The organism is Halopseudomonas xiamenensis (assembly GCF_014219065.1).
Classification (GTDB): domain Bacteria; phylum Pseudomonadota; class Gammaproteobacteria; order Pseudomonadales; family Pseudomonadaceae; genus Halopseudomonas; species Halopseudomonas xiamenensis.
Genome location: NZ_JACLGO010000031.1, coordinates 1 through 53,083 on the forward strand (window position 1 = coordinate 1; position 53,083 = coordinate 53,083).

At 62.4% G+C, this 53,083-nt stretch carries 49 protein-coding genes and 2 pseudogenes; 20 read left to right on the top strand and 31 right to left on the bottom strand.

Annotation, left to right across the window (positions count from 1 at the left end; genetic code table 11):
* Positions 1 to 107: pseudogene (locus H6X51_RS16880) on the bottom strand (electron transfer flavoprotein subunit beta/FixA family protein); the annotation flags it as partial.
* 305 nt (positions 108 to 412) lie between these two features.
* Here H6X51_RS16880 and H6X51_RS16885 point away from each other — a divergent pair.
* Positions 413 to 2,077, top strand: a complete 1,665-nt coding sequence (locus tag H6X51_RS16885) for an electron transfer flavoprotein-ubiquinone oxidoreductase (protein WP_185268641.1) — start codon at positions 413 to 415, stop codon at positions 2,075 to 2,077.
* A gap of 261 nt (positions 2,078 to 2,338) precedes the next feature.
* On the opposite strand, the gene H6X51_RS16890 is transcribed toward H6X51_RS16885, so the two are convergent.
* Entirely contained in the window at positions 2,339 to 2,716 is a 378-nt protein-coding gene (locus H6X51_RS16890) for a YkgJ family cysteine cluster protein (protein ID WP_185268642.1), read from the bottom strand.
* A gap of 176 nt (positions 2,717 to 2,892) precedes the next feature.
* Between H6X51_RS16890 and H6X51_RS16895 the strand changes: the two genes are divergently transcribed.
* Both H6X51_RS16895 and H6X51_RS16900 read left to right on the top strand, forming a co-directional pair.
* Positions 2,893 to 4,110: a serine hydrolase domain-containing protein gene (locus H6X51_RS16895; RefSeq protein WP_185268643.1), complete on the top strand. Its 1,218-nt coding sequence runs from the start codon at positions 2,893 to 2,895 to the stop codon at positions 4,108 to 4,110.
* Positions 4,111 to 4,185: 75 nt separating this feature from the next.
* Positions 4,186 to 5,040 (top strand): PA4780 family RIO1-like protein kinase, encoded by an 855-nt coding sequence (locus H6X51_RS16900; RefSeq protein WP_185268644.1) that lies wholly within the window; start codon positions 4,186 to 4,188, stop codon positions 5,038 to 5,040.
* A gap of 6 nt (positions 5,041 to 5,046) precedes the next feature.
* Here the strand turns inward: H6X51_RS16900 and arfB are convergent, their stop codons facing one another.
* Positions 5,047 to 5,460 carry an alternative ribosome rescue aminoacyl-tRNA hydrolase ArfB gene (gene arfB / locus H6X51_RS16905; RefSeq protein ID WP_185268645.1) on the bottom strand — a complete coding sequence of 138 codons (414 nt, stop codon included), beginning with the start codon at positions 5,458 to 5,460 and terminating at the stop codon, positions 5,047 to 5,049.
* Between the two features lie 63 nt (positions 5,461 to 5,523).
* Here arfB and H6X51_RS16910 point away from each other — a divergent pair, with 63 nt between their 5' ends.
* A complete protein-coding gene (locus H6X51_RS16910; RefSeq protein WP_221627399.1) occupies positions 5,524 to 6,501 on the top strand; it encodes a hypothetical protein in 978 nt (325 codons plus the stop codon).
* Between the two features lie 9 nt (positions 6,502 to 6,510).
* Here the strand turns inward: H6X51_RS16910 and H6X51_RS16915 are convergent, their stop codons facing one another.
* From H6X51_RS16915 to H6X51_RS16965, 11 genes are all read right to left on the bottom strand, one after another.
* Positions 6,511 to 7,227 carry a glutamine amidotransferase-related protein gene (locus H6X51_RS16915; RefSeq protein ID WP_185268646.1) on the bottom strand — a complete coding sequence of 239 codons (717 nt, stop codon included), beginning with the start codon at positions 7,225 to 7,227 and terminating at the stop codon, positions 6,511 to 6,513.
* A gap of 88 nt (positions 7,228 to 7,315) precedes the next feature.
* On the bottom strand, positions 7,316 to 8,311 hold the full coding sequence (locus H6X51_RS16920) for an Lnb N-terminal periplasmic domain-containing protein (RefSeq protein ID WP_185268647.1): 996 nt from the start codon (positions 8,309 to 8,311) through the stop codon (positions 7,316 to 7,318).
* Between the two features lie 71 nt (positions 8,312 to 8,382).
* Complete coding sequence (locus tag H6X51_RS16925; RefSeq protein ID WP_185268648.1) at positions 8,383 to 9,924, bottom strand: phospholipase D family protein; 1,542 nt, start codon at positions 9,922 to 9,924, stop codon at positions 8,383 to 8,385.
* Positions 9,925 to 9,983: 59 nt separating this feature from the next.
* Positions 9,984 to 12,584, bottom strand: coding sequence for an ankyrin repeat domain-containing protein (locus tag H6X51_RS16930; protein WP_185268649.1), 2,601 nt, complete (start codon positions 12,582 to 12,584; stop codon positions 9,984 to 9,986).
* 27 nt (positions 12,585 to 12,611) lie between these two features.
* A complete protein-coding gene (locus H6X51_RS16935; protein WP_185268650.1) occupies positions 12,612 to 13,340 on the bottom strand; it encodes an energy transducer TonB in 729 nt (242 codons plus the stop codon).
* Positions 13,340 to 13,774 (bottom strand): biopolymer transporter ExbD, encoded by a 435-nt coding sequence (locus tag H6X51_RS16940; protein WP_185268651.1) that lies wholly within the window; start codon positions 13,772 to 13,774, stop codon positions 13,340 to 13,342. Before H6X51_RS16940 ends, H6X51_RS16935 begins: the two co-directional genes overlap by 1 nt.
* A 1-nt stretch (position 13,775) precedes the next feature.
* Positions 13,776 to 14,642: a MotA/TolQ/ExbB proton channel family protein gene (locus tag H6X51_RS16945; protein ID WP_185268652.1), complete on the bottom strand. Its 867-nt coding sequence runs from the start codon at positions 14,640 to 14,642 to the stop codon at positions 13,776 to 13,778.
* Positions 14,643 to 14,686: 44 nt separating this feature from the next.
* Positions 14,687 to 15,025 (bottom strand): winged helix-turn-helix domain-containing protein, encoded by a 339-nt coding sequence (locus H6X51_RS16950; RefSeq protein WP_185268653.1) that lies wholly within the window; start codon positions 15,023 to 15,025, stop codon positions 14,687 to 14,689.
* Entirely contained in the window at positions 15,025 to 15,570 is a 546-nt protein-coding gene (locus tag H6X51_RS16955) for a hypothetical protein (protein WP_185268654.1), read from the bottom strand. Before H6X51_RS16955 ends, H6X51_RS16950 begins: the two co-directional genes overlap by 1 nt.
* Before the next feature lie 86 nt (positions 15,571 to 15,656).
* Positions 15,657 to 17,996: a methyl-accepting chemotaxis protein gene (locus H6X51_RS16960; RefSeq protein ID WP_185268655.1), complete on the bottom strand. Its 2,340-nt coding sequence runs from the start codon at positions 17,994 to 17,996 to the stop codon at positions 15,657 to 15,659.
* A 111-nt stretch (positions 17,997 to 18,107) separates the two neighbouring features.
* The gene (locus H6X51_RS16965) at positions 18,108 to 18,851 is read right to left on the bottom strand and encodes a murein L,D-transpeptidase catalytic domain family protein (RefSeq protein ID WP_185268656.1); all 744 of its coding nucleotides are present in this window, start codon (positions 18,849 to 18,851) and stop codon (positions 18,108 to 18,110) included.
* Positions 18,852 to 19,028: 177 nt separating this feature from the next.
* Here H6X51_RS16965 and H6X51_RS16970 point away from each other — a divergent pair, with 177 nt between their 5' ends.
* Positions 19,029 to 20,675, top strand: a complete 1,647-nt coding sequence (locus H6X51_RS16970) for a L,D-transpeptidase family protein (protein ID WP_185268657.1) — start codon at positions 19,029 to 19,031, stop codon at positions 20,673 to 20,675.
* Here H6X51_RS16970 and corA read toward each other — a convergent pair.
* From corA to H6X51_RS17005, 7 genes are all read right to left on the bottom strand, one after another.
* Positions 20,632 to 21,696, bottom strand: coding sequence for a magnesium/cobalt transporter CorA (gene corA, locus H6X51_RS16975; RefSeq protein WP_185268658.1), 1,065 nt, complete (start codon positions 21,694 to 21,696; stop codon positions 20,632 to 20,634). The two genes, H6X51_RS16970 and corA, sit on opposite strands and share 44 nt — an antisense overlap.
* Positions 21,697 to 21,710: 14 nt before the next feature.
* Positions 21,711 to 23,105: a siroheme synthase CysG gene (gene cysG / locus H6X51_RS16980; RefSeq protein WP_185268659.1), complete on the bottom strand. Its 1,395-nt coding sequence runs from the start codon at positions 23,103 to 23,105 to the stop codon at positions 21,711 to 21,713.
* A gap of 197 nt (positions 23,106 to 23,302) precedes the next feature.
* A complete protein-coding gene (gene serS, locus H6X51_RS16985; RefSeq protein WP_185268660.1) occupies positions 23,303 to 24,586 on the bottom strand; it encodes a serine--tRNA ligase in 1,284 nt (427 codons plus the stop codon).
* A 38-nt stretch (positions 24,587 to 24,624) separates the two neighbouring features.
* The gene (crcB, locus tag H6X51_RS16990) at positions 24,625 to 24,996 is read right to left on the bottom strand and encodes a fluoride efflux transporter CrcB (protein ID WP_185268661.1); all 372 of its coding nucleotides are present in this window, start codon (positions 24,994 to 24,996) and stop codon (positions 24,625 to 24,627) included.
* Positions 24,993 to 26,330 (bottom strand): replication-associated recombination protein A, encoded by a 1,338-nt coding sequence (locus H6X51_RS16995; RefSeq protein WP_185268683.1) that lies wholly within the window; start codon positions 26,328 to 26,330, stop codon positions 24,993 to 24,995. The genes crcB and H6X51_RS16995 overlap by 4 nt, the downstream gene beginning before the upstream one ends.
* A gap of 1 nt (position 26,331) precedes the next feature.
* Complete coding sequence (lolA, locus tag H6X51_RS17000) at positions 26,332 to 26,919, bottom strand: outer membrane lipoprotein chaperone LolA (protein ID WP_407925986.1); 588 nt, start codon at positions 26,917 to 26,919, stop codon at positions 26,332 to 26,334.
* Between the two features lie 60 nt (positions 26,920 to 26,979).
* Entirely contained in the window at positions 26,980 to 29,370 is a 2,391-nt protein-coding gene (locus H6X51_RS17005) for a DNA translocase FtsK (protein ID WP_235991385.1), read from the bottom strand.
* A 175-nt stretch (positions 29,371 to 29,545) separates the two neighbouring features.
* Here H6X51_RS17005 and aat point away from each other — a divergent pair, with 175 nt between their 5' ends.
* The 3 genes from aat (at position 29,546) to infA (ending at position 31,333) form a co-directional block, all read left to right on the top strand.
* Entirely contained in the window at positions 29,546 to 30,295 is a 750-nt protein-coding gene (gene aat, locus H6X51_RS17010) for a leucyl/phenylalanyl-tRNA--protein transferase (protein WP_185268664.1), read from the top strand.
* Positions 30,292 to 30,999 (top strand): arginyltransferase, encoded by a 708-nt coding sequence (locus H6X51_RS17015; protein WP_185268665.1) that lies wholly within the window; start codon positions 30,292 to 30,294, stop codon positions 30,997 to 30,999. Before aat ends, H6X51_RS17015 begins: the two co-directional genes overlap by 4 nt.
* 115 nt (positions 31,000 to 31,114) lie before the next feature.
* Positions 31,115 to 31,333 carry a translation initiation factor IF-1 gene (gene infA / locus H6X51_RS17020; RefSeq protein ID WP_036989719.1) on the top strand — a complete coding sequence of 73 codons (219 nt, stop codon included), beginning with the start codon at positions 31,115 to 31,117 and terminating at the stop codon, positions 31,331 to 31,333.
* A 149-nt stretch (positions 31,334 to 31,482) separates the two neighbouring features.
* Here infA and H6X51_RS17025 read toward each other — a convergent pair whose 3' ends face one another.
* Positions 31,483 to 32,691 (bottom strand): acyl-CoA dehydrogenase, encoded by a 1,209-nt coding sequence (locus tag H6X51_RS17025; protein ID WP_185268666.1) that lies wholly within the window; start codon positions 32,689 to 32,691, stop codon positions 31,483 to 31,485.
* A gap of 170 nt (positions 32,692 to 32,861) precedes the next feature.
* Here H6X51_RS17025 and H6X51_RS17030 point away from each other — a divergent pair, with 170 nt between their 5' ends.
* Positions 32,862 to 33,809 carry a LysR family transcriptional regulator gene (locus H6X51_RS17030; protein ID WP_185268667.1) on the top strand — a complete coding sequence of 316 codons (948 nt, stop codon included), beginning with the start codon at positions 32,862 to 32,864 and terminating at the stop codon, positions 33,807 to 33,809.
* 2 nt (positions 33,810 to 33,811) lie between these two features.
* Here the strand turns inward: H6X51_RS17030 and H6X51_RS17035 are convergent, their stop codons facing one another.
* Both H6X51_RS17035 and miaE read right to left on the bottom strand, forming a co-directional pair.
* A complete protein-coding gene (locus H6X51_RS17035) occupies positions 33,812 to 34,663 on the bottom strand; it encodes a substrate-binding periplasmic protein (RefSeq protein ID WP_185268668.1) in 852 nt (283 codons plus the stop codon).
* Between the two features lie 51 nt (positions 34,664 to 34,714).
* On the bottom strand, positions 34,715 to 35,326 hold the full coding sequence (gene miaE / locus H6X51_RS17040) for a tRNA-(ms[2]io[6]A)-hydroxylase (protein ID WP_185268669.1): 612 nt from the start codon (positions 35,324 to 35,326) through the stop codon (positions 34,715 to 34,717).
* Between the two features lie 139 nt (positions 35,327 to 35,465).
* On the opposite strand from miaE, the gene H6X51_RS17045 reads away from it, so the two are divergent.
* Together H6X51_RS17045 and acnB are read left to right on the top strand one after the other, a co-directional pair.
* The gene (locus H6X51_RS17045) at positions 35,466 to 36,326 is read left to right on the top strand and encodes a universal stress protein (protein ID WP_185268670.1); all 861 of its coding nucleotides are present in this window, start codon (positions 35,466 to 35,468) and stop codon (positions 36,324 to 36,326) included.
* A 296-nt stretch (positions 36,327 to 36,622) separates the two neighbouring features.
* The gene (gene acnB, locus H6X51_RS17050; RefSeq protein WP_185268684.1) at positions 36,623 to 39,217 is read left to right on the top strand and encodes a bifunctional aconitate hydratase 2/2-methylisocitrate dehydratase; all 2,595 of its coding nucleotides are present in this window, start codon (positions 36,623 to 36,625) and stop codon (positions 39,215 to 39,217) included.
* A gap of 105 nt (positions 39,218 to 39,322) precedes the next feature.
* On the opposite strand, the gene H6X51_RS17055 is transcribed toward acnB, so the two are convergent.
* Positions 39,323 to 39,763, bottom strand: a complete 441-nt coding sequence (locus tag H6X51_RS17055; RefSeq protein WP_185268671.1) for a MerR family transcriptional regulator — start codon at positions 39,761 to 39,763, stop codon at positions 39,323 to 39,325.
* An 88-nt stretch (positions 39,764 to 39,851) separates the two neighbouring features.
* Here H6X51_RS17055 and H6X51_RS17060 point away from each other — a divergent pair, with 88 nt between their 5' ends.
* Positions 39,852 to 40,790, top strand: coding sequence for an SDR family oxidoreductase (locus H6X51_RS17060; protein WP_185268672.1), 939 nt, complete (start codon positions 39,852 to 39,854; stop codon positions 40,788 to 40,790).
* 17 nt (positions 40,791 to 40,807) lie between these two features.
* On the opposite strand, the gene H6X51_RS17065 is transcribed toward H6X51_RS17060, so the two are convergent.
* The gene (locus tag H6X51_RS17065) at positions 40,808 to 41,887 is read right to left on the bottom strand and encodes a saccharopine dehydrogenase family protein (RefSeq protein WP_185268673.1); all 1,080 of its coding nucleotides are present in this window, start codon (positions 41,885 to 41,887) and stop codon (positions 40,808 to 40,810) included.
* Positions 41,888 to 41,959: 72 nt separating this feature from the next.
* Complete coding sequence (locus H6X51_RS17070; RefSeq protein WP_185268685.1) at positions 41,960 to 42,859, bottom strand: acetoacetate decarboxylase (ADC); 900 nt, start codon at positions 42,857 to 42,859, stop codon at positions 41,960 to 41,962.
* A gap of 277 nt (positions 42,860 to 43,136) precedes the next feature.
* Between H6X51_RS17070 and H6X51_RS17075 the strand changes: the two genes are divergently transcribed.
* Entirely contained in the window at positions 43,137 to 43,355 is a 219-nt protein-coding gene (locus H6X51_RS17075; RefSeq protein WP_185268674.1) for a YgdI/YgdR family lipoprotein, read from the top strand.
* Positions 43,356 to 43,414: 59 nt separating this feature from the next.
* Here the strand turns inward: H6X51_RS17075 and H6X51_RS17080 are convergent, their stop codons facing one another.
* Positions 43,415 to 44,023: a TetR/AcrR family transcriptional regulator gene (locus H6X51_RS17080; protein WP_185268675.1), complete on the bottom strand. Its 609-nt coding sequence runs from the start codon at positions 44,021 to 44,023 to the stop codon at positions 43,415 to 43,417.
* Positions 44,024 to 44,105: 82 nt separating this feature from the next.
* On the opposite strand from H6X51_RS17080, the gene H6X51_RS17085 reads away from it, so the two are divergent.
* The 5 genes from H6X51_RS17085 to rimO all read left to right on the top strand — a co-directional run bounded on the left by H6X51_RS17085 (position 44,106) and on the right by rimO (position 49,477).
* Complete coding sequence (locus H6X51_RS17085) at positions 44,106 to 45,581, top strand: flavin-containing monooxygenase (RefSeq protein ID WP_407925985.1); 1,476 nt, start codon at positions 44,106 to 44,108, stop codon at positions 45,579 to 45,581.
* A gap of 28 nt (positions 45,582 to 45,609) precedes the next feature.
* Positions 45,610 to 46,425 (top strand): SDR family NAD(P)-dependent oxidoreductase, encoded by an 816-nt coding sequence (locus tag H6X51_RS17090; protein WP_185268676.1) that lies wholly within the window; start codon positions 45,610 to 45,612, stop codon positions 46,423 to 46,425.
* Between the two features lie 28 nt (positions 46,426 to 46,453).
* Positions 46,454 to 47,407, top strand: coding sequence for an alpha/beta fold hydrolase (locus tag H6X51_RS17095; protein ID WP_185268677.1), 954 nt, complete (start codon positions 46,454 to 46,456; stop codon positions 47,405 to 47,407).
* A 264-nt stretch (positions 47,408 to 47,671) separates the two neighbouring features.
* Positions 47,672 to 48,025 carry a DUF1428 domain-containing protein gene (locus H6X51_RS17100; RefSeq protein ID WP_185268678.1) on the top strand — a complete coding sequence of 118 codons (354 nt, stop codon included), beginning with the start codon at positions 47,672 to 47,674 and terminating at the stop codon, positions 48,023 to 48,025.
* Positions 48,026 to 48,133: 108 nt separating this feature from the next.
* Positions 48,134 to 49,477, top strand: coding sequence for a 30S ribosomal protein S12 methylthiotransferase RimO (rimO, locus tag H6X51_RS17105; protein WP_185268679.1), 1,344 nt, complete (start codon positions 48,134 to 48,136; stop codon positions 49,475 to 49,477).
* Positions 49,478 to 49,544: 67 nt separating this feature from the next.
* Here rimO and H6X51_RS17110 read toward each other — a convergent pair whose 3' ends face one another.
* Positions 49,545 to 50,870 (bottom strand): ferredoxin reductase family protein, encoded by a 1,326-nt coding sequence (locus H6X51_RS17110; protein WP_185268680.1) that lies wholly within the window; start codon positions 50,868 to 50,870, stop codon positions 49,545 to 49,547.
* Positions 50,871 to 51,093: 223 nt separating this feature from the next.
* Between H6X51_RS17110 and H6X51_RS17115 the strand changes: the two are divergent.
* Positions 51,094 to 51,353 (top strand): annotated as a pseudogene (locus tag H6X51_RS17115) (type II secretion system F family protein); the annotation flags it as partial.
* A gap of 153 nt (positions 51,354 to 51,506) precedes the next feature.
* On the opposite strand, the gene H6X51_RS17120 reads toward H6X51_RS17115, so the two are convergent.
* Entirely contained in the window at positions 51,507 to 51,875 is a 369-nt protein-coding gene (locus tag H6X51_RS17120) for a nucleotidyl transferase AbiEii/AbiGii toxin family protein (protein WP_221627401.1), read from the bottom strand.
* Entirely contained in the window at positions 51,859 to 52,680 is an 822-nt protein-coding gene (locus H6X51_RS17125; protein WP_185268681.1) for a type IV toxin-antitoxin system AbiEi family antitoxin domain-containing protein, read from the bottom strand. The genes H6X51_RS17120 and H6X51_RS17125 overlap by 17 nt, the downstream gene beginning before the upstream one ends.
* A gap of 154 nt (positions 52,681 to 52,834) precedes the next feature.
* On the opposite strand from H6X51_RS17125, the gene H6X51_RS20270 reads away from it, so the two are divergent.
* On the top strand, positions 52,835 to 52,960 hold the full coding sequence (locus H6X51_RS20270; RefSeq protein ID WP_268898617.1) for a hypothetical protein: 126 nt from the start codon (positions 52,835 to 52,837) through the stop codon (positions 52,958 to 52,960).
* Positions 52,961 to 53,083: the final 123 nt, after the last annotated feature.

The following is a 53,083-nucleotide window of genomic DNA, read 5'->3' on the forward strand; positions in this document are numbered from 1 at the left end:
TTCATGGACATCTTGACGTTGGCGAGGTCGACACCGCTGTTGTCCGCCTTGACGCGAACCTTGACGTTGTAGTCAACGACTCGCTTAACCGCTACTAATACCTTCATGGTTACCTCATTCTTGTCGCGTAGTTGTCGCGTAACTGCAGGCGAAGCCTGTCTTGAAAAGTGACCGCACAATCACCTATAGTCACAAAAAGACCAAAGTGCGCTTTTCGTAAAGCCCCTTATCATGCCGAGGCTGTACTGGTGGGTCAATAGCCATGCAGCAAAAGTCGTATTGAAAAAATGGCAACTTTACATCTTTACACTGGTTTGCAGAGAAGCGATTGATATAATGCGCCGCTATGCATTCACGGAAGATCTCAAGATAAAGCGATTTTCGATACAGCCTGAGAGTGGAGATAAAAACAGTGGAACGCGAATTCATGGAGTTTGATGTCGTCATCGTGGGGGCAGGCCCAGCCGGCCTGTCCGCCGCCTGCCGCATCAAACAGCAAGCAGCCGACGCCGGTCAGGAGATCAGCGTCTGTGTCGTGGAAAAAGGCTCCGAAGTCGGTGCCCACATTCTGTCCGGTGCGGTGTTCGAGCCCCGCGCCCTGGAGGAGCTGTTTCCCGACTGGAAAGAGCTTGGCGCTCCGCTGAACACGCCGGTCAAGCGTGACGACATCTATATGCTGACCAGCGAAGAAAAATCCACCAAGCTGCCTGACATGTTCGTGCCGAAAACCATGCACAACGAAGGCAACTACATCATCTCCCTGGGCAACCTGTGCCGCTGGCTGGCCCAGCAGGCGGAGAACCTGGGCGTGGAAGTCTACCCCGGCTTCGCTGCCCAGGAAGCGCTGATCGATGAGAACGGCGTGGTCCGCGGCATCCTGACCGGCGACCTGGGTGTCGATCGTGAAGGCAACCCGAAGGAAGGCTTCTATACCCCTGGCATGGAGCTGCGCGCCAAGTACACCCTGTTCGCCGAAGGCTGCCGTGGGCACATCGGCAAGCAGCTGATCAAGCGCTATGACCTGGCCTCCGAAGCTGACGCCCAGCATTATGGTATCGGCATCAAGGAAATCTGGGATATCGATCCGGCCAAGCATGAGCAAGGCCTGGTGGTGCACACCGCCGGCTGGCCGCTGGATATCACCGGCAACCAGAATACCGGTGGTTCCTTCCTCTATCACATCGAGAACAACCAGGTGGTAGTGGGTCTGATCATCGACCTGTCCTACAGCAACCCGCATCTGTCACCGTTCGACGAATTCCAGCGCTACAAGCATCACCCGGTGATCAAGCAGTACCTGGAAGGCGGCAAGCGTGTTTCCTACGGCGCACGCGCCATCTGCAAGGGTGGCCTGAACTCGCTGCCGAAAATGGTCTTCCCCGGCGGCGCGCTGATCGGTTGCGACCTGGGTACGCTGAACTTCGCCAAGATCAAGGGCAGCCACACTGCCATGAAGTCCGGCATGCTGGCCGCCGATGCGGTCGTCGAGGCCCTGAAGGCCGGCCGTGAAGGTGGCGACGAGCTGACCGGTTATGTGGACAGCTTCAAGTCCAGCTGGCTGTATGACGAGCTGTTCCGTTCGCGTAACTTCGGCCCGGCCATCCACAAGTTCGGCGCTCTGCTCGGCGGTGCGTTCAACTATGTCGACCAGAACTGGTTTGGCGGCAAGATTCCGCTCACCCTGCACGACACCAAGCCGGATCATGCGCAGCTGAAGAAAGCTTCCGAGGCACCGAAGATCGCCTATCCGAAGCCCGATGGCGTGCTCAGCTTCGACAAGCTGTCCTCGGTATTCCTGTCCAATACCAACCATGAGGAAGACCAGCCGGTTCACCTGCAGCTGAAGGACCCGAGCATTCCGATCGAGCAGAACCTGCCGCTGTACGACGAGCCAGCCCAGCGTTACTGCCCGGCTGGTGTGTACGAGGTAGTGAGCAACGATGACGGCAGCAAGCGCTTCCAGATCAACGCGCAGAACTGCGTGCACTGCAAGACCTGCGACATCAAGGACCCTGCCCAGAACATCAACTGGGTAGCGCCGGAAGGGACTGGCGGACCGAACTATCCCAATATGTAAGTTCGGCGCGCTGCGCAACCGAAAAGCCCCGGCAGAGTGATCTGTCGGGGCTTTTTTGTGGCCTGCCGTCCCTGGCGGCCACCCTTCGGGCCGCCACTGCGTGGCGTCAAAAATGGCTCCCGGCCATTTTTGGTGTTTGTCTGTTATTCCGCTATCGCGGCGAGGCGCTGCTCCCACCAAAGACTAGCACCGCGCTGTAGGAGCGGCGCCTCGCCGCGATAGCTGGCCGCCAGGCCAGCCAGATGATATGGCACTTTCGCGTCAGGCCGCGACGGGCGGTTCCTGCCCCGGCCCTTGCGGATTCGATGGCAACGGCGGCAGGCCGTGCAAGGCCCTGGCGCGCTGGCACTCGGGGCTGGCCTGGCCGTTTTCGCCATGGTAGGGAAACTCGCGGCAGGTGCTGGAGCGTTTTTCGTAGATGCTGCAGCGCACTGCATCACCCACCTCGCCCATCAGTGCAACACAACGTGGCTGGGGCTGATTGGTGCCCTGCATGCAGCTCAGGTGTGGCGTTACCTGCTCAATCAGGCGGTCGGGCACCATTCCACCGGGCGCACTGTCACTCTCCCCCCAATAGAAGGAAACCCTGAAGGTGGAACAGCATGCACCGCAGTCCAGGCAGGGTGAAAACTCGCTCATCGCATGGCAATCCTCATTCGGTTTCTGCGGAAGATTTTTACGCCTGTTGTGGTCCCTTCCACAAGTAGGCGGATAAAAAAATCCGGAGAAATTTTTAACGGCGCGTAACGGCGGTTCTGCTGCTTTCGCGTTACTATCCGCATACCTGTTCCGCTTCATGAGCCTCGGAGACCCTGATGTCTGACTCCCCCACTATCGCCGGCATGGATCTGCAGCGCCTCAACCGCATCGCCGATCATATGGAAAGCAACTATCTCGCCCCCGGCAAGTTGCCCTGCGCCGTCACCCTGGTGGCCCGTCACGGTCAGGTGGTGTGGCAGCGGGCCCAGGGGCTGATGGATGTGGAACGTGCCCATCCCGCCGCGCTGGACACCCTGTTCCGTATCTACTCGATGACCAAGCCGGTCACCTCCATTGCCCTGATGCAACTGTATGAGCAGGGGCGTTTCCTGCTCGATGACCCGGTCCACAAGTACATCCCGTCCTGGCGCAACCTGCAGGTATACAAGTCCGGCGTCTATCCGCAGTTCGTTACCACGCCGGCGGCGCGGGCCATGACCATTCGCGACCTGCTGACCCACCAGGCTGGCCTGAGCTATGGCTTCTCCTGCAGGACCAATGTGGATGCCGCCTACCGGCAGCTCAAGCTGGACGGTCATTCGGGCCTGACGCTGGAAAGCCTGATCGACGAACTGTCCCGCCTGCCCCTGGAGTTTTCCCCCGGCAGCGCCTGGAACTACTCCCTGGCGACGGATGTGTGTGGCTATCTGGTCCAACTGCTGTCCGGCAAGCCGCTGGATGACTATTTCGCCACGCATGTGTTTCGGCCGCTGGGCATGGAGGACACCTTCTTTACCGTGCCAGCCAGCAAGCTGTCGCGCTTCGCCGCCTGCTACCAGTACCAGCCCGGCGATGCCTTCGAGCTGCAGGATGATCCACAGGCGTCGCATTTCTCCCGGCGCCATGGCTATCTGTCAGGCGGCGGCGGGCTGGTCTCGAGTATCGGTGACTACTACCGCTTCGCCCAGGCTCTGGCCAATGGTGGCGAGCTGGATGGTGCGCGCATCATCGGCCGCAAGACCCTGGAGTTCATGCGCCTCAATCATCTGCCGGGCAATACCGACCTACCCTCGGTATCCACCGGCGGCTTCAGCGAGACGCCCTACGAGGGCTCGGGTTTCGGGCTGGGTTTTGCGGTGAAGACCGACATAGCCAAGTCCCAGGCCATCGGGTCGCCGGGGGAATACGGCTGGGGCGGCATGGCGGGAACGACCTTCTTCATCGATCCGGTGGAAGACCTGATCGTGATCTTCATGACCCAGTTGATACCCTCCTCCAGTTACCCGGTCCGCCAGGAACTGCGCGCCCTGGTCAATGCAGCGCTGGTTGATTGACTGCAATGACAGGCAGCCGGTGCGAAACGACAACTCGGGGCTGATAAAAGCCGCCGATCAGGGTATAAGAGCGCTATGAAAATACCCCGACGAATACAACCCCTGGTCGATGATGGACTCGTCGATGAAGTCATCCGCCCATTGATGAGCGGCAAGGAAGCTGCCGTATACGTTGTGCGCTGTGGTGATGCGATCCGCTGCGCCAAGGTCTACAAGGAGGCAGACAAGCGCAGCTTCAAACAGGCAGCGCTTTATCAGGAAGGCCGCAAGGTACGCAACACCCGCCGGGCACGCGCCATGGCGAAGGGTTCCAGGTTCGGCCGTGAGCAGCAGGAAAGTACCTGGCAGAACGCCGAGGTGGATGCTCTCTTCCGGCTCGCTGCCGCCGGGGTCCGCGTGCCGGTGCCCTACGGTTGTTTTGATGGTGTGTTGTTGATGGAGCTGGTCACCGACGAGCAAGGTCTGGTAGCACCGCGTCTGAATGATGTCGTCATGTCCGCGGAGCGGGCCGTCGAGCATCACGCGCTGGTCATGGAGTTCGTCAAGCGCATGCTCTGCGAAGGACTCGTACACGGGGACCTGTCCGAGTTCAACGTACTGGTCGATGAGCACGGTCCGGTCATCATCGACCTGCCCCAGGCGGTGGATGCCGCTGCCAACAACAACGCCTTCTCCATGCTGCAGCGGGACGTCGCCAATATGTCGCTCTACTATGGCCAGTACGCTCCCGAGCTATTGGGCACAGGCTACGCCAAGGAGATGTGGGCACTTTATGAGGAGGGCAAGCTGACCCCGGACACCCCTCTCACGGGACAGTTCGCCGAAAGCGACGAGGCCGCAGACGTGGACTCGGTGGTGGCCGAAATCAAGGCTGCCCAGGCTGAGGAGGAAGAACGTCTGGAACGTATCAGGCAAGCCAATCAGGAATGACCTGGCTCAGTCCTCGACCCGGCCGCGCAGGGCCTTGATCTTGCCGCGCTGGGTCTTGCTGTCCATACGCCGCTTCTGCGAACTCCTGGTCGCCTTGGTCGGGCGGCGTGTTTTTTCGACCACCGTGGCCGCCTGGATCAGTTGCACCAGACGCTCGATGGCGTCTTCCCGGTTCTTTTCCTGGGTCCGATACTGCTGTGCCTTGATCACCACTATCCCTTCCTTGCTGATGCGCTGATCCTTGAACTGCAACAGCCGCTCCTTGTAGAAATCGGGAAGACTCGAAGCCCGGATATCGAAGCGCAGATGGATGGCGCTGGACACCTTGTTGACGTTCTGGCCACCGGCTCCCTGGGCGCGGATGGCCGTGAACTCCAGGTCGTTTTCATCCAGTTCGACCGCTGCTGACAATCTGATCACTCCCCCTTCTCCTCCGCTGCGCTTTGCTGGCTATACTGCGGGCAAGGGTACAGGAGAAAAACAATGATGAACAAAGGAATGGCGGTGATCCTGCTGGTGGCGGCATTCCACATCCAGGCACAGGAGGCGACGGACGACAGCGACCTGCCGCAGTGGACCATCGATCGCATCACGCCGCTGCACGATCGGGTCTCACGTTGGGTCAGCAACACCTCGCGTAATATCGATGGCTTCTTCGGTACCGATGACCACCTCAACACCAGCAACAAGTCCTATATCCGCCTCAGCCAGGAGTTCCAGTGGGAGGAAGGCGAAGGCTTCAGTGCCGATCCGGGCATCCGTTTCAAGCTGGACCTGCCGACCACCGAGGAACGGCTGCGACTGATCATCGAAAGCGACCCGGAAGAGACTCAGGGCACCCTGGCCGAGCAGGGCTCGCAACGGCTGCGCAACGATGATCGGGACCCGGGTAATACCGTCATCGGCCTGAGCCGGCTCAGCGGCAAGGACTGGGCGCGCAACTGGGATACCAAGTTCGGTGCCGGGGTCAAGTTCCGCCTGCCGCTCGACCCCTACCTGCGCTTCGACGCCGAACGTCTTTGGCAGCTCGGCGATGGCCCCTGGCAACTGGCTTCGGAGAACCGGGTGTCATGGTTCAACAGCGACGGCTACTTCGCCCGCACCCGCTGGGATTTCGGCCGGCCGCTGGACGATGTGCGCCACCTGCGTTTCGTCACCAACGTGCAGTGGCAGGAAGAGGAAGACACCCTGGAGTTTTCCGAGACCGCCGCCGTGCATCAGGTGCTCGGACGGCGCAGCGTCATCCGCTACGCCGCGGTGGTGGTGGGCAACAGCGCCTCCAACCCACGGATCAACGACTACTATCTGCAGACGTTGTATCGCCGCAACCTGCACCGCAACATCCTCTACGCCGATCTGATCCCGGAGCTGCATTTCCATCGCGACACCAACTTCGATCCGCGCTGGGGAGTTACCTTGCGCCTGGAGATGTTCTTCCAGGGCGATGTGGTCAGGCGCTGACGTCCGCCCTCACCTGCCCGGCAATGCCTGCTGCAGGAAGCTGACGATCCAGCGCATCATCAATGCACTATCCGCCTCGGCGCTGAGCGAGGCCATGCCGGCGCGCAGGCGCGCCGGTGGCAAGGTCAGCTCGCGCAGGGTCATCAGGTCCCGGCAATAGTCCTTGCAGAACTCCGGATGGCCCTGCACGCTGAGGAAGCAGTCGCCATACTGGATCAGGTAATAGGGGCAGAACTCGCTGCTGGCCAGTACCTCGGCCTGGGGCGGCAGGATCACCACCTGGTCCTGATGACTGACCAGCAGATCCAGGTGCTCCTGGAAGGGTTGCATCCAGGACTTGCGCTCGATCACCTGGTTGAACGACAAGCCCACACCCCAGCCCTTCTCCGACTGGCGCACGCTACCGCCGAGCGCGCGGGCCATCAACTGGTGCCCGAAACACACCCCGATCAGCGGGACTTTCTGCTCCCATAAGGTGCGCACGAACTCGCACAGTGCTTCAATCCAGGGCAGATCATCGTTCACGCCGAACTTGCTGCCGGTGATCAGCCAGGCATCGCAGGCGCTGGCGTCGGCGGGCAATTGCCCATCCAGCACGCGATAGACCGGTAGCTCGCAGTCCGGCAGCAGCTCGCGCAACAGCTCGGAAAACATCTGCGGATAGTTGCCATACGCGGCCTGCAAACTGCGTTTGACGTCATCACACTGCAAAATACCGATCTTCACCTTCTCACCTCACTGGTTGAATCCGCCCATTGCGGCTGGCGATATGAAGCAAAAGATATGCCGTCCCGTCTGCAGGATCAACCGGGTCTCATTCCCAGCCCGGCACACCCTGGCGAATCAGTGCCGAGAAATCCGCATCATCACCGGCATCCAGCGCGCGCTGGGTGATCCGGCCACGGCGCTGCAACTCCTCCAGCGACAGGTCCGGCTGCATGCCCCCGACCTCATGGACATAGGCCGGCAGATAGCCGGTCAGCAGCAGCCGGTAGTCCAGCGGCAGGCCGTTGACGATCTGCTTCATCATCGAGAACACGATGGTGGTGCAGTTGCCGGTGACCGTATGGTAGAAACGCGGGTGTTCGGCCAACTGGTTGGACTGCAGGACGAAGGAGCGAAACAGCTCACGGGCATCGTCGGGGCTGAGATTGATGCGGTACAGCCCCAGCTCCTCACCGCGCACGTTGCTGCGCACCCGCACTATATCGCGCTCATCGGCGGCGATGATGCTCAGCTCGAACTGCTTGAAGAAACCGCCCAGCTCGGAGAACGTCTCATGCCGTTCACGGCGGATTTCCACCGAGAACACCAGGTGCTCACCATCATCGAAGCCGAAGGACACCAGCACATGGGAAATGGGCGCCAGCCCCCAGTTGGAGGTGATCATGTCCACCGAGTTGAGGCGCGACAGGTCGTAGTCGCGGCTTTCCCAGCGGATATCGTAATCCTCCTGGCTGCGCCAGTCGAAGTTGCGCACATTGTCCAGCCTGACCTGGTCGGCATCCAGCTCACCGGTACTGATGTGTGCCAGGTCGTCAGCCCAGTCCCGATGATTGCTCGGCTCGATACTCGCCCACCACCAGCCCAGCACGGCGAACAGGGCAAGGTAGCCCAGCAGCCCATACCACCAGCTTGTGCTGGACCAGAGCCAGTACAGCAGCCCGGCCAGACACAGCAACCACAGCCCGCCGAGGCCGATCCGTCCCCATATGCCACCCGGGGCCTGGAACCACAGGGCAAACAACGCCCAGATGCTGCTGAGAATCATGATCAGACTGGCCAGGGAGAGCAGAGAGGTTCGAAGCATGCGTGACCTGTGAGAAAAGTTTCGTTCATCCTAGGGGTTGCCAGCGCTTCATCGCAACCCACAGGGTTTGGCTACAGCTGCCCTTCTATCGGCAGCCAGCCGAGAAACCACGCCGCACCACGGCGGAAGCGGCTGGCCTCGGGCTCACTGTCCCAGCTTTGCCCGTCGATCTGCCAACGCAGCTGGTCGTTGTCATCGAGCACCAGTTCGAAGGAGAAATCCTCTGAGGTCCAGTGACGGAACAGCTCGGCCACCGACTCCGCCAGGGCGGGCTGGTGCACCAGCACCCCGGCCTCGGTATTGAGCACGATCGAGCGTGGGTCCAGATTGACCGAGCCGACGAATACCTTCTCGCGATCGAAGACGAAGGCCTTGGCGTGCAGGCTGGCCTGGGATTCGCCGAGGAAGGTGCTGGTCCGCTCCTGCTGCGTGGCCTGCCTGCGCAGCTCCCAGAGTCGCACGCCACCCCTGAGCAGTGGTCTGCGGTAGCTGGCGTAGCCGCTGTGCACGGCAAGCACGTCGGTGGTGGCCAGCGAGTTGGTCAACACCCGGACATCCACCCCGTGCTCTACCAGGTCGATCAGAAACACCTCGCCGCGCGAGCCGGGAATGAAATACGCCGACATCAGCAGCAGCTCGCGTTCGCTGTCACGGGCATGGCGGACCAGCTTGCGGGCCAGGATCGGCACCTGGTTGGTCTCATGTCCCGGGTCGGCCTTGGTCGGCGGGTCGGTCAGCCACTCGGCCTCGCCCCAATGCCAGACGATGCGGTCGTCGTGCAGCGCCCGGGTAAAGGGCGAGTCGGCCACCGCCTGCAGGTAGGTGCCACCATTGTGGCGCTGCCTGAGCGCCTTCAGCTGCTTGCGCAGCTTGACCACCGCCTGCTTGCCTGGGCGGCGGAACAGGCTTTCCACCGGCACTGCCTCGTTGGCATTCCAGTAGTCGTCGAAACTGCGCATCACCTCCCGGGTGATGCGGCCCATGCCGAGAATATCGATGTCCTGGAAGTCCATGACGCTGAGGGAGAAATACTCATCGCCGATATTGCGCCCACCGGTGATGAACATCTGGCTGTCGACCGCCATCAGCTTGTTGTGCATGCGGTAGTTGATACGACCGAATTCGCCGATCTTGCTGAAATACTTGAGTACCTTGCCGCGCAGGGTAACCGGATTGAACAGCTTGACCTCGATATTGGGATGGTGATTCAGCGTGGCCACGTCGAAGTCGCGCAGGCCGCTGCCGATATCATCCAGCAGCAGGCGCACCCGCACGCCCCGGTCGGCGGCACTGAGCAGGCGCTCGGCAATCAGCCCGCCGGTCACGTCGCCACGGTAGATGTAATACTGCAGGTCCAGGCTGCGCTCGGCCCGGTCGATCATCGCCAGGCGCGCGGCCAGGGCATCGGTACCGGTCTGCACCAGGGTGAAGCCGGATAGCCCGGCGCTATCCTCCGGCTGATGGTCACGGACATAGCGGCCGATCTCGGAATCCAGATCGGGGCGCACCGCATAGCTTGGCGGCAGGTCCTGCACCGGCAACGAGCTGGCACAGCCTGCCAGGGCCACTGCCAGCCAGACCAACCATAGCGCCTTCCAGAGAGCTGTTCTCACCCTGCCCGTCATCCTCGATTGCCAACAGCGCAAGTCTAGCAGCCGGTTGGCTGCAGGGGTTAGTCAGCGCCTCCATTCGCTGCAGGATCAGTTACCACCAGTTGGTACTCGGTAGCCCGCCCGCCACGGGTATGCACGACGATGAACCCCTGGTTGGCCGGCACCAGTCCCTGCTCGCGCGCAGCGGCGGTCAAGGCCCGCCAGGTGCCGACGCTGTCGTTGCGCTCGGTGTCGAAACGTACGCTGAGTATCTGCGTGGCAGGCTGGTTGAGCACGCTGTAGCCGGCCACGTGCCCGGCTCCGCTGGAAACCGGATAGCCGAGATACAGTTGCACCTCAGTCGCCGAGTTGGCGGCCAGGTCCGGGGCGTACAGGGTCAGTGGGCCGGTCAGTTGCATATGACCACGGCGCACGGCGGCGGTCCCCACCTTCACCGCCAGGCTACGCACCTGCTGATCCAGCTTGTCCGGCGTGCTCTGCAATGTCCGCCCGAACAATGAAGAAGCAGGCCGTTGCCGCAGGCTGACGCGATACTCCACCCCGTCGAGCCGGTACGGCAGTACATCGCCGCGGCGTACATCCAGCTGCTCGCGTTCGGCCGCCGGCAATGCGGCATAGGTGCCACACAATAGCCCCTGCAAGCGCTCCCGCTCGGCGCTCGCCAGCTCCGCGTTGGCTTGCAGGGCGGTGCATACCTGGCGATCATAGCCCTCCCAGGCCTGGCGCGCGGCGCCGGCCTCCAGTAGCAGTTGCAGGGTCTCCTCCCCGGCGTGTGCAGCAGCCAGCAGCAGCGCTGTCTGTCTGCCCTGCTCCGCCTCACGGCGCTCCAGCCCGCCGATCCCCATACCCATCTGCTGCCGGGTACGCCGGTGCACATTGGCACCATGTTGCAGGAGCAAGGCCACACTCCGTGGTTGGTTGTGCTCAGCCGCGCTCATCAAGGCGGTCTTGTCCCAGCGGTTGTGCTGCTCGGGATCGATACCGGCCCCGAGCAACAATTGCAGATTATCGGGCTGCATCACCGCCGCGGCGGCGGCCGGGTCGCCATCCGGTCCACGCCCCCATTGCTCGCCACGGCTAGCGGATTCATAGGCGATGAAGTCCGCCACCACATTGGCCGGGGCGTTGTTGAGCAGCACGCTGTGCAGGGTGGCAAACTGGCGCCCACGCTCCAGGTCCCCCGGCGCCGGAGCGATGGCGTAGCGGGGTTGCCAGGCGGCTGGGGGCGGACTCGGCAGCTGCACCGGCTGGCTCGGCGCAGCCAGGCTTTCCACCGCTCGCGCCAAGGTTGCATGCAGCAACAGGTCGGCAGCGACATCAGCATCCCGGTCATCCAGCCCCTGGCCGGTGAACAGTTGCCGGAGTTCCTGTTGGGCTGGTTGCAGCATCGGCAACAGGCGGCGATAGGCCTGCTTGTTGTTCAGGTTACGTTCGGACCAGTCGAACAACCCCTCCAGTGCCCGATCATGACGCTGTCGCAATACCGCTTCGTGGCCGTGGCGGGACAGAGCATCAACGCCCAACAGCGGTAGATTGAGCAGTGTCCATTGCTGTTCCTTCCAACCCTGGAAGTCATCCCGTCGCTCATGCTGCGCCATACCGGGCAAGGGATGGCCGACGATATCCTCGAGTCCGGCCTGCAGCTGCGCATAGACGGAAAGCCCGGCCAGGGTATTGGTACGCGGTGGTGTCAGGTAGGTCTGATACAGGCACAGCGGCTGCAGGGTGGCGCCGGCCAACTGATAAAGGCCGGCATAGGCCGACTCACCCCGTGCCGCCGGTGAATGGAAGCCCCAGGTTTCGTTGACCAGTACATGAGTGCGCCCGGCACGCTGGAAAACATCGATGGAACCGTAATCGCCGGTCTGCGACGAGGCGGCATGAGCGCGTCCGCCATAGTTCGGCTGCTCGGCAATCCAGTGCGCCAGCGTGGCGTCATCCAGCAACGGCTTGCCATCGATACTCATGCCCCGGGCGCGGATCTGATAACCGGCGTACAAGCCGGCGTTGTACAGCTCGACTCTTACCTCCCGCCCGTCCACGCTGGCGTTGGCCACGTCCGCGTGGCTACCCGCCAGCAGGCCGACCCCGGACAGGCGCGCCGGCGAGGGTTCGCCGTTGCTGCGCAGGTCCCGGTTCAGCTCCTGCTCCAATGGCTCGCAGAGCCCGCTGGCGCGATTGTCCACCAGACGGTACTCGGCATAACTGGACAGCGCGTGCGCACCGGTATTGCTGACCGGCTGCGGTATCCGCCAGCCCTCCAGCTCGCGGCTGCGCTTGCGATAGAGCCCCGTCAGGCAGGCCTGGGATTGCGCATCGGGCTCAGCAGCGATGCTGCACAGCTCGCCACGACTCAACAGCCACTGCCGGTGATTGGCCGCCAGCAGCAGGCTGCCGACGGGGTCCAGTTCCTGCTGCAGGCGATGCTGATGCGCTACCAGCTCCTTGTCCAGTCGGGCCAGCGCATCATCGGCACAGATCTGCCGATGTACCGCCGGCAAGGCGCCACTGCAATCGAAACTGGCGCGTGTCTGCAAAAGCGGTTGGCGGGCCTTGGGCGTGGTGTCGATCGGTGGCTTGGGCGGCACCGGTGCTGCACAGCCGGCAAGCAGCGCAGCGCTGAGCAGCAGAACGGAAGAGCAAGGTAGTTTTACCGGCATGGTGTTCTGTCCTTTCCGGGATCGTTGTTATTTGATGAATATCGCTGTGCCGTAGATGACGTATTGTTCCGCGCCCTGGTTGGGCGGTGGAGGAAATGGCCCGGCGCTACGCACAGCCTGCTCGGCGGCCGCATCCAGCAGCTCGTCGCCGCAGCGATCGATGACATAGCTCAGCATGCGGCCAGTGGCATCCACGGTAATTTCGTAGGGAATGTAGCACTGGCGCTTGAAGTCGTTCGGATCGCCCTTGTATCCCGGTGGTGGCTTGTATACCGAACCTTCCGGCCGTTTCAGGTTGGCCGTTACCCGGCTCTTCACCGTGTCGGCATAGGCCGAGGGCACTGGCCGGCCACGCGTGGCTGCCGGGGTCGACGTCGGCGGTGCTGGCGGTGGCGCCCAGTCCTGGTTGGCACCAAAGGTATGCACTGGCGGACCCGCGGGCTGTGCTGGGGCGGCCGCGGGTGCTGTTCGTTGCACCGGCCTGGGGGGAGCCGGCTTTGGCGCAGGCTCGGGTTCCGGCTCGGTTTCTGGTTCAGGCTCCGGTTCTGGTTCCGGTTCGATTATCGGCTCAGGTTCCGGCTCCACTGGCAGCTCGACCAGTTCGACGGCAATCGGCTCGCGCAATTGCACCGGCGGATGGCTGAAACGACTGCTCATCAACCATGCCACCAGCGCCGCGTGCAATGCCAGCGACGCACCGATAACCAGCAAGCGCACCGGCCAGGTCCATGGCCGGTATTCATCGGCGGCACTCATCAGAGTTCCAGCTCTTCGCTGGCGACCAGGCTGATACGGGAGTAGCCGGCTTTCTGCAGCACATTCATCACGCGCATCAGGGCGCCATATTCCACCGCCTGGTCCCCGCGCAGGAACAGTCGGGTTTCCAGCTGACCCGCAGTCACCCCATGCGTCAGGTTGGCGAGTTGTCCCAGCGGTACGGCCTGCTCCTGCACGAAAATACCGCCGTCGGCCTGCACGCTGATATACACCGGCTCGGTCGGCGGCGCCGAGGGTGTCGAGGCATTGCTCGGCAGGTCGACCGGTACATCCACCGTTGCCAACGGGGCGGCCACCATGAAGATGATCAGCAGCACCAGTATCACGTCGACGAAGGGGGTGATATTGATCTCGGCGTTCTGCTGATAATTGTGCCGCTTGACCGTCGGCCCGGAATCCAGCTGGATGCCCATGTCAGTGCGCCTCGTCCAGTTGCCGGGAAACCGAAGCCAGCAGCTCGGCGGAGAAGTTGTCGAGAGCCCCGACGAAACCGTTGATGTCCCGCGCGAACTTGTTGAAGATCATCACCGCCGGAATCGCCGCGAACAGTCCCAGCGCCGTGGCCAGCAGGGCTTCGGCGATCCCCGGTGCGACCACCGCCAGACTGGCGCTCTTCATCGTCGCGATGCCGGCGAAACTGTTGAGAATGCCCCACACGGTGCCGAACAGGCCAATGAAAGGCGCGGTCGCCCCTATGGTCGCCAGCACCCCCATCATGCCACCCAGGCGAGCCAGATCCCGTTCCTGGACAATGCTCGCCGTCAACGCCATGCGCTGCAGCAGCCGGTTGATCTGGTCAGCGCTGGCCTGGCTGCCACGGTGCTGGCCGAAGTGGCGCAACTCGGTCTGCGCGGCCAGCCACATGCGGCCGATGGCGCTGTGGTTGGCCTGCTGCTCCAGGTGAGCGGCATCGCCGGCACGGAACAGCTCCAGGAACTGGTTGTTCCTGCGTCTGGCGGCGGCGAAGGTCAGCAGCTTCTCGAACAGGATGGCCCAGGTCAGCAGTGAACAGAACAGCAGGAATATCATCACCGACTTCACCACCAGGTCGGCCTGGACGAACATCTCGCGTACGCCGAAACGCTCTCCCACCGGTTCGCTCATGAGCGCAGGGCTGTCAATCGTGCCCGGCTGTTGCACGGTCGGCGGTGATTCGGCGTCGCTCTGGGCCAGCACCAGCCCGCCGGCCAGCACGCCGACGGCCAGGACCGCCAACAGGCTCAACAGACGCAGTGCCGCCTGACAACGGCCGAGCCAGGATGGGAGGATGTCGATTTTCATAGGGTTTCCTTCTTATTGTTGTTGTATGCGTAGGTGTCTGTCGGCTATTCGCCTCTGTCCCGTTTGCTGTCCCAGGCGTCGGCGTCAAGGTTCTGCGGCGCGAGGATCGCCTGCAGGGCAATCACATACCGATGGAAGGCTTCGCGGCCCGCCCTGCTCAGGCAGGCGCGGGTACGCGGCTTGCGGGCCGCGAAATCCTTCTTCAACAGCACGTATCCCGCGCTTTCCAGCGTGGCCAGATGAGCACCGAGATTGCCATCGGTAGCCTGAACGATGGAGCGCAGGGCAACGAATTCGAGCCACTGCCCGGCGTCGAGGGTGTTGAGTGCCGCCATGATTTTCAGCCGTACCGGCTGGTGGATGATCTCGTCGGGCGTCTGCATTATCCGCTCCTGAGCCAGAGGCCCGACAGAATCAGGGTTCCGCCACAGGCCAGCGCCATCCAGGCCCAGAACACCGGCAGCAGGAACAGGTAGCCGACCAGGCACAGCGTACCCAGCACCAGGCCGATGACGGTATAGCGCGGGCGCAGCTGAATACCGCGCAGCAGATACAGCGCCGCCAGGAACATCGGTGCCAGCATGGCGCTCTGCTCGGGAGAGAGGGGCCAGAAAACGAGATTCAGCGCCAGGCCGAACAGCAGGAAGGTGCCGATCACCCCGATATAGCGCCAGGCCACTTCGGCTCCGGCACCCGAGCGCCGGGCCAGGCGGATACCCATGGTCAGCGCAACGAGGACCACTGCAATCCATATCGGCAGGATGTAGTCGCGAAAGCAGGCGGTGAGAACGAACCCGGCGACATAGGCCAGGCCCCAGAGAATCAACTGGCCTGACTCGGCCTGGTAGTCCTGAAAGCCGGCAGCCCGGTGCTTGACCAGCGCTATGTCACGCAGGGCCTGGGCGGCCTCTTCGGCAGTGGGTAGCATGCAAGGTTTCTCTTGTTTTTAGAATACAAAGCACTCTATCCAGCAGAGAATACAAAATCAATAGTTGTCTCACCGCTTTTTTACGCTCACACCTTGAACTCCGCTGACGCCTGTTGCACCTGGATGGCCAGCTCTTCCTGGGCTCGCGCATTGGCGGTCAGTTCGGTCATGGCTTCGGCGGTGTTCTGCGCCTGCACGTGGATACCGGCGAGCTTTTCCCCCATGCGCTGGGCGCGCTGGCTTTCTTCCAGGATGGCGCTGTCGATCGCTCCGCTGGCCCGGGTGATATCCGCCACCTGGTCACGGATCGCCACCAGCAGTTGCTCGGCCTGCGCCGCTCCTTCCAGGCACTGGCTGGCGGTCTCCTGCTCCTGAGCCAGCCCCAGCGCGGCATCGCTGACGGTGCTGCGCAACCGGTCCAGCATCGCCTGGATCTGGCCGGTGGCATCCTGGGTACTGCGCGACAGGCGCCGGACCTCATCGGCAACCACAGCGAAGCCGCGCCCCTGATCCCCGGCCCGGGCCGCCTCGATCGCCGCGTTGAGGGCCAGCAGGTTGGTCTGCTCGGCAATCCCCTCGATGGTATCCAGCACCGAGACGATATCACCGGCGGCCTGCTGCAATTCCTGCATGCTGTCACAGGAACTGGTCACCTCGCCGGCCAGTTGCTGGATCATGCGGCTGACGCGCGATACCGAATCATGCCCCTGCTCCGCACTCTGGTCAGCCTGGCGCGCCTTGCCGGCGGATTCACCGACCAGCCGCGCGACCTCGCCGATGGACTCCTGCAGGGCATTGGACTCGCTATCCAGTTCGGTCAGTGCCTGGCGCTGGTGCAGGGCCACATCCCGGCAATCCTGGCTGGTGCTGACATTGCGCGTAGCGGCATCGGCGGTCTGCTCCGATGTCGAGCGCAGGCGTGCAATCAGCCCGGCGAAGGTCTCGAACAACTGGTTGAGCGCCAGGGAAATGCTGCCGATCTCGTCATTGCCACGATCCGGCATGCGGCGGGTCATGTCACGCTGGTGCACGATCTCGATGATCGAATCGGACAATCGGCCCAGCGGGTTGGCCACCATCCGCGTCAACAGCCAGGAAGCCAGCGCCGCCAACAGGCCCATGATCACCACGGCCAGTACGATGCTCAGCACGATCTCGCTGCGCATGTCGGCAACCGCACCGTAGCTCTCCTCCAGCGACTGCTCGGTGATCAGCGCAAAGGTGGCATCGCCGACCTGCAGTGGCTGCCAGCTCATCAGCACCCGTTCACCGAAGGGGTTGAGTTCCTGGCCCAGCCCCGACTCACCGGCTGCGGCACTGCGCACCACCGGACTATCGAAGATGTAACGGCCACTCAGGGCCTGATAGCGCTGAATGGCGGCCTGCACAGCGGCCTGCTGGGTGTCGAGATCGAGCTGCCGCATGGCCTGCGCGGGGTCGCTCAGCAGTGGGCGCGGCTCGGTTATCAGGCGCCCATCCGGCGCCACCAGATAGGCGTCGCCGCTGGCACCCAGGCCGATATCCCGCCAATTGCCATCGGCGTTCATCAGCGCGGTAAAGCGCTCGGCGGGCAGTTGGGCGACCAGATAACCCAGCGGCGTCTCGGGGCTGTACACCGGGTGGTACACCGGCACGCCAAAGAACACCACCTGCTCATCGAAATGCCCGGCGAACAGCGAGAAGCGCGAGACGCTGAACTGCCCTGCCCCGGGTTCAGCGGCCATCCGCCCCAGCAGCTCACCCAGCGCTGACTGGGCAAAGGGTCCGTCCTTCAGCGAGGTGGCGAACACCGGCCCCTTGTTGACGCTGTAGATCACCTCGTGGCTGGCGGCATCCACCAGCATCAGGTCATGGTAGCCGTAGCGCTGGGTCACCTCGGCGAAGCTCTCCTGATAGCGCAGGTGCTGCTGGCCGTAGATGGTCGCATCCTGAGGGTCGATCATCGCGCCCAGTTGCTCCACCGGGTTGGGATTGTTGGCCATGTAGGCCTGTTGCAGCAGCAGCCCTTCCAGGCGGATATTCGCCACCCACTCGGCCACCGGCGGCGTCTGCCCGCGCGTGCGCTGTTCATACAACGGTCGGTAGTGCTGCTCGTACCAGCCGGTCATGCTGTCGCGCAGCACATCCAGTTTCGGTGGAGTCACTTCATAGCGATAGGAAACGAAGGGACGCACGAAGCCGTAGATCGCTTCCTGGGTCATGCGGTTGTTGGCCAGTGACAGCAACAGGTCATGATGGCTCTGCAGCAAGCTGTTGACGCTACCCTGGCGCCCGGCCGCCACCGCCATGAATTGCTGCTCGACGCTGCGCCCGACAGCGTCGGTGCTGCGATCCAGGGCCAGCCAGCCGGTGATCCCGGAGGAAACGACGACAGCCAGGATCGTCAGCAGCGACGAGCCTAGCATCAAGCGGGTGGATATCTTCATCGAGGGCAACACACTGAGGACCGAAGGTGTGTTGCAGGTTATGAAAAAGGGGTTTCAATATGATGACAGCCGGCAACTGGCCATTATCCAGTTGCCGGTTCGGAGGATCGCTCAGCGGGTCGAAGCCAGCATGTTGCTGCCGTCCCCGGACGGGCAATTGATCAGGGAGGAAGTAGCCAGCCAGTGGTCGTCGGGGTACCAGGAAAACATGAACTGGCCGCCCTTGAGGCTATCGACCACCATGCTGGCGACTTCCGGGCGTACCGCCGGGCAGCCGTGGCTGCGGCCGATACGGCCATGGCGCTCGATCCAGCTGGGGTCCACGTAGTCGGCCGGATGGATGACGATCGCCCGCTGGCGCGCCAGGTCGTTGATGCCTGGTTCCAGGCCATCCATGCGCAGCGAGTAACCGTGCTTGCCCATGTAGCTTTCCTGGGTGCGGAACAGGCCGATACTGGACTGATGGCTACCCTCCACATTGGAGAACTGGCGGGCAAAATTGTCACCGGAGCCCTGGCCGTGCGCCACCAGGTCCTGCAGCACCAGGCTCTTGCTGTGCAGATCGAAGATCCACAGGCGCTGCTCGGTGGATGGCAGGGAAAAGTCGATCACCGCCAGACGGCTGGCCGGCTCGGCGCCGCTGTTGATGGCGCACTGCATCGCCGATATCGCGGTCAGCAACACTTGCGGATTCAGGTCGGGCGCCTGGCTTGCCAGGCTGCTGACCAACTGCTGTTGCGGCTGGGGTTGAGCAGACGGATGGGTGATGGCGGTTTGGATGGCGCCGGCGGAACCGGCCACAAACGCAAGACAGACGGCAGTCAATACGCCAGCACGGCGTAGACAATTCAACATCGGTTACCCCTCGGCTCAAAAGTCATGAGCCAACAAGAAAAAGGTAGAAAAACAGGTCGCTATCCGGCCCCGTTGAAAAACCACGCGCGGCTTTGCCTATACTGCGTGAAAGGCCGAATGGAACAGTGCGCCCCCAAAGTGTGGTTGGGAGATTACCTGTTGCTCAAAAAATGTACAGTGCTATTCGTCAGTTGCCTGGCCTGGGCTGTCACGCCCGCCAAGGCAGAATTCACCGTCAACGTAGCCTTGACACCGATCCAGGAGGTACTGGCCGATGATCCGGCCGCCCGCTGTCCATCACTGCCCGAGCTGCGCAGCATGCCTGTCCAGGAGGCGCTGCAGCAGTTGTACGAAGCCAACGGTTACACTCCGCTGTGGAAGGACAGCAAGCGCACCCGCGATCTGCATGAGCAGTTGCTGGATCTGGCGCATGACGGGCTAAACCCGCGGCAATATGTCGCCGAACGCGACTCTGCGGAAGATGCACTGTGCCGGGAACTGCGCCAGAGCGCGCTGTACCTGCAGGCACTGGAGCACCTGAGTCGCGGTCGGCTCGACCAGCAGCGCCATGAACCGGTGTGGACCTCCACCTCGCTGCTGCCGCCGGTGCGGGTAAGCGTGGCCGGCCTGGGAGTGATCGGCCTGCAGGACATGCAGGAGGCGTTCGACAGCGCCCGCCCGGGCCTGCCGCTGTACCGCCAGTTGCGCCAGGCCTACCAGGCGATGGACCATGACCCGCCAGCGGTGCCCGCCTTTGCCGATGGTCCGACGATCAAGCCCGGCAGCAACGACCCGCGGCTGGCGCAACTGGCCCAGCGACTGATGGTCAGTGGCTATCTCAAGCCGCTGGCCAGCGCCGGCCCGCTTACCGAGCCGCTACTGCCCTCCGCCGAACCGGTCCTGGCCCAGCCGCTGAGCTACGACCTGCCCCTGCAACAGGCGGTGCGCGCATTCCAGACCGATCATGGCCTGCAGCCCGACGGTCTTGTCGGCAGGCAAACCGTTGCCGCGCTGAACATCAGCCCGGCCGACCGGCTGCTGCAGGTCCGGATCAATCTGGAGCGCCTGCGCTGGCTGGATGCCCGGCGCCATCACCATGCCCTGCTGGTCAACTCCGCCGGCAGCAACGCGGTTCTCTATGAGGGCAACGATATCCGCTGGCAATCACGGGTCCAGTCAGGCAGCCCGAATCGGGCCACACCGCTGCTGGACTCGCGGATCAACCGGGTCACGCTCAACCCCAGCTGGACCATACCACCGACCATCATGCGCGAGGACAAGTTGCCGCAGATCCGCTCCAACCCGGCCTATTTCGCCGAGCGCGACCTGCAGGTGCTGGATCCGCAGGGCAATCGGCTGGATCCGGCGGATATCGACTGGAGCAACCCGCGTGGGGTGATGCTGCGCCAGCCGCCGGGGCCGGACAACCCCCTGGGACAGATGGTATTCCGCTTCGACAACCCCTTCTCCGTGTTCCTGCACGACACGCCCAGCCAGTCGTTGTTCGCCCGTGCGGTACGCAATGTCAGTTCGGGCTGCGTGCGGGTAGAACAGGCCACGGACCTGGCCGACCACCTGTTCCACAGTCTGGATGCACGGCAGCGCGAGCAGATCGAGCAGCAACTGGCCAGTGGCAGAACCAGGGAAGTCAGGGTGGCCAACGGACCGCAGGTGCTGTTGACCTACTGGACGGCCCAGGCAGACACGGACGGACAACTGTACTTCACCCCGGACCCCTATGGCCTGGACCGCAAGCTGGCCGAGGCCCTGGACGGGGTGCTCAGATCCAGCGACGCCGGCGGAAGAAGAGCAGCAGACCGATGACGATCAACAGCATCACCGCCATCACCGCGGGGTAACCCCAGCGCCAGTGCAATTCGGGCATGACATCGAAGTTCATGCCGTACACGCCGACGATGAAGGTCAGCGGCATGAACAGCGTGGCGAAGATGGTCAGCACCTTCATGATCTCGTTCATGCGCTTACTGACGCTCGACAGATACAGGTCGAGCATGCTGACCAGCAGCTCGCGGATGGTATCGATACTGTCCATGACATGGATGGCGTGGTCATGCACATCGCGCAGGTACAGCCGGGTCTCGTTGGAGATCAGCGGGCTTTCATCCCGGGTCAGCCGGCTGAGCAGTTCACGCAGCGGCCAGATCGACTTGCGCAGCAGCAACATCTCGCGTTTGTAGTGATGGATCCGCGCCAGGGTATCCGGTCCCGGGGCGCTGATCAGCTGGTCCTCCAGCGCCTCGACCTGCTCGCCGATGAACTCCAGCATCTCGAAATAGTGGTCCACCACCGCATCCAGCAGTGCGTAGGCCAGGTAATCGGTGCGCATGAAACGAATGCGCCGCCCAGCCCGTAGTCGTTCGCGCACTCCCTCGAAGACATCCCCCGGGCGCTCCTGGAACGACAGTACGAAGTCCGGCCCGAGCACCAGGCTCAACTGTTCTGAATGGATCTGCTGGCGGCCCTGATCGAACTGCAGCATGCGCAGCACTATGTACAGATAGCCCTCGTAGTCCTCCACCTTGGGGCGCTGGTCGGTGTTGAGAATATCCTCCATGACCAGCGGGTGCAGCCCAAAGGTCGCGCCCAGGCTCTGTACCACCGAGGTGTCGGCCACACCATCCACGTTCAGCCAGCCAATGCGGCCCTCGTCGGTTTCCGGCTGCCACTGGCTGACGTTATCGATGACGCATTCCTGCAGCTCATCGGGACCGTAGCTTATCAGCCGGATAACCGCACTGGCCGGTTTGTGCTTGCCGATGTGCACCAGGGTGCCGGGTGGCGCCCCGACCTTGCCACCGCGCTTGACTACCAGCTTTCGAGCCATGCCGCCTCCCCGGATCAATCCTGGTCCTTCGCTTCGAACCATTTCAACTTGTCACGCAGGCTGACCACTTCACCGACGATCAGCAGGGTCGGTGGCTTGATCTCGGTCTGCTCGACCAGTCCCGGCATGCTCTGCAGGGTTCCGGTCAGCACCTTCTGCCGCGCGGTGGTACCCTGCTGGATCAGTGCAATGGGGGTGGCCGGATCACGGCCGAACTCGATCAGCCGCCAGCAGATTTCCGGCAAGCCGACCAGCCCCATGTAGAACACCACGGTCTGGCCCGGCACCACCAGCTCCTGCCACGGCAGGTTGGTGGTGCCGTCCTTGAGATGCCCGGTGACGAAGCGCACCGATTGCGCATGATCACGGTGGGTCAGGGGAATACCGGCGTAGGCCGAGCAGCCGTTGGCCGCGGTGATGCCCGGCACCACCTGGAACGGAATGCCGTTGGCCGCCAGCTCCTCGATCTCTTCCCCGCCGCGCCCGAAGATGAACGGGTCGCCACCCTTGAGCCGCAGCACCCGCTTGCCTTCACGGGCCAGGCGCACCAGCAGCTGGTTGATCTGCTCCTGCGGCACGGCGTGATTGGCGCGCGCCTTGCCGACATAGATGCGGTCGGCGTCGCGCCGGCACAGGTCGATGATCGCATCCGGCACCAGCCGATCGTGCAGTACCACGTCGGCCTGCTGCATCAGGCGCAGGGCGCGGAAGGTCAGCAGGTCCGGATCGCCGGGGCCGGCACCGACCAGGTAGACCTCGCCGTGGTAACGCTGGCCCTGCTGCTGTTGCAGACGCTCGATCAGCAATTGTTCGGCCTCGGCCTCGCGGCCGGCGAATACCCGCTCGGCGATATCACCCTGGAAGGCGTCCTCCCAGAACACCCGGCGCTGATTGATACCGGGAAAGGCCGCCTTGACCTGGGCGCGAAAACGCTGGGCCAGCTGGGCCAGCCGCCCCCAGGAGTGCGGGAACAGCGTCTCGATGCGGGCGCGGGTCAGGCGCGCCAGCACCGGTGCGTGACCACCGCTGGAAATGGCCACCATCAGTGGCGAACGATCGACGATGGCCGGGAAGATCACAGTGCACAGTTGCGGTGCATCCACTGCGTTGACCGGCAGGTGCCGCGCCTGGGCATCGGCAGAGACCTGGGCATTGATGGCCTGGTCGTCGGTGGCAGCGATGACCAGGTTGACCCCTTCCAGGTCGTCAGCCTGGTAGATCCGCAGATGACACTCACCACTGCCCTGCTCGACCAGTTCGCGCAGCGCCGATTCTATCTCCGGCGCCACTACCCGCAGCACGGCCCCCGCCTCCCTGAGCAGACGCGCCTTGCGCAGGGCGACATCGCCACCGCCAACCACCAATACCAACCGGCCATCCAGATGATGGAACAGAGGCAGAAAATCCATATGCACTTCTCCCAAATGAGCTGCCAGCGTTAAACATCGTCATTGCGAGCCCGAAGGGCGCGGCAATCCAGCGCGGGCCGGCAACGCAGAGTGTGCATGGATTGCCACGTCGCTGCGCTCCTCGCAATGACGGCTGCGCGGGGGGAGGCACAGGGGAATGCTTGATGAGAACACCTCCCCCGGCGCGATCAGTTGCCTCAGCCGATACGTTCCAGCCCGCCCATATAGCTGCGCAGCACCTCGGGCACGACCACGCTGCCATCGGCCTGCTGGTAATTCTCCAGTACAGCGACCAGGGTGCGACCCACCGCCAGGCCGGAACCATTCAAGGTATGTACCAACTCCGGCTTGCCGGTTTCCGGGTTGCGCCAGCGTGCCTGCATGCGCCGTGCCTGGAAGTCGCCGCAGCTGGAGCAGGAGGATATCTCGCGGTACTTGTTCTGGCTGGGAATCCACACTTCCAGGTCGTAGGTCTTGACTGCGGCAAAGCCCATGTCGCCGGTGCACAATGCCATGGCACGGTACGGCAGGCCGAGGCGTTGCAGCACATCCTCGGCGTGGCCAGTGAGCTCTTCCAGTGCACGCATGGAGTCATCCGCCCTGACAATGTGCACCATCTCGACCTTGTCGAACTGGTGCTGGCGGATCATGCCGCGGGTATCGCGCCCGGCCGAGCCGGCCTCGCTGCGAAAGCACGGGGTATGCGCGGTCATCTTCAGCGGCAGGCTGTCGGCATCAAGGATGCTCTGGCTGACGATATTGGTCAGCGACACCTCGGAGGTCGGTATCAGGTACAGCTCGCGCTGATCCTCGCCGGCGCTGATCTTGAACAGATCCTCCTCGAACTTGGGTAGCTGGCCGGTGCCCTGCAGCGCCTCGGCCTGGACCAGGTACGGGGTGTAGACCTCTTCATAGCCGTGCTCATTGACGTGCAGGTCGAGCATGAACTGGGCCAGCGCCCGGTGCAGTCGGGCGATCGGCCCGCGCATCAGCGCAAAGCGCGCGCCGGACAGCTTGGCGGCGGTCTCGAAGTCCAGGTAGCCATGCAGCTCACCGATGGCGACATGATCGCGGACTTCGAAATCGAAGCTGCGCGGGGTACCCCACTGGCGTACCTCGACATTGTCGTCTTCCCCGCCACCGACCGGCACGCTGTCGTCCGGCAGGTTGGGAATCGCCAGCAGAATGGCGTCCAGCTCCGCCTGGATGGCCTCCAGCTCCTGCTTGGCCGCGGCCAGCTCCTCACCCATGCGATCGACATCCGCCAGCAGCGGCTGGATATCCTCGCCGCGCGCCTTGGCCTGGCCAATGGATTTGGAACGACTGTTGCGCTCGGCCTGCAGGGTTTCAGTGCGGGTCTGCACGGACTTGCGGCGGGCTTCCAGCGCTTCGAGCAGACTGACGTCCAGCTCGAAACCGCGGGTGGCAAGGCGTTCGGCAATCAATTGGGGTTGGCTACGGACCAGTTTTGGATCAAGCATGGGGCATCATCTTTTGGTTACGGGTTACAGCCTGGCGACTAGCGCGTCAGCATCAGGCCGGCCCAGGTGGCGGTCAGACCGAGACACACACTGAGCAGGATATAGCCCAGGGCCATGAAGCCCTGGTCATTCTCCAGCAGACGCCAGGCGTCCAGGGAGAAGGTGGAAAATGTGGTGAAGGCACCCAGGAAACCGACGGTCAGTCCCTGTTGCAGCAATGGCGACAGCTCCGGGCGGTTCAGCCACACGCCGTATAGTATACCTATCACCAGGCATCCGAGCAGGTTGATGAGGAAGGTCGCCAACGGAAAGGCGCCCGGCCACAGCAGTCCGACGCCGAGGGTCATGCCGTAGCGTGACAGCGCGCCCAGCGCGCCACCCAGGCCAATCGCCAGCAGCGTGCCGATCATGGCTGCTCCGGGCGGCGCTTGCTGGTGCTGGCGGCGTCCAGGCCACGCAGATACTCCAGCTTCTGGCCGATCTTCAGCTCCAGCCCGCGATTGACCGGCTGGTAGTAGCGGCGCGGCTGCATTTCCTCGGGGAAGTAGTCCTCCCCGGCGGCATAGGCCTCCGGCTCGTCATGGGCGTAGCGATAGCCCTGGCTGTAGCCCAGTTCCTTCATCAGTTTGGTCGGTGCGTTGCGCAGGTGCAGCGGCGGCTCCAGCGACGGCTGGCCGGCGACATCCTGCAGCGCCATCTTGTAGCCCATGTACACCGCATTGCTCTTCGGCGCACAGGCCAGGTAGACGATCGCCTGGGCCACCGCCAGCTCCCCTTCCGGACTGCCGAGGCGCTCCTGCACGTCCCAGGCATTGAGGCACAGGGTCAGCGCGCGCGGATCGGCATTGCCGATATCCTCGCTGGCCATGCGCACCACCCGGCGGGCGATGTACAACGGGTCGCAGCCGCCATCGATCATCCGTGCGTACCAGTACAGCGAGGCGTCCGGGTCGGAGCCGCGCACCGATTTGTGCAGCGCCGATATCTGGTCGTAGAAGGCCTCGCCGCCCTTGTCGAAGCGCCGGCGGTTGTCGTTCAGCAGGTCACCGACCAGCTCGACATCGATGCTGCCGCCATCGGCCACCAGGTCGGCGGCGATCTCCAGCAGGTTGAGCAGGCGGCGGGCATCGCCGTCGGCGGCGCCGATCAGGATGCTCCGTGCTTCAGCGCTGATCGTCAGCTGGTGCTGGCCCAGCCCGCGCTGCTCATCGGCCAGGGCACGGGACAGCAAGGCATCCAATGCCTGCTCATCCAGCGCCTTGAGCACATAAATCCGGGCCCGGGACAGCAGCGCGTTGTTCAGTTCAAAGGACGGGTTCTCGGTGGTGGCGCCGATGAACAACAGGGTGCCATCCTCGACATAGGGCAGAAAAGCGTCCTGCTGGGCCTTGTTGAACCTGTGCACTTCGTCGACGAACAGGATGGTCTGGCGGCCGTTCTGCGCCGCGTGCTGGCGCGCCTGATCCACTGCCAGGCGAATGTCCTTGACCCCCGCCAGCACCGCGGAAATGGTCACGAAATGCGCATCGGCCAGGGTCGCCAGCAGCTTGGCCAGGGTGGTCTTGCCCACCCCGGGCGGTCCCCAGAAGATCATCGAATGCAGCGCGCCCTGCTCCAGCGCCACCCGCAGCGGACGCCCCGGCCCCAGCAGGTGCTGCTGGCCGGCATACTCATCCAGGCTGGCCGGGCGCATGCGCGCCGCCAGCGGCTGATGGGGCGGTGTGCGGGCGGCGAACAGATCCATGTCACTCACTGATGACATCGACTCCATCGGGCACATCGAAGGTGAATTGCGCGTCATCCAGCGTCTGGTTCAGCTGCACGTTGCGGAACAGGATGTTGGTGCGCTGGCCGACCGGGTCGCTCATCTGCATGTCGTTGATCACCCCGTCGCTGAAGGATACCCGCAGGTTGTCGAACATCGAGTCGGCCTCCTTGGGGGTCAGGGTGAAGTCGACCACGCTGCTGCCTTCGCTCCACTCGATGTTGAAGTTCTCCTGCAGCTGGCTGACGTCGCCGGACAGCAGCAGCGCCGGGGTGTGGCTCAGGCGCTTGTCCATCTTCTGGATGGTCACCTGCTCCAGGTCCGGATCGTACAGCCAGATACGCTCGCCATCAGACACCAGCAACTGTTCCAGCGGCGGGTCGGTGTGCCAGCGGAACATGCCGGGGCGCTTGAGTGCCAGGGTGCCGGTGGTTTCCTGCAGGTTGGCGCCATTGGCGCTGAGGGTCATCTGCGAGAAACCGCCGGTCATGGTCTTGGCCCGGGACAACAGCTCGTTGAGCCGCTCGGCGGCGCGGGCCTGGTCGTCTGCGCTGGCCACCAGTGGCATGGCCACCAGGCACAGCGCGATAATACTGGAACGCAGTAAGGTGCTGATCATTTTGGGCGTCTAGTCTCGTACGGGAGGCGGCGCGATCACCTCGCGCGAGCCGTTGGTGTTTGCTGGTGTTACGACACCGGCCATTTCCATCGATTCAATCATGCGCGCAGCGCGATTGTAACCAACCTTGAGCTTGCGCTGCACCGAGGATATGGACGCACGCCGGGTCTCGGTGACGAAGCGCACCGCCTCGTCGTACAGCGGATCGTCCTCCTCGCCCTCGCCGCCCATGCCGCCACCGTCAAAACCGCCGGAGCCACCCTCGTCGGCACCGTCGAGAATGTCCTGGATATAGTCCGGCTCGCCGCGCAGCTTCCATTCGTCCACCAGGCGGTGCACCTCGTCATCGGAGACGAAGGCGCCATGCACCCGCACCGGCAGGCTGGTGCCCGGCGGCATGTACAGCATGTCACCATGCCCGAGCAACTGCTCGGCGCCACCTTGGTCGAGAATGGTCCGCGAGTCGATGCGGCTGGACACCTGGAAGGCGATCCGCGTGGGAATATTGGCCTTGATCAGACCAGTGATCACGTCCACCGACGGCCGCTGGGTCGCCAGGATCAGGTGGATACCGGCCGCCCGCGCCTTCTGCGCGATACGGGCGATCAGCTCCTCGACCTTCTTGCCGACGATCATCATCATGTCAGCGAATTCGTCGATCACCACCACGATCACCGGCAGAGTCTCCAGCTCCGGCGGGATATCATCCACGCTCTCGCGGCGGAACAACGGGTCGGTCAGCGGCTCGCCGGCCTTCTGCCCGTCCTTGACCTTGCGGTTGAAGCCGGCCAGGTTGCGCACGCCCATGGCCGCCATCAGCTTGTAGCGGCGCTCCATCTCGGCCACGCACCAGCGCAGCGCATTGGACGCCTCCTTCATGTCAGTGACCACCGGGCACAGCAGATGCGGGATGCCCTCGTAGATCGACAGTTCGAGCATCTTCGGGTCGATCATGATCAGTCGTACATCTTCGGGATGCGACTTGAACAGGATACTCAGCAGCATCGCGTTGACCCCGACCGACTTACCCGAGCCGGTGGTACCGGCCACCAGCAGGTGCGGCATCTTGGCCAGATCGGCCAACACCGGCTTGCCGCCGATGTCATGCCCCAGGGCCAGCGGCACCGCTGACTGCGCCTCGTCGAACTCGCGGGTCTGCAGCACCTCGGACAGGCGCACAATCTCGCGGTCCTCGTTGGGGATCTCGATACCGATGGTGGTCTTGCCGGGAATGACCTCCACCACGCGCACGCTGATCACCGCCAGCGAGCGCGCCAGGTCCTTGGCCAGGTTGGAAATCTTGCTGACCTTGACGCCAGGTGCGGGCTGGATTTCGAAACGGGTAATGACCGGACCCGGCTGCACCTTCTCGACCTCGGCCTCGACGCCGAAGTCCTTGAGCTTGAGTTCCAGCAGCCGCGACATGCCCTCCAGCGACTCGGGGGAGAAACCCTTGCTGATCTTGCTCGGCGGATCGAGCAGCGCGATCGGTGGCAGCGAGCCGGGCACCACCGGCTCGAAGCTCAGCGGCGCCTGGCGCTCCTTCTGGGTACGCACGCTGGCCGGAACCGGTTTGGTATCCAGCGGCTCGATCTTTGGTGGTTGGCGTTTTTCCTGGGCGGCGACATGCTTGACCAGCGCCTCCTGGCGTTGTGCGCGTGCCGCCTCGGCCTGGCGCTTCTCTTCACTGGAAACCACAGGTTCGCGCCGTGGCGCCGGTGCCTGGTAGCCCGGCACCGCCTGCTGCGCCGCTCGCCGCGCACGCCAGCCGGCCCAGCCGCGCTTGAGCAGATCCAGCAGGTCCAGGGTCAGACGCCCGGTCAGATCCATCACCTTGAACCAGGACAGGTTGGTGAATACCGTCAGACCAAACAGGAACAGCGTCAGGAACACCAGGGTGCTGCCCTGCATGTTCAGCACCGGATAGGACAGGTCGCGCAACAACTGGCCCAGCACCCCGCCGGCGCCAGCGCCCTCGGGGAAACGCGCATGCGCGGTGCCGTGCAGCGCCGCCAGGGCGGTACCGGCCAATAATGTGAGTACGAAGCCGATCAGTCGCCAGGAGAACAGCCAACCGTTCCAGACGAACGGTAGATGCCGTCGGCGGAACATCTGCCAGACCTTGACCGCGACGATCAGCGGGAACAGATAGGCCAGGTAGCCGAGCACCAGCAGCAGCACATCGGCGATCCACGCGCCCATGCGCCCGCCGGCATTCTGCACCGCCATCTCGCCACTGCTGCGGGTCCAGCCGGGGTCTCCGACGTTATAGGTGAACAGCGCCATGCATAGATACAGGCACAGTGCGATCATCCCCAGCAATGCCCCTTCGCGCAGGCGCAGGCTGAGTTGTTCTCGCCAGGCAAAGTGCTGGCCTTTGTGGGATCGGGTATCCTTCAACGCTCTGGTTTCCATCGTGACTCAGCTGCGTATTGTACAGGTTCTGTGAACATCGTATGGATTGACCTGCAAAGATGGGTTGCGTTCCACAAATTACGGGAACTATCTTGATCTGTGACAATAACTTAACGAAGCTTCTTGATAAACCGTTTGAGAGAATCGTACAGGATTTTGCATGACCGAACTGAGGTGGCTGGATCCAGACAGCCTGGACTTCCCCCCTTCCCATGAAGCGCTGGACAGCCCCAACGGATTGCTCGCGGTGGGTGGCGATCTGCGCCCCGACCGGCTGCTGGCGGCCTACCGCCGGGGCATCTTCCCCTGGTACGAGCAGGGCCAGCCGCTGCTGTGGTGGTCACCCGACCCACGCACGGTAGTGGCCCCTGAGGCGATACACGTCTCGCGCAGCATGCGCAAGTTCCTGCGCAGAACGCCCTTTCGCATCAGTTTCGATCGGGATTTCGCCGCGGTGATCCGCGCCTGCGCCGAGCCGCGTGACTATACCGATGCCACCTGGATCACCGACGAGATGCAGCGCGCCTACCTGGAGCTGCATCGCAGCGGCATGGCCCACTCGGTGGAGGTCTGGGATGGCGATCAACTGGTCGGCGGCCTGTATGGCGTGGCGCTGGGCAGGGCCTTCTTCGGCGAATCCATGTTCAGCCGCAGCAGCAACGCCTCGAAGACCGCCTTCATCGCCCTGGCACACCACCTGCGGACCGGAGGCTGCGAACTGATCGACTGCCAGATGCCTACCGAGCACCTGCAGAGTCTCGGCGCCCGCGAGATTCCCCGGGCCACCTTCCTCGCGCGGCTGCAACAGCTGTGCGCCCTGCAGGCACCGGACTGCTGGGGGCGCCCCGGAATGGAAGCTCTGGACGCAGCTTCTATACTTGGGGAACCCACTCCAGAGCGATCGACATGACTGATCTGGCGCACCTGAAATTCTATGCCACGCAACCGCACCAATGCAGCTACCTGCCGGATGAGCAGGCGGTCACCCTGTTTCTCGACCCTCACCAGCGCATTGACGATCACACCTACAGCCGGCTGTCGGAACTGGGCTTTCGCCGCAGCGGCGAACATCTCTATCGCCCGCACTGCGGCCAATGCCAGGCCTGCATCCCGGCGCGCATCCCGGTGGCCGACTTCACGCCCAGCAGCCAGCAGCAGCGCATCTACAAGCGCAACCGGGACCTGCAGGTGGAAACCATCCGCCCGCTGATGACCGATGAGATCTACCAGCTGTATGCCCGCTACATCAAGGCGCGCCATGCCGACGGCGACATGTACCCGCCGAGCCAGGAACAGTTCCGCTCGTTCCTGGTCAGTCAGGACGACTTTTGCGAGTTCAACACCTTCCGCCTGGATGGACGCCTGTTGGCGGTGGCGGTAACCGACCGCCTGGGCAACGGGCTGTCGGCGGTGTATACCTTCTTCGATCCTGGCGAGTCCCGCCGCAGCCTTGGTCGCTACGCGATCCTGTGGCAGATCGAGGAAGCGCGCCGGGCGGGCTTGCCGGCCATCTACCTCGGCTACTGGATCAGGAACTGCCGCAAGATGAGCTACAAGACCGAATACCGACCGCTGGAGATGCTGGTCAACCAGCGCTGGATTCGCATCACTTGAAAAATCCCGGTCAAAACTTGGCTGTTGGTTGCATTTGAGGCACAATTGCTCACCTTTTTTGCGGGCTTCATCCTGACGGTCCGCCTTGGCAACACATTTGAGAGGCCTTTGCTTAATGGCGAAAGAAGACAGTATTGAAATGGAAGGCACCATCGTTGACACCTTGCCGAATACCATGTTCCGCGTTGAACTGGAAAACGGCCACGTGGTGACTGCCCACATTTCAGGCAAGATGCGCAAGAACTACATCCGTATTCTGACCGGTGACAAGGTACGCGTTGAACTGACCCCCTACGACCTGACCAAGGGTCGCATCACCTACCGCGCCCGCTGATCCGCAGGCACGCGTCCGCAACGCCCCGACCTTTCCATCTGGCTCCTCCGGGGCGCCGGCTCTTTCCGGAGCATCTTACCCTTCCCTGAATGCAAAAAGCCGTGTGCAAGCACGATGGCTTGCACACGGCCGTGTTGCCTGCCGCCAGATCAGCGCGACATGTACTTACCCACTTCCAGTTTGCCGATCGCGGCACGGTGCACTTCGTCCGGACCGTCGGCCAGGCGCAGGGTGCGCTGCATCGCATACATGTGCGCCAGTGGGAAGTCCTCCGACACACCGGCTCCGCCGTGCATCTGGATCGCCCGGTCGATCACCCGCAGGGCGACGTTCGGCGCCACCACCTTGATCTGGGCAATTTCGCTCTTGGCGATCTTGTTGCCAACGGTATCCATCATGTAGGCGGCATTCAGCGTCAGCAGGCGCGCCTGGTTGATCTCGATGCGCGACTCGGCGATCAGGTCGATATTGCCACCCAGCTGCGCCAACGGCTTGCCGAAGGCAGTACGACTGGTCGCCCGCTTGCACATCAGCTCCAGCGCCCGTTCGGCAGCGCCGATGGAACGCATGCAGTGGTGGATACGACCCGGCCCGAGGCGACCCTGGGCGATCTCGAAGCCGCGGCCCTCACCCAGCAGCACGTTGCTGTAGGGAACCCGCACGTTCTCCAGCACCACCTCGGCATGGCCGTGCGGTGCGTCATCATAGCCGAACACCGGCAGCGGGCGGATCACCTTGACGCCGGGGGTATCCATCGGCACCAGAATCATCGAATGCTGCTGGTGGCGCGGCGCATCGGGATTGGTCAGACCCATGAAGATCATGATCTTGCAGCGCGGATCACAGGCACCGGAGGTCCACCACTTGCGACCATTGATCACCCACTCGTCACCTTCGCGACGTGCATTGGCCTGCATGTTGGTGGCATCGGAGGACGCCACGCCCGGCTCGGTCATGCCGAAGCAGGAGCGAATCTCGCCCGCCAGCAGCGGCTTGAGCCATTTTTCCTTGTGTTCCTCGCTGCCGTAGCGAACGATGGTCTCCATGTTGCCGGTATCGGGTGCGCTGCAGTTGAACGCTTCGGAAGCCAGCCCCGAACGGCCCATCAACTCGGCCAGCGGTGCATACTCCAGGTTGGTCAGACCGGCGCCCAGCTCCGACTCGGGCAGAAACAGGTTCCACAAACCAGCTGCGCGAGCCTTGACCTTCAGCTCCTCGACAATCGCGGTGGGCTGCCAGCGATCACCTTCGTTGACCTGCTGATGGAAGATGGCTTCCGCAGGAAACACATGCTCCTGCATGAAGGCATCCACCTGCTCGCGCAGCTGTTTGACTTTGGGGGAGTATCCGAAATCCATGCCATTTACCTTTTCTGGTTTGTTGTACATATGTATCTGAGGTACAAAAAAGGTAGATGAGACAAACAAATTTACCTAATCTATTTTCGGCGTGTATAAAGATTCATAAGCAATATATACATAGCCCCCTTATATAAGAGCCTATAAACGAGCCAACGAAGGATGCTGCGATGAACCTCAGTAAAGTGGACCTGAACCTGTTCATTGTATTTGACGCTATCTATACAGAAGCGAACCTGACCCGCGCGGGGCAGATCGTCGGTATCACCCAGCCTGCGGTGAGCAACGCCCTGGCCCGGCTGCGCGACACCTTCAATGATCCGCTGTTCGTGCGCACCGCCCAGGGCATGGTGCCCACGCCGATGGCACAGAACATCATCACCCCGGTACGTCACGCCCTGCAGCTGCTGCGTGTATCAGTACAGGAAAGCCGCAGCTTCAACCCCAACGAGGCGAACAAGACCTATCGCATCAGCATGACCGACCTCACCGAGGCGGTGATCCTGCCGCACCTGGCCGCCCGTATCCGGCGCCTGGCACCGAACATCAATATCGACAGCTTCCTCACCCGCCGCCGCGAAACCACCAAGGAGCTCGCCGCCGGACGCCTGGACTTCGCCATCGATGCCCCGCTCAACACCGACCCCCAGGTGCGCCATGTGCGCCTGTTCGAGGACCGCTACGTGTGCATCATGCGCAAGGGCCACCCGCTGGCCGGCAAGGACCGGATCACCCTGGATGACTACCTGGCGCAGTCGCACATCCATATCTCCAGCCGCCGCAACGGCCTTGGCCATGTGGACCTGGCGCTGGGCAAGATGGGCATTCAGCGGCGCGTGGTGCTGCGCTCGCAGCACTATCAGATGGCGCCCCTGGTGCTGGAGTCGACCGATATGGTGATGACCGTCAATGAGCGCTTCGCCCGTCGCCATAATCTGCACTGGGTCGAGCTGCCGATCGAGGACATTCCGCCGATCCAGACCCATCTGTTCTGGCACGAAAGCACCGACCAGGACCCGGCCAACCGCTGGATGCGCGAGCAGATCATCGAGCTGTCACAGCAACTCGAACGCAAGATGGCCAAGGAGCGCGAAGCGGTACTGCCGAGCGCGACCTGAGTTCACTCCAGCGCCGGCTCCTCCTCCGGAATCGGCGCGAACCGGGCTGCCCATATCTCCCGATACTTCTCCAGCAGCCGGCGCGGCTCGCCCTGGCGCACCATCCGGTACACGCCCTCGGCCAGGGCCGCACGCAGCGCCGGTGAATTGCACGCCGAGTTGTGCGAGATGGTGTAATACAGTGGCTCGTTGATCAGCGAGCCTTCGAGAATGTCCAACTGGTCGAGAATGTTCATCTGCGCCGCCAGGGCCAGCCCCTGGTGCCGCTCGTAGATCACGTAGTCGGCACGGTCGCGTAGCAGCAGCTCGAAGGACTGCTCGATGGACGGAACCGTGTTGATATCCAGGTGATCGGCGGCATAGGTATCGAATGCCGTGCCGAAGCTGTTGTTGACCAGCGAGCTACCCTGCTTGCCGCGCAGATCATCCCAGCCGCTGTAGGGAAAGGCCTCGCCGCGCTTGACGAAGATGACACTGGGAACCTCGATGTACGGCGGGTGCACATAGTCCATCTCCATCAGCCGGGTCGGCGTCAGGAAGGCACCGGCGAGCATATCCACCCGGCCGCTGCGCACCTCTTCCTGGGCGCGGGCCCAAGGCCCGACATTCAGCACGTCGACATGGATGCCGCTGCCCTCCAGTGCCATCTCCAGCAATTCCACCGCGGCTCCGGTCAGGCGCTTGGGATCGTCGGGATTGACCCACAGCAGCGGTGGATACTGGGAATTGCCAGACACCACGATGCGTTCACATGCACCGCCGGCAGCCAGGCTCGCGGTACTCGGCGTCAATAGCGCCAGCGCGAACGCTGCCGCCAGGTACTTCCTGTCAATGAATCCTCTGCGTACCGCCATCAACCGCCCTCCCCTGATCATGTGCTGCTGTTCGCAGTATAGCGATCCAGCTCAAGCTGGCGAATCGATGGCACCGCTATGGAAGCGAAACTCAGCATCGTCCTCCAGCACCGCACGCGCCTCGACCTCGGCAAAGAAGGCGATGCGCTCATCGATCGGCCCATCGGCATAGGCCCGGGCCAGCTTCAGGTAATCCTCGTAGTGCCGCGCCTCGGACTTGAGCAGCGAACGGTAGAAGTCGGCCAGTTCCTCGTCCAGATGCGGTGCCAGGCAGGCGAACCGCTCGCAGGAACGCGCCTCGATGAAGGCGCCGACGATCAGCGTATCGATCAGGCGCCCCGGCTCCACGGTACGCACATGCTGACGCAGACGCTGCGCGTAATGGCTGGCCGACAGCCCGCGATAGACGACCCCGCGCTTGTTCATCAGCGCCGTGACCTGCTCGAAATGCCGCAGCTCCTCACGTGCCAGGCGTGACATCTTCTGCAACAAATCGGGCTTGTCGATATAGCGGAACATCAGGTTCAACGCGGTCGAGGCGGCCTTCTTCTCACAGTTGGCATGGTCGATCAGCAGTTCTTCGGGGTGCTGCAGGGCCTGCCGGACCCAGGCCTGCGGGGTGGTGCAACGCAGAAAAGCGAGCAAGTGGTCGGGAAGAGTCATGTATTGGTGTCAGCCAGGTGGATGGGACCGGCAATTATACGGATATACGACAGTTCGTCATCTTGCTCCAGGTCAACGGCATACGGGTGAAAAACGTCTACATTGTTAGATACATCTAGGCGATCGGAAGGGAGAAGCCATGCAAACCATCAAACGAATACTGGTCGTGATCGACCCCACCAGGGAAGACAATGTGGCGCTGGTGCGCTCCAAACTACTCGCCGGCTATCTTGGCGCCGAGCTGCATCTGCTGGTCTGCGAGAACCGCAGCGACTTCTCCGTCCTGATGGACGAACTCTGTGAAAGCCTGGAAACCGCCGGCATTCGTGCCAGCTACACCCAAGCCTGGGACGGCAACCTGACCGACACCATAGTGCGTACGCTGATGGCCGAGGGCTGCGGCCTGGTCATCAAGCAGCACCTGCCGGACAACCCGCTGAAGAAAGCCCTACTGACGCCGGACGACTGGAAGCTGCTGCGCTACTGCCCTGCCCCGGTGCTGTTGGCCAAGGGCAATGCCTCCTGGATACAAGGTAAGGTGCTGGCGGCGGTCGATCTGGGCAGCCATGACGATGAGCATTATCAGTTGCATGACACCATCGTCAGCTACGCGGCGGATATCGCCGACATGATCAACGGCGAGCTGCACCTGATCAGTGCCCATCCGGCGCCCATGTTGTCGTCCGCCAACCCGGTCTATCAACTGCGCGAGAATATCGTGAAGATATTCAGCGACAAGGCCGCCCGCTATGTCGAGCAGTACAACCTCAGTGAAGCCAACACCCATATCGACGAGGGCCCGGCTGACACCCTGATCCCCAAGGTTGCCCAGCAGATCGGCGCTAGCATTACCGTGATCGGTACTGTTGCGCGTACCGGCATTTCCGGCGCCCTGATCGGCAACACTGCGGAGGTCGTGCTCGATCAGCTCAGCGGCGACGTACTGGTGCTCAAACCCGACGACATGATCGACCACCTGGAGCAATTGCTGGAAAAATAGTTCCGGTGCATCGCGGCCCGCCTGCGGGCCGCGACCTTTTGTCCCTTGCCGATAATGCAACGAAGGTTGTAACACCGTCTGCCTTAACTTTATGCGCCTATTCCTGTAGAATTCCTGCCCGCCGTGAGTGCATGTGTACAGGCGTTTGCCCGCAACCGTATTCTGTTACCCCAGTAAACCAGGTTGCCCCCCACCAGATCGGGCCTGCGCTTGCACCCATCCCTATTTTCGGCATCCCAGGTCCGTGAGGATGACCGTTCCGTCACAAACGGAACAGACTGATGAGGGTAATTATTGTGCTTGAAGCCTACCGCAAACACGTTGAAGAACGCGCCGCTCAAGGCGTCGTGCCTCAGCCGCTTAATGCCGAACAAACCGCTGGTCTGGTTGATCTCCTGAAAAACCCGCCGGCTGGCGAAGAAGAATTCCTGCTTGATCTGCTCACCAACCGCGTTCCGCCGGGAGTGGATGAAGCCGCCTACGTCAAGGCCGCTTTCCTGTCCGCAGTAGCCAAGGGCGAGGCCACATCGCCGCTGCTGAACAAGGTCCGCGCTGTTGAACTGCTGGGCACCATGCAGGGCGGCTACAACATCGCCACCCTGGTCGAGCTGCTCGATAACGAAGAGCTGGCCGCCACCGCCGCCGAACAGCTCAAGCATACCCTGCTGATGTTCGACGCCTTCCACGACGTCGCCGAGCGCGCCAAGAATGGCAACCCGCACGCCAAGGCAGTCCTGCAATCCTGGGCTGATGGCGAGTGGTTCACCAACAAGCCTGCGGTGGCCGAGAAGATCAGCCTGACCGTGTTCAAGGTACCCGGCGAAACCAACACCGACGACCTGTCCCCGGCTCCCGATGCCTGGTCGCGCCCGGACATCCCGCTGCACGCCCTGGCGATGCTGAAAATGGCCCGCGACGGTATCGAGCCGGTCGAGCCAGGCGTGACCGGTCCGCTGAAGCAGATCGAAGCGGTCAAGGCCAAGGGCCTGCCGGTCGCCTACGTCGGTGACGTGGTCGGTACCGGTTCCTCGCGTAAGTCCGCCACCAACTCGGTGCTGTGGTTCTTCGGTGACGACATCCCCTACGTACCGAACAAGCGCGCCGGTGGCTACTGCTTCGGCTCCAAGATCGCCCCGATCTTCTACAACACCATGGAAGACGCCGGCGCCCTGCCGATCGAGTTCGACTGCAACGACCTGAACATGGGCGACGCCATCGACGTCTACCCCTACGAAGGCAAGGTCTGCAAGCACGGCACTGACGAAGTCATCACCACCTTCGAACTGAAGACCCAGGTGCTGCTCGACGAAGTACGCGCCGGTGGCCGTATTCCGCTGATCATCGGTCGCGGCCTGACCGAGAAGGCCCGCGCCGAGCTGGGCCTGGGCGGTTCCGACCTGTTCCGCAAGCCAGAAGCCCCTGCCGAGAGCGACAAGGGTTACACCCTGGCACAGAAGATGGTGGGCAAGGCCTGTGGCGTCGAGGGCGTTCGCCCTGGCACCTACTGCGAGCCGAAGATGACCACTGTCGGTTCCCAGGACACCACTGGCCCGATGACCCGTGACGAGCTGAAGGACCTGGCTTGCCTGGGCTTCTCCGCCGACCTGGTGATGCAGTCCTTCTGCCACACCGCGGCCTATCCGAAGCCGATCGACGTCAACACCCACCACACCCTGCCCGACTTCATCCACAACCGTGGTGGTGTCGCGCTGCGTCCGGGTGACGGCATCATCCACAGCTGGCTGAACCGCATGCTGCTGCCCGACACCGTCGGTACCGGTGGCGACTCCCACACCCGCTTCCCGATGGGCATCTCCTTCCCGGCCGGTTCCGGTCTGGTGGCCTTCGCCGCTGCCACCGGCGTCATGCCGCTGGATATGCCGGAATCAGTACTGGTGCGCTTCAAGGGCGAAATGCAGCCGGGTATCACTCTGCGTGACCTGGTACATGCCATCCCCTACTACGCGATCCAGGAAGGTCTGCTGACCGTTGAGAAGAAAGGCAAGAAGAACATCTTCTCCGGCCGTATTCTCGAGATCGAAGGTCTGACCGGCCTGACTGTCGAGCAGGCGTTCGAGCTGTCCGACGCCTCCGCCGAGCGCTCCGCTGCAGGTTGCACCATCAAGCTGCCGGAAGACGCTATCGCCGAGTACCTGAAGTCCAACATCACCCTGCTGCGCTGGATGATTGCCGAAGGTTACGACGATGCCCGTACCCTGGAGCGTCGCGCCCAGGCCATGGAAGCCTGGCTGGCCAAGCCGGAGCTGATGGAAGCCGATGCCGATGCCGAGTACGCAGCGGTCATCGAGATCGACCTGGCCGAGATCAAGGAGCCGATCCTGTGTGCGCCGAACGATCCTGACGACGCCCGCCTGCTGTCCGACGTGGTTGGTCGCCAGATCGACGAAGTGTTCATCGGTTCGTGCATGACTAACATCGGTCACTTCCGCGCCGCCGGCAAGCTGCTGGAGAAGAACAAGGACGCTCTGCCGACCCGTCTGTGGCTGGCTCCGCCGACCAAGATGGATCAGTGGATGCTCACCGAGGAAGGCTACTACGGCATCTACGGCAAGGCTGGCGCGCGCATGGAAATGCCCGGCTGCTCGCTGTGCATGGGTAACCAGGCGCGCATCGCCGCCAAGTCGACTGCTGTCTCCACCTCCACACGGAACTTCCCGAACCGTCTGGGTGATGGCGCTGACGTCTTCCTGGCCTCCGCCGAACTGGCCTCGGTTGCTGCCATCCTGGGCCGCCTGCCGAGCGTTGATGAATACATGACCTATGCTGCTGATCTCAACAGCATGTCCAGCGAGATCTATCGCTACATGAACTTCAACGAAATCGCGTCCTACCAGAAAGCAGCTGCAAGCATTCCGGTGACCGAAATCTGATCAGCCACGATCAGTCAAAAGCCCCGCCTGGGTAACCAGCGCGGGGCTTTTTTGTGGCCTGTCACCCCTGGCGGCCACCCTCCGGGCCATTTTTTGTGGGGCCAGTCAGCGAAGGGGCGTGGGAGTCGGGGCGCTATCCGGTTTTGCCAGGCGCATCTCCGACAACACGCGCCGGGCATTGGCAGCGCAATCCATATCCTGCGGTTTGGCTTCGATCTGCTGCATGAGCTCAACCAGTTGGGCCTTGCTTTGCGCGAGCTGTAGCTGCAGCGCCTCGATGTCCTGCACCTTGCGCCGCAGCGTGTCGAGCAGGGAGCCATGCTCCCAGTTGGCCAGATCGCTGGGCAGCAGCGTACGCAGCTCGTCCAGACTGAAGCCGGCAGCTTGCCCGACCTTGATCAGCTTGAGTACCAATACAGCGTCATCAGGATAGCTGCGGTAACCGTTGGCCTGGCGCTCGACCGCCTTCAGCAGGCCGATACGTTCGTAGAAGCGAATGCGCGAGCGCGCCAGACCGGTGCGCTCTGCCAGTTCTCCAATCTTCATGTCGAGATACTCCGAGTAGCATGTCGCTTGACACTAAACCTTGCTTGAAGGTTAATCTTTTGGCCATCACAGCACAGGGGTGGAGCACATGCAAACGATATTGGGCGCGAACGGCCAGATCGCTACGGAGCTGGCGCGGGAGCTACAGCGCAACTACACCAGGGATGTACGGCTGGTAAGTCGCAATCCGCGCAAGGTCAACGATACCGATACCCTGGTATCCGCCGATCTTCTCAACCCGACGCAGACCCTGGATGCGGTCAAGGGCAGCAGCATCGTCTACTTCACCGCCGGGCTGCCGCCGGACACCAGGCTGTGGGAAGCGCAGTTTCCCACGATGCTGAAGAACGCCCTGGATGCATGCCGTGCGGCGGGGGCCAGCTTTGCCTATTTCGATAACACCTACATGTATCCGCAGGATGCGCGGTTGCTGACCGAGGAAACACCCTTTGCCCCGGTGGGTCGCAAGGGCAAAGTGCGTGCCGCCATGGCCTCCATGGTGCTTGAAGAGATGGCGCGGGGAGAGATCCCCGTGCTCATTGGCCGGGCGCCCGAGTTCTACGGCCCGGGCAAGACGCAGAGCTTCACCAACGCGCTGGTCATCGAGAAACTCCAGGCCGGCAAGACGCCGCGCGTGCCGGTACGCGACGATACGCGCCGCACACTCATCTGGACACCCGATGCGAGCCGGGCGCTGGCAGCCCTGGGCAATGCACCCGATGCGTTCGGCCAGACCTGGCACCTGCCGTGCTGCGACGACCGGCCAACGTACAGGGAGTTCGTCGCGATGGCCAGCCAGGTCTTCGAACGGGAACCGTCCCATAGCGTCATCAGCAAGTGGGCGCTGACCGCAGTCGGGCTTTTCTCGAAGCCGGTGCGCGAGATCAGGGAACTGCTGCCCCGCTACGAACAGGACAACCTGTTCGATTCCACGAAATTCAAGCGCCGCTTCCCCGAGTTCCAGGTGACCACCTATCGAGAGGGTCTGGAGCTGATCCGCCGGGCTGGCGGGGGCAGATCATCATGATGCTGCCCCGGGAAGACCTAGCTGATCTGCAGCGGCCCTGAACCAGGCAACCGCCCTACCAGATCAGCGCCTACCAGCCTGGCCGGCGTGTACGCGCCGCCGGCGGGTCGGGTGGTCATCAGATGTTCCACCACGGCCAGCGAGCCGGTTACTGTCAGGCTGTAGCCATTATCGGTACGGATGCGCGCGGTCTTCTTCTCCCCTCGTGCATTGATCGCCTCGCCCCAGACGAAAGTGGGCATCTGCGCGCGTTTCTCTTCGCTGGGCCCGCGCACTGTTTTGGCGATGCGCGCCTTGATCAGCTTCTGCACCCACGCCAGTCCGAGGATCGGCCGGACATAGTTGGCGCGTCGGGCGCTGGCGATCATGCGCGGTGATCCCGGAATGAACACCTGAATGTTTGGAATACCCGTGGTGTGGTAAGCGGTGGATACGTCACCCCAGGGGATCGTCATCGCCTGCTTCTCGCCGTCACCGAAGTCGATGGAGCGAACCTCCCAGGCCAGCGGTACGGTGATGATCCTGCCGTCACGACGCACCTTGCCCCCTTGTGCCAGGCCCTCGACAGAGGTCTTGGCGGTGCCGGGGGAGAAACCCGAGCGCGAATCGAAGCCCAGCGCAAGGTGCGTCGCATCCGGCAGCGCCTGTTTCAGCGCAGCGGCAACGCAATCGGTGGGAATGACGTCGAAACCCACGCCAGGACAGAGTACGACACCCACGTCCTGCGCCCGGGCATTGAGCGATTGGGCCAGTTCAAACACCGCGATCTCGCCGGTGATATCCAGATAATGCGCGCGGGCCCGCAGACAGGCCTCCATCATCGGCGCAGCCGTCGCCGAGAACGGGCCGGCGCAGTTGAGTACCAGCGCATGGCCTTCAATCTGCCCGGTCAGGGCTGCCACGTCATCGAGATCGAAAGCACGGGCTTCCAGTCCCAGGGTAGCTGCCAGCGCCTCGACACTGTCACGCCTGCGGCCCGCCAGCACTGGCTTGAGCTCGCGCCGTGCCGCTTCACGGGCGATCAGTTCGCCGGTATAGCCGTTGGCGCCATAGATCATCCACTGCATGGCGGTGGGGTCAGCATTGCGTTCACTCATTGCATTACTCCTGGTATCAGCCTTACGGCTGCTGAGGTCATTCATCGGACCTTTCCCGAACCTATGGCTGTGTCATTTCCCGGTAGCGCTCGCAAGGGGCTTGGGCGCATACAATGCTGCCTGGAAGTCGGGCACGTACTCGTACTTGACCATCCTCCCCAGATCCAGCGACTCGATGAAGCGCGACAGGCTGCCGTCGGTCAGTGTCAGTTTCACATCATCCGCGCTGGAGCTACTGCCGTGGCGCAACTGGCGGGAGGTGGTGTAGCCGGTAGTCAGCTGCCCTTGCTGGTCGATATTCGTGAAGCTGTTCGTCACCAGCGCCTCCTTGCTGGATGAAACGTCGAGCTTCTGCGTCTCCAGCGTCACGCCCAGCTTCCCGGTTTCGCTGTCGAAAATGTTGACGATCACGTTGCTCTCGCCCTCGCGATAGTCGATGCGCGTCAGCCACTTGGGCAGGTTGTAGCCAACCACGCCACGTACCTCGGCCAGTTCGGTATCGACCGGCAGCTTCAGCACGTAGCCCCAGAAGTCATCGGCAAACGACTGGCCCATCAGGGAGAACGGTCCCCAATTGGACGAACCGGGCTTGTTGGTCACCACCGACAGGCCGATCTCGTTATAGCTGTCGTTGTCGCAATAGTGGTAGGCATAGGCGGTCAGCGCGACAACGCCCCTGCCCGGCCATATCTGCAGGGGCTGCACCTGCTCCAGCACCCCGGGCGGCATCAGCTCGCGCAGCCGCGCCAGGTCGGCGGTGAAGATCGCCGTCACCCGGCTGTTTTCGTAATAGAAGTTCGGCGAATAGCTTGCAAAACCCATATCGACCTTTTCCTTGGTGATGCCTCTGAACCAGCTGAGATCGGTATCAGGCGACTCCGCGGCGATGACGGAAAGCGGCGGATTGGAACGGAAGCGGTCATACAGCCCGCCCTTCACGACGGGTACATCATGGTCACCGATCTGGATCATGGTGGTGTCGGCGGCCTGCACGAATGTGGCAGCGGCCAGCAGGCAGGCGCCGAAGATGGGAGCAAGGGAAGTACTTTTCATGGTGTTGTCTCGGGTTGAATGACATCACCACGAAGCATAAGATTGAAGTTAACTTTAATGTCAATCCTCAGTATCGGCCCCCCATTCTTGCGCGGCATTTTTCAATGCGCGAGGAAACAAGCGGAACCGGTCCGGCAAAACCCTGTCACAAATTGTGTACTTGCTCTGAATATGACGCAATCAAGAGGGTTACGACATGAAGCAATGGATAATCGCGGCGTTCTGCATCACCGGTATGTTTGCCTTGGCCGGCTGTTCCAACGATCACCTTATCCGCACCAGCGACGGACAGATCATCGAGGCGGATGAAAAGCCGGAGATCGATGACGACACCGGCATGATCGAGTATGAGGACGAAAGCGGCCGCATGAACCAGATCCCTCAGGGTGACGTGCGCGAAATCAAGGAGCGTTGATCCCACCTGTCGCCTCCGCGCCCGCGGAGGCCGACTGCCCTATCCGGGCCCTACACAGCTTATTGCAGCAACGACACCCCGAACTTCATCGCCGTATCGGTGACCGTCTCCACCGGCTGAGCGTAACCGCTGGCCATCCAGTGCAAGGCGATATGAATCACCCCGCCCAGAATGCCCGCCTGCAACAGCTCGTCGAACTGCTGTCCCGGCCGGGCCAGCGCCCTGGTCATGTCATCGCTGCTGGCGCGCAGGGCGTCGGCAATGACCTGGTCCACCTGTGGACTGATGCCGCGGATATCGGTCAATAACAGCCGCGCCAGATTGGGCTCGTCCTTCAGGGTCTGGAAATAGCTGCTCAGCATCGCCCGGCTGCGTGACAGCCGATCATCGCCAGCCGCTTGCGCCGCAGCCATGTTGCGTTCACGTAGATACTGGGTCGCCTGCTGGTAACAGGCGATCAGCAGTGCGTCGCTATGCTCGAAGGATTCATAGAAGTAGCGCTGGGTCAGACCCGCCGCATCGCACACCTGCTTGACCCCGGAATGCCGATAGCCATGGCGACCATAGATCTGCGTTGCAGCATCGATCAGTTGCTGGCGCCGCAGAGCACGGCGCTCGTCCACGGCGGAGCCACGATAGCGTCGTTGAACGGTAGTTGCTGTATTCATGCGATGAATTCTGAAAATGACAATTGTCAAATTATATATGACAATTTAGATTGTCACTACCAGCCAACTTGCGGATAACGCCATGAGCAGACAACAAGAACAATTTCAACCAATGCCCCTGGATGTACTGATCATCGGTGCCGGCCTTTCCGGTATCGGCGCGGCGCGCGCCCTGACCGACCAGTGCCCGGACAAGCGCTATCTGATTCTCGAGCGACGCAACGCCATCGGCGGTACCTGGGACCTGTTCCGCTATCCTGGTATCCGCTCGGACTCGGATATGTACACCCTGAGCTACAGCTACAAGCCCTGGACCCAGCGCAAGGCCATCGCCGATGGCCCGGATATCAAGCGCTATATCGAGGACATCGCCGACGAATCCGGTATCACCCACAATATCCGCTTCCAGCGCAAGGTCACCCAGGCCAGCTGGTCGAGCCAGGACGCGCTGTGGACGGTGACCGCGCTGGCCACCGATGCACAGGGCAATGAACATGAGGAGCGCTTCCAGGCTCGACTGCTGTCGGTCTGCGCCGGCTACTACAGCTACGACGAGGGCTATCGCCCGGACTTCCCCAACGAGCAGGCATTCACCGGGCAGATCATTCACCCGCAATTCTGGCCGAGCGATCTGGACTACGCCGGTAAACACGTGGTGGTGATCGGCAGTGGCGCCACCGCCGTAACGCTGGTGCCGGCAATGGCCCGAACCGCCGCGCACGTCACCATGCTGCAGCGCTCGCCCAGCTATGTGGTGACCCGGCCGCTGGAAGATGGCATGGCCCAGCGGCTGCAGAAGTGGCTGCCGCTGTCCACGGCACATCGTCTGACCCGCTGGAAGAACGTGCTGGTCAGTGCCTTCTTCTACAGACTGGCGCGTAACAAACCCGAGATGTTCAAGGACAGGCTGTTGCAGATGGCCAGGACACAGATCGGCCCTGGCATCGACATGAAGCACTTCACGCCGTCCTACAAACCCTGGGATCAGCGGCTGTGCGCCGTGCCCAATGGCGACCTGTTCCATGATATTCGGGCCGGGCGCGCTTCGGTGGTGACCGATACCATAGAAGCCTTCACCGAGAACGGCCTGCGCCTGTCTTCGGGGCAGGAGCTGGAGGCCGATATCATCATCACCGCCACTGGCCTGAAGCTCAATGCCATGGGTGACGTCAAGGTCAGCGTCGACGGCGAGCCGGTGGTGTTCAGCGACTGCATGTCCTACAAGGGCATGATGCTCAGCGACATTCCCAACCTGATCCTGACCTTCGGCTATACCAATGCCTCCTGGACCCTCAAGGCCGAGCTGACTTCCAACTACACCTGTCGCCTGCTGCGGCATATGGATCGCAAGGGCTACCGCGTCGCCGTACCGCGCCGCGACCCGTCGGTAAAGACCGAACCCTTCCTCGACTTCACGTCCGGCTACGTGCAGCGTGCTGCGGATACACTGCCGAAACAGGGCGACCGCAGACCCTGGCAGGTGCACCAGAACTACCTGCAGGACAAGCTCACCATTGAATACGGCCGCGTCGATGACGGCGTGCTGCAGTTCCAATGACAGAAATAACAACAAAGGACCACAACAGATGCAAGTCAATGATTGTGTAGCGGTACTGACCGGCGCAGGCAGCGGCATCGGCCGCGCACTGGCGCTGGCCCTGGCCGACCGTGGCTGCCATCTGGCGCTGGCGGACCTGAATGCCCAGGCTCTGGCGGACACCGCTGCGCAGGCTCGCGCGCTGGGGGTGCGTGTCAGCGAACATCCGCTGGATGTCTCCAGCCGCGAGGCCGTGGCCGCCCTGCCTCAGGCCGTCATCACCGAGCACGGCCGGGTCGACCTGCTGATCAACAATGCCGGTGTCGCCCTGGGTGGCAGCTTCGAGCAGGTCTCGACCGACAATTTCGACTGGCTGATGTCGATCAACTTCGATGCGGTGGTGTGCATGTGCCGCGCCTTTCTACCCCTGCTGAAACAGCGCCCTGCCGCCCGCATCGTCAACGTTTCCAGCCTGTTCGGGTTGATCACCCCGGCCGGCCAGACCGCTTACTGTGCCAGCAAGTTCGCGGTACGCGGGTTTTCCAATGCACTGCGCCTGGAGCTGCAGGGGACCCCGGTTGGTGTCACCGTGGTGCATCCCGGCGGTGTGGCTACCTCGATCGCCACCAGCGCCCGCTCCTCGGACGCCATCAGTGACGAGCTGCGGCAGAAGAAACTGGCCCGGGCTCAGAGCATGCTGCGCATGCCTCCAGCCAGGGCGGCACAGATCATTCTCCGCGGCATCGAACGCGACAAGCCACGCGTGGTGGTCGGCAACGATGCCCGCCTACTCGCCTGGCTGGAGCGGCTGATGCCGGTCAGTTACTGGCGCCTGCTACCGGGCCTGATCGCCAGCAACGACTGAGACCAACCCTACGCACAAGGATTTCACCATGACCCAACTGCTCGGCATAGTGTTCATCGGCCTCGCGGCGATTGTCGCCGGACTGTATTTCTACACCCTGTTCCTGGCCAAGCGTGTCGAGGCCGGCATGCCCCCGGAGGGACGCTTCATCACCGTAATGGGCAATCGCCTGCACTACCTCGAGCAGGGCACCGGTCCGACCATCCTGCTGATCCACGGTCTCAGTGGCGTTGCCCAGCATTTCGGCTACAGTGTGATGGCACAACTGGCCAGGCATTATCATGTGATCGCCATCGACCGCCCCGGCAGCGGCTACTCGATACGCCACCCGCGTTCATCCGCATCAGTGGCAGTCCAGGCCGATATCGTCGCTGGACTGATCGACATACTGCGACTCGACAAGCCCCTGCTGGTCGGCCATTCGCTCGGCGGCGCGGTCGCCCTGGCCACCGCTCTGCGGCACCCGGACAAGCTATCCGGACTGGCGCTGGTCGCGCCCCTGACCCACCTGCCCGGCGAAGTGTCCCCGGCCTTCGCCGCGCTGACCATTCGCTGGCCGTGGCTGCGCAAACTGGTGGCCTGGACCCTGGCCACACCGCTGTCGATACGCAAGCGTGACAGGATACTGGACATTGTCTTCGGCCCGGAGCAGCCGCCCGCCGATTTTGGCCTGCGTGGCGGCGGCTTCCTCGGGCTGCGCCCCAGCCACTTCGTTGCCGCCTCCTCCGACCTGACCGCGCTGGAGCACGTGCTACCGCAGATGCAGCAGCAATATCATCAGCTGAACCTGCCGATTGCGGTGCTCTACGGCCGTGAAGACCGCATCCTCGACCCACAGCAGCAGGGCCAGGCGCTGGTCGATGCCGCACCAGGGACGACACTTGAACTGATCGATGGCGGACACATGCTGCCGCTGACCCAGCCGGAGACCACCGCCGAGTTCATCCAGCGCGCCATGCAACGTGTGCAGACCCAAGCCTGACCCGCATGGCACTTAGCCTCTCTCTCCACGTCGTCATCCTCTCTCTCCGCCTCGTCATCCTCGGCGAAGGCCGAGGATCCAGGGTGCCGGCTGGCCCGGGGTAGCCGGTGGATCCTTCGCCTTCGCGAAGGATGACGGGCTAAGTGATCAGTATTGTCCCTTGCCCCAACCACCCATCGCCAAAGCATCCGGCGAGACCGACCATCGTCTAAGCTCGGACAGCGTGTCCTCTGCTTCGCAAACTGCTATATAACAGGAGGCAACATGAGCTATATCGATGGGTTTGTCGTCCCGGTCCCGCGGGACCGACTGGATGATTATCTGAAACTGGCGCAACAGGCAGGAGCAATATGGAAAGAGTACGGCGCTCTCGAATACGTCGAAAGTCTCGCAGACGACGTGCCAGAAGGCGAACATACCTCCTTTTCCTTGAGCGTCAAATTGCAGCCTGGCGAGATCGTGGTGTTCTCATGGATCGTCTACGCCGGAAAAGAAGATAGGGACCGCATCCTCGCCCAGGTCATGGCCGACCCGCGCCTCAAGGCCGACCCGGAAAACATGCCCTTCGATGGCAAGCGCATGTTCTGGGGCGGCTTTCGCGAGGCCGTCCGTCTGTAAGCAGACCACTCAGGGAAATGAATGACCGGCGGCTCGCCGCAGCTATGGCGCAGCGCAGGGCCGCCGGCTAGAATACGCCACGTTTTTTCCGACACGCCGTGGCCCCTGATGACTGAAACCGCAACCCCCACCAAGAAGAACCCCAGTGTAGGGTTCGTATCCCTCGGCTGCCCGAAAGCGCTGGTCGATTCCGAACGCATTCTCACCCAGCTGCGCACCGAAGGCTATGACGTGGTGCCCAGCTACGAAGGTGCCGACGTGGTGGTGGTCAACACCTGCGGCTTCATCGACTCGGCCAAGGCCGAATCGCTGGATGCCATCGGCGAGGCGATCGCCGAGAATGGCCGGGTCATCGTCACCGGCTGCATGGGCGTCGAGGAAGGCACCATCCGCGATGTGCACCCCAGCGTGCTGGCGGTGACCGGTCCGCAGCAGTACGAGCAGGTGGTCAATGCGGTGCATGAGGTGGTACCTCCGAAGACCGATCACAATCCGCTGATCGATCTGGTACCGCCGCAGGGCATCAAGCTGACGCCGCGTCACTATGCCTACCTGAAGATTTCCGAGGGCTGCAACCACAGCTGCAGCTTCTGCATCATCCCGTCGATGCGCGGCAAGCTGGTCAGCCGTCCGGTCGGTGAGGTGCTCAGCGAAGCCGAGCGCCTGGTCAAGTCAGGCGTGCGGGAGCTGCTGGTCATCTCCCAGGACACCAGTGCCTATGGCGTGGACATCAAGTACCGCACCGGCTTCTGGAACGGCCGCCCGGTCAAGTCACGCATGACCGAGCTGTGCGAAGCGCTCAGCGAGCTGGGCGTCTGGGTACGCCTGCACTATGTCTACCCCTATCCGCACGTCGATGAACTGATCCCGCTGATGGCCGAGGGCAAGATCCTCCCTTACCTGGATATCCCCTTCCAGCACGCCAGCCCCAAGGTGCTCAAGGCGATGAAGCGTCCGGCCTTCGAAGACAAGACCCTGGCACGGATCAAGAGCTGGCGGGAAATCTGCCCGGAACTGACCATCCGCTCGACCTTCATCGTCGGCTTCCCCGGCGAGACCGAGGAGGACTTCCAGTACCTGCTCGACTGGCTCAGCGAAGCCCAGCTCGATCGCGTCGGCTGCTTCCAGTATTCTCCGGTGGACGGCGCCCCCGCCGAACAGCTGGGCCTGGAAGCGGTACCCGATGAGATCAAGCAGGACCGCTGGGAGCGCTTCATGGCCCACCAGCAGGCCATCTCCACCGCGCGCCTGCAGCTGAAGATCGGCAAGGTCATCCAGGTGGTCATCGATGAGGTCGACGAAGAAGGCCCGATTGCACGCTCCATGGCCGATGCGCCGGAGATCGACGGCAATGTCTATATCGACACCGACGAGCCGTTGAACCCGGGGGATATCGTCAGTGTGCGGGTGACGGCGGCTGATGAGTATGATCTGTGGGCGGAGCTGGTCTGACACCAGCCCGTCCCGCCTGGACAAACGATCAGCGCTTCGCCTGCCGCGTTCCGATTACCCGGCAGGGCTAGCGCATATCGAACAGTTCCTGATGGAAGTTGGCCGAGTCCAGCCCGCACTCGGTCAGCCCCTCACGCAGCGCTTTACCGAAACCGCTGGGGCCACAGAACCAGATTGAGGCCTCCTGCCATTGCGGCACCGCCTCGCGCAGTTGATCCGCCGTGAGGCGACCATCCCGCTCACTGAAGACTATGTGCAGCCGGACCCCGGCCTGCTCGGCCAGACGTGTGAGCCGCTCAATGAAGCCAGGGTCAGGTTCGGCGGTACTGTACCAGAGGTCGATCTCACGACCATCCGGCTGTACCGCCAGCGCCTGCAGGCGAGCCATGAAAGGGGTGATACCTATACCACCACCAATCCAGATCTGCCGCTGCTGCGGTCCGCCGAAATCGAAACAGCCATAGGGTCCCTCTACAATAGCCATCTGACCGACTCTCAGCACTTCTGGCAGGGTACGTGTGTAATCACCCAGTTCCTTGATATGGAAACACAGCTTGCCACGATGATCCCAGCATGAAGACAGGGTAAAGGGGTGGGCACCCTCCTTATGGTCGAAGGTAACAAAGGCGAATTGTCCAGCCTGATGCGGCATCCAGCGATCGCGAAGCTGAATGCCCACCTGGAGCACATGGTTGTCCCTGAAATACTCCAGCGCATCCACTATCCCGACCGCCCGCATCCGACGACCGATACCTCCCACCAGGGAAACCACCGCAGCGATGCTTCCACCCAGCATCAACAGCGCCATTACCATGCCCAGGGCGGTCGGCCACTGGGCCGGCTTCATCAGTACGATAGAGTGATAGACCAGGACCAGGTACACCAGAGCCAGCAGGCGGTGAGTCCGGAAGAAGTAGCGGTAAGGGAAATACCTGATCAGCGCCAGTAGAATCAGCACCACTGCCGCATAGAAGGCCCACTCCCCTACCTGCTCGGCAAACCCATGCTGCAAGTTGAACCACTCCACCAGCCAGGACTGGGGCGGCTTGGGCCCCTTGGATGGCTTGACCAGCATCCCCCAACCAACCAGCCATCTCGGCACCTCCACCCACAGCCAGTGGACGATAGAGAGTGCCAGCGCCGTCACCCCTAACCACTTGTGCAGCCGGTAGCTCTTGTCCAGCCCGCCGAGAAAGGGCTCCATCCGGGACGGACGCAACGCCAGCATCATGCCCACACTCATGGCCCCCATGGCCAGGACACCGGTGAAATTGATCATCGCGGAACGGAATGGAAAGAACTGCAGCGGCGTCTGCAACAGATTGCCTGTCAGCAGCCACAGCAGCACCAGAGCAGCGAATAACAGTACGTAGATAGTACGGATGTACTTCATTTGAAACTCCCCGGCACAAGCCACAGCGTGGCCGAAAATACCAGTACGACAGCAGTGTCATTGTAGTCGGATAGATACGATAGCGACTTGATAAGGAGCAAGGAGGAATGGATAAGCCAGAAAAGCCCGAGTTACCTGAGAGGTCACCACGGTAGAAATAACAAAGCCGCTCGAAAGCCAGGCCCAGCAACGCCTGCAGGGCGCCGCCACACTGATCCGTAAAGGCCATGCGCTGTCCAGCGCCCTGCAGAGCCAATCGCCCACCACACCGGTCTCGGTGCGCATGCTGCGCGCCGGCGAGCAAGCCGGCAACCTGGGCCTGATGATGGAACGCACCGCCGATTTCTACGACGAGGAAATCAGCCGCTGGATAGACTGGTTCGTACGGCTCTTCGAACCACTGCTGATGACCTTCATCGGATCGGGGTCATAGTGATATTGATGTACATCCCGATATTCGAGTTGGCGTCGAGTATTCAGTGATGAGGTCGTGAATTACAAGAAGCTATTGCCGAAGGGCGTCCATTGATGGAGACGCTTGAAAGGCAAACGCAGAACTAACCTATCGTATCCGCGCCAGGGTCTCGAGCAACTGGCGAAGATCCTCCATCTCCCAGGCCGGCCTGGGACTGCAGGTCAGGTAGACCAGGAAGGTCCGCCACAAACGCTCATCTGCACGCGGTCCCGGCCACGACTGGCAATCAACCGGGTTACCGCTCGGGTGCCCTCTGCCGCCGAGGTCTGCACCTGCAGGCGGAGTGGCGCTCCCCTCAGGGACTCTGCAAGCCGTCCAAGGGCCGCTTCGATCTGCTGTACGTCGTGGGCATAGTCCTGCACCGGCAGCCAGGTAAGATCGATGTCCACGGACAAGCGTGGCAGGTCATGCTCGAACAGGTTGATAGCCGTTCCGCCCTTGAGCGCGAAACCGGGCTCAAGGGCCAACAGTGGCAGGATTTCGACCAGCAACTTTACCCGGTCCGTGTAGCGTCTATCCCAGTTGCTCATCCAGATCCGCCGGCAAGGTGATGTGGTAGGTCGGGTGCAGGCGGCCACCGGGCACCAGAGAGCGTTTGCCTCGCCCGAGGTCGACACTCTCCAGGGAAACATGGGGCAGCCAGGCGTGGCCATGGCGCTGCGCCAGCGCCAGGAACAGGCGTTTGGCCTTGATGCTGCGGCAATGCTGCAGCAGCGCTTCTACTCGTTTAGGTCGCAGGTTGGCCATGCCCTGCATAAGGGCATCCGCCTCGTAGACCAAGGCAGCATCCGGCGGAGCATCGCACAGCTCCAGCATCGCCCGTTCCGGCGTGGCGAAGACCAGCCCATCGGCCTCACTGTCATGGGAAAGGCGCTCAAGCCCTCTTTCGCGCAGTGCATCATCCGTCGCCTCTGTGGAGAAATACAGCGGCGGGAAATCGAAGGGCCTCTTGCCACAACCGACGACGTGCTCCTTTAGTGGCAGCCTGCCCACCCACCCGGGGAGACGCCCCGGGCCATAGAGTGTTACGGTCGCCGAAGCCCCCAGGCGCAAGTAGTGTTCATGGCCCCGCCATGCCAAGGCGAAACGCCCTCCCACATGCAGTGGCAACCCTTCGCCAACCTGCAAGGCGCGCAGCACGCCCTGCCATGACAGGCGCCCCCCTTTGCGAAAGTAGACACCACGGGCAGGCGACTCCAGCCAACCGCTGGCTATATAGCGAGCGACCAGGTTGCTGGCATAACCGTGCTCACGCAGCCAACGACTGGTAACCAGCGTCGAGTCGCCAAGGCTTGCCAGCAGTCGGTTTATCTTTCCAGTGTTTTGATCACTCATGATGACTAAAATATAGCGTGCATAAACAGCATGCAAATATTATAAGTTTATAGAATGCAAAAATCAGTCACTTTAAGTGACTAAAAAAAGCGATGAGAAATCTTCTGTAGTGGTCTACTAATCCCGGACACCAACTTGAGCGGCACAATCGCCTGTGGCAAAAACATCGCCCTGGAAGGCCATCCGCATTCTCAACCTATGCGCCTGGAAGTGGCTGGACGAAGAGAAAAGACCCTGGCTCGACATGGTGGTCAAGCCGGTCATTGAGGGCCGGCGCTGACGATACTGAGGAGGAAGGCTGGATAAAAAGTCCCGCAAAAGTCCCTGAATCGAGTAGGAGGCGGCTTCACAGCCGCCGTCCTCTCACACCACCGTACGTACGGTTCCGTATACGGCGGTTCAG

Bases quoted from the DNA above. Each gene is read 5' to 3' on its own strand.
- H6X51_RS16930 (WP_185268649.1), bottom strand. From the start codon at position 12,584: ATGCCGGTAAAACTACCTTGCTCTTCCGTTCTGCTGCTCAGCGCTGCG.
- H6X51_RS17090 (WP_185268676.1), top strand. From the start codon at position 45,610: ATGCAAGTCAATGATTGTGTAGCGGTACTGACCGGCGCAGGCAGCGGC.
- H6X51_RS17110 (WP_185268680.1), bottom strand. From the start codon at position 50,870: ATGAAGTACATCCGTACTATCTACGTACTGTTATTCGCTGCTCTGGTG.
- H6X51_RS16920 (WP_185268647.1), bottom strand. From the start codon at position 8,311: ATGCTTCGAACCTCTCTGCTCTCCCTGGCCAGTCTGATCATGATTCTC.
- infA (WP_036989719.1), top strand. From the start codon at position 31,115: ATGGCGAAAGAAGACAGTATTGAAATGGAAGGCACCATCGTTGACACC.
- H6X51_RS17030 (WP_185268667.1), top strand. From the start codon at position 32,862: ATGAACCTCAGTAAAGTGGACCTGAACCTGTTCATTGTATTTGACGCT.
- H6X51_RS16940 (WP_185268651.1), bottom strand. From the start codon at position 13,774: ATGGGCATCCAGCTGGATTCCGGGCCGACGGTCAAGCGGCACAATTAT.
- H6X51_RS17070 (WP_185268685.1), bottom strand. From the start codon at position 42,859: ATGATCCAGATCGGTGACCATGATGTACCCGTCGTGAAGGGCGGGCTG.
- H6X51_RS16890 (WP_185268642.1), bottom strand. From the start codon at position 2,716: ATGAGCGAGTTTTCACCCTGCCTGGACTGCGGTGCATGCTGTTCCACC.
- H6X51_RS17075 (WP_185268674.1), top strand. From the start codon at position 43,137: ATGAAGCAATGGATAATCGCGGCGTTCTGCATCACCGGTATGTTTGCC.
- H6X51_RS16910 (WP_221627399.1), top strand. From the start codon at position 5,524: ATGATGAACAAAGGAATGGCGGTGATCCTGCTGGTGGCGGCATTCCAC.
- H6X51_RS16955 (WP_185268654.1), bottom strand. From the start codon at position 15,570: ATGCTACCCACTGCCGAAGAGGCCGCCCAGGCCCTGCGTGACATAGCG.
- H6X51_RS17120 (WP_221627401.1), bottom strand. From the start codon at position 51,875: ATGAGCAACTGGGATAGACGCTACACGGACCGGGTAAAGTTGCTGGTC.
- H6X51_RS17080 (WP_185268675.1), bottom strand. From the start codon at position 44,023: ATGAATACAGCAACTACCGTTCAACGACGCTATCGTGGCTCCGCCGTG.
- H6X51_RS17060 (WP_185268672.1), top strand. From the start codon at position 39,852: ATGCAAACGATATTGGGCGCGAACGGCCAGATCGCTACGGAGCTGGCG.
- H6X51_RS16960 (WP_185268655.1), bottom strand. From the start codon at position 17,996: ATGAAGATATCCACCCGCTTGATGCTAGGCTCGTCGCTGCTGACGATC.
- corA (WP_185268658.1), bottom strand. From the start codon at position 21,696: ATGGCTCGAAAGCTGGTAGTCAAGCGCGGTGGCAAGGTCGGGGCGCCA.
- H6X51_RS17025 (WP_185268666.1), bottom strand. From the start codon at position 32,691: ATGGATTTCGGATACTCCCCCAAAGTCAAACAGCTGCGCGAGCAGGTG.
- lolA (WP_407925986.1), bottom strand. From the start codon at position 26,919: ATGCCACTGGTGGCCAGCGCAGACGACCAGGCCCGCGCCGCCGAGCGG.
- miaE (WP_185268669.1), bottom strand. From the start codon at position 35,326: ATGACTCTTCCCGACCACTTGCTCGCTTTTCTGCGTTGCACCACCCCG.
- H6X51_RS17095 (WP_185268677.1), top strand. From the start codon at position 46,454: ATGACCCAACTGCTCGGCATAGTGTTCATCGGCCTCGCGGCGATTGTC.
- H6X51_RS17045 (WP_185268670.1), top strand. From the start codon at position 35,466: ATGCAAACCATCAAACGAATACTGGTCGTGATCGACCCCACCAGGGAA.
- serS (WP_185268660.1), bottom strand. From the start codon at position 24,586: ATGCTTGATCCAAAACTGGTCCGTAGCCAACCCCAATTGATTGCCGAA.
- H6X51_RS17015 (WP_185268665.1), top strand. From the start codon at position 30,292: ATGACTGATCTGGCGCACCTGAAATTCTATGCCACGCAACCGCACCAA.
- H6X51_RS16950 (WP_185268653.1), bottom strand. From the start codon at position 15,025: ATGCAGACGCCCGACGAGATCATCCACCAGCCGGTACGGCTGAAAATC.
- cysG (WP_185268659.1), bottom strand. From the start codon at position 23,105: ATGGATTTTCTGCCTCTGTTCCATCATCTGGATGGCCGGTTGGTATTG.
- H6X51_RS17035 (WP_185268668.1), bottom strand. From the start codon at position 34,663: ATGGCGGTACGCAGAGGATTCATTGACAGGAAGTACCTGGCGGCAGCG.
- H6X51_RS16965 (WP_185268656.1), bottom strand. From the start codon at position 18,851: ATGTTGAATTGTCTACGCCGTGCTGGCGTATTGACTGCCGTCTGTCTT.
- H6X51_RS17065 (WP_185268673.1), bottom strand. From the start codon at position 41,887: ATGAGTGAACGCAATGCTGACCCCACCGCCATGCAGTGGATGATCTAT.
- H6X51_RS16895 (WP_185268643.1), top strand. From the start codon at position 2,893: ATGTCTGACTCCCCCACTATCGCCGGCATGGATCTGCAGCGCCTCAAC.
- H6X51_RS16935 (WP_185268650.1), bottom strand. From the start codon at position 13,340: ATGAGTGCCGCCGATGAATACCGGCCATGGACCTGGCCGGTGCGCTTG.
- H6X51_RS17085 (WP_407925985.1), top strand. From the start codon at position 44,106: ATGAGCAGACAACAAGAACAATTTCAACCAATGCCCCTGGATGTACTG.
- H6X51_RS17100 (WP_185268678.1), top strand. From the start codon at position 47,672: ATGAGCTATATCGATGGGTTTGTCGTCCCGGTCCCGCGGGACCGACTG.
- rimO (WP_185268679.1), top strand. From the start codon at position 48,134: ATGACTGAAACCGCAACCCCCACCAAGAAGAACCCCAGTGTAGGGTTC.
- H6X51_RS16900 (WP_185268644.1), top strand. From the start codon at position 4,186: ATGAAAATACCCCGACGAATACAACCCCTGGTCGATGATGGACTCGTC.
- H6X51_RS16945 (WP_185268652.1), bottom strand. From the start codon at position 14,642: ATGAAAATCGACATCCTCCCATCCTGGCTCGGCCGTTGTCAGGCGGCA.
- aat (WP_185268664.1), top strand. From the start codon at position 29,546: ATGACCGAACTGAGGTGGCTGGATCCAGACAGCCTGGACTTCCCCCCT.
- H6X51_RS16995 (WP_185268683.1), bottom strand. From the start codon at position 26,330: ATGGATCTGTTCGCCGCCCGCACACCGCCCCATCAGCCGCTGGCGGCG.
- H6X51_RS17125 (WP_185268681.1), bottom strand. From the start codon at position 52,680: ATGAGTGATCAAAACACTGGAAAGATAAACCGACTGCTGGCAAGCCTT.
- crcB (WP_185268661.1), bottom strand. From the start codon at position 24,996: ATGATCGGCACGCTGCTGGCGATTGGCCTGGGTGGCGCGCTGGGCGCG.
- H6X51_RS17055 (WP_185268671.1), bottom strand. From the start codon at position 39,763: ATGAAGATTGGAGAACTGGCAGAGCGCACCGGTCTGGCGCGCTCGCGC.